Source organism: Scytonema sp. UIC 10036 (assembly GCF_009725235.1).
In genome coordinates, this window is record NZ_WJFC01000072.1 from 1 (window position 1) to 57,671 (window position 57,671).

Annotated in this window: 38 protein-coding genes (1 of these 38 running past the window's edge); 26 read left to right on the forward strand and 12 right to left on the reverse strand. The window is 43.7% G+C overall.

Annotated elements, in window-relative coordinates; genetic code table 11:
* Positions 1 to 194 (forward strand): hypothetical protein (locus tag F7734_RS60895; protein ID WP_207714242.1); only part of this gene is annotated, 194 nt, incomplete at its 5' end.
* A gap of 45 nt (positions 195 to 239) precedes the next feature.
* Here F7734_RS60895 and tyrS read toward each other — a convergent pair.
* On the reverse strand, positions 240 to 1,409 hold the full coding sequence (gene tyrS / locus F7734_RS29180) for a tyrosine--tRNA ligase (RefSeq protein ID WP_155748109.1): 1,170 nt from the start codon (positions 1,407 to 1,409) through the stop codon (positions 240 to 242).
* Positions 1,410 to 1,595: 186 nt separating this feature from the next.
* Here tyrS and F7734_RS29185 point away from each other — a divergent pair, with 186 nt between their 5' ends.
* Entirely contained in the window at positions 1,596 to 3,518 is a 1,923-nt protein-coding gene (locus F7734_RS29185) for a transglycosylase domain-containing protein (protein WP_166482228.1), read from the forward strand.
* A gap of 92 nt (positions 3,519 to 3,610) precedes the next feature.
* On the opposite strand, the gene F7734_RS29190 is transcribed toward F7734_RS29185, so the two are convergent.
* Together F7734_RS29190 and F7734_RS29195 are read right to left on the reverse strand one after the other, a co-directional pair.
* The gene (locus F7734_RS29190) at positions 3,611 to 3,934 is read right to left on the reverse strand and encodes a DUF1825 family protein (RefSeq protein ID WP_155748081.1); all 324 of its coding nucleotides are present in this window, start codon (positions 3,932 to 3,934) and stop codon (positions 3,611 to 3,613) included.
* 189 nt (positions 3,935 to 4,123) lie between these two features.
* Positions 4,124 to 4,951, reverse strand: a complete 828-nt coding sequence (locus tag F7734_RS29195) for a molecular chaperone DnaJ (RefSeq protein WP_155748082.1) — start codon at positions 4,949 to 4,951, stop codon at positions 4,124 to 4,126.
* A gap of 612 nt (positions 4,952 to 5,563) precedes the next feature.
* On the opposite strand from F7734_RS29195, the gene F7734_RS29200 reads away from it, so the two are divergent.
* Entirely contained in the window at positions 5,564 to 5,935 is a 372-nt protein-coding gene (locus tag F7734_RS29200) for an NINE protein (RefSeq protein WP_155748110.1), read from the forward strand.
* Positions 5,936 to 5,949: 14 nt separating this feature from the next.
* Positions 5,950 to 6,486, forward strand: a complete 537-nt coding sequence (locus F7734_RS29205) for a ComEA family DNA-binding protein (protein ID WP_155748083.1) — start codon at positions 5,950 to 5,952, stop codon at positions 6,484 to 6,486.
* Positions 6,487 to 6,600: 114 nt separating this feature from the next.
* Here F7734_RS29205 and lepB read toward each other — a convergent pair whose 3' ends face one another.
* Entirely contained in the window at positions 6,601 to 7,173 is a 573-nt protein-coding gene (lepB, locus tag F7734_RS29210) for a signal peptidase I (protein ID WP_155748084.1), read from the reverse strand.
* A gap of 676 nt (positions 7,174 to 7,849) precedes the next feature.
* Positions 7,850 to 8,497: a Uma2 family endonuclease gene (locus tag F7734_RS29215; RefSeq protein ID WP_155748085.1), complete on the reverse strand. Its 648-nt coding sequence runs from the start codon at positions 8,495 to 8,497 to the stop codon at positions 7,850 to 7,852.
* Between the two features lie 334 nt (positions 8,498 to 8,831).
* Here F7734_RS29215 and F7734_RS29220 point away from each other — a divergent pair, with 334 nt between their 5' ends.
* A complete protein-coding gene (locus F7734_RS29220) occupies positions 8,832 to 9,005 on the forward strand; it encodes a twin-arginine translocase TatA/TatE family subunit (RefSeq protein ID WP_155748086.1) in 174 nt (57 codons plus the stop codon).
* Positions 9,006 to 9,110: 105 nt separating this feature from the next.
* Here the strand turns inward: F7734_RS29220 and cphA are convergent, their stop codons facing one another.
* Positions 9,111 to 11,816 carry a cyanophycin synthetase gene (gene cphA / locus F7734_RS29225; protein ID WP_155748087.1) on the reverse strand — a complete coding sequence of 902 codons (2,706 nt, stop codon included), beginning with the start codon at positions 11,814 to 11,816 and terminating at the stop codon, positions 9,111 to 9,113.
* 173 nt (positions 11,817 to 11,989) lie between these two features.
* A complete protein-coding gene (locus tag F7734_RS29230) occupies positions 11,990 to 12,853 on the reverse strand; it encodes a cyanophycinase (RefSeq protein WP_155748088.1) in 864 nt (287 codons plus the stop codon).
* A 600-nt stretch (positions 12,854 to 13,453) separates the two neighbouring features.
* On the opposite strand from F7734_RS29230, the gene trmD reads away from it, so the two are divergent.
* From trmD to argH, 19 genes are all read left to right on the forward strand, one after another.
* Positions 13,454 to 14,233 (forward strand): tRNA (guanosine(37)-N1)-methyltransferase TrmD, encoded by a 780-nt coding sequence (trmD, locus tag F7734_RS29235; protein ID WP_347566305.1) that lies wholly within the window; start codon positions 13,454 to 13,456, stop codon positions 14,231 to 14,233.
* A gap of 27 nt (positions 14,234 to 14,260) precedes the next feature.
* Positions 14,261 to 14,740 (forward strand): 2-C-methyl-D-erythritol 2,4-cyclodiphosphate synthase, encoded by a 480-nt coding sequence (gene ispF / locus F7734_RS29240; RefSeq protein ID WP_155748111.1) that lies wholly within the window; start codon positions 14,261 to 14,263, stop codon positions 14,738 to 14,740.
* Positions 14,741 to 15,154: 414 nt separating this feature from the next.
* A complete protein-coding gene (locus F7734_RS29245; protein WP_155748089.1) occupies positions 15,155 to 16,930 on the forward strand; it encodes an ABC transporter substrate-binding protein in 1,776 nt (591 codons plus the stop codon).
* Between the two features lie 8 nt (positions 16,931 to 16,938).
* The gene (locus F7734_RS29250; RefSeq protein ID WP_155748090.1) at positions 16,939 to 18,723 is read left to right on the forward strand and encodes an ABC transporter substrate-binding protein; all 1,785 of its coding nucleotides are present in this window, start codon (positions 16,939 to 16,941) and stop codon (positions 18,721 to 18,723) included.
* 40 nt (positions 18,724 to 18,763) lie between these two features.
* On the forward strand, positions 18,764 to 18,952 hold the full coding sequence (locus F7734_RS29255; RefSeq protein ID WP_207714243.1) for a hypothetical protein: 189 nt from the start codon (positions 18,764 to 18,766) through the stop codon (positions 18,950 to 18,952).
* A 526-nt stretch (positions 18,953 to 19,478) separates the two neighbouring features.
* A complete protein-coding gene (locus tag F7734_RS29260) occupies positions 19,479 to 21,296 on the forward strand; it encodes an ABC transporter substrate-binding protein (RefSeq protein WP_155748112.1) in 1,818 nt (605 codons plus the stop codon).
* A 508-nt stretch (positions 21,297 to 21,804) separates the two neighbouring features.
* Positions 21,805 to 28,227 (forward strand): non-ribosomal peptide synthetase, encoded by a 6,423-nt coding sequence (locus F7734_RS29265; protein ID WP_155748091.1) that lies wholly within the window; start codon positions 21,805 to 21,807, stop codon positions 28,225 to 28,227.
* Positions 28,224 to 31,616 (forward strand): non-ribosomal peptide synthetase, encoded by a 3,393-nt coding sequence (locus tag F7734_RS29270; protein ID WP_155748092.1) that lies wholly within the window; start codon positions 28,224 to 28,226, stop codon positions 31,614 to 31,616. The genes F7734_RS29265 and F7734_RS29270 overlap by 4 nt, the downstream gene beginning before the upstream one ends.
* A 2-nt stretch (positions 31,617 to 31,618) precedes the next feature.
* Entirely contained in the window at positions 31,619 to 36,304 is a 4,686-nt protein-coding gene (locus F7734_RS29275; RefSeq protein WP_155748093.1) for a non-ribosomal peptide synthetase, read from the forward strand.
* A gap of 20 nt (positions 36,305 to 36,324) precedes the next feature.
* Positions 36,325 to 37,371: a TauD/TfdA family dioxygenase gene (locus F7734_RS29280; RefSeq protein WP_155748094.1), complete on the forward strand. Its 1,047-nt coding sequence runs from the start codon at positions 36,325 to 36,327 to the stop codon at positions 37,369 to 37,371.
* Positions 37,372 to 37,385: 14 nt separating this feature from the next.
* Positions 37,386 to 38,411, forward strand: coding sequence for a TauD/TfdA family dioxygenase (locus F7734_RS29285; protein WP_155748095.1), 1,026 nt, complete (start codon positions 37,386 to 37,388; stop codon positions 38,409 to 38,411).
* A 6-nt stretch (positions 38,412 to 38,417) separates the two neighbouring features.
* Positions 38,418 to 42,476, forward strand: coding sequence for a non-ribosomal peptide synthetase (locus F7734_RS29290; RefSeq protein WP_155748096.1), 4,059 nt, complete (start codon positions 38,418 to 38,420; stop codon positions 42,474 to 42,476).
* A 51-nt stretch (positions 42,477 to 42,527) separates the two neighbouring features.
* Positions 42,528 to 43,835 (forward strand): MFS transporter, encoded by a 1,308-nt coding sequence (locus tag F7734_RS29295; protein WP_155748097.1) that lies wholly within the window; start codon positions 42,528 to 42,530, stop codon positions 43,833 to 43,835.
* A gap of 48 nt (positions 43,836 to 43,883) precedes the next feature.
* Entirely contained in the window at positions 43,884 to 44,894 is a 1,011-nt protein-coding gene (locus tag F7734_RS29300) for a threo-3-hydroxy-L-aspartate ammonia-lyase (protein ID WP_155748098.1), read from the forward strand.
* 40 nt (positions 44,895 to 44,934) lie between these two features.
* Positions 44,935 to 47,241: a M28 family metallopeptidase gene (locus tag F7734_RS29305; protein ID WP_166482229.1), complete on the forward strand. Its 2,307-nt coding sequence runs from the start codon at positions 44,935 to 44,937 to the stop codon at positions 47,239 to 47,241.
* 111 nt (positions 47,242 to 47,352) lie between these two features.
* Positions 47,353 to 48,141, forward strand: coding sequence for a nickel pincer cofactor biosynthesis protein LarB (larB, locus tag F7734_RS29310; protein WP_166482230.1), 789 nt, complete (start codon positions 47,353 to 47,355; stop codon positions 48,139 to 48,141).
* Between the two features lie 37 nt (positions 48,142 to 48,178).
* Positions 48,179 to 48,523, forward strand: a complete 345-nt coding sequence (locus tag F7734_RS29315) for a hypothetical protein (protein WP_155748100.1) — start codon at positions 48,179 to 48,181, stop codon at positions 48,521 to 48,523.
* 199 nt (positions 48,524 to 48,722) lie between these two features.
* On the forward strand, positions 48,723 to 48,929 hold the full coding sequence (locus F7734_RS29320) for a hypothetical protein (protein WP_155748101.1): 207 nt from the start codon (positions 48,723 to 48,725) through the stop codon (positions 48,927 to 48,929).
* Positions 48,930 to 49,043: 114 nt separating this feature from the next.
* Entirely contained in the window at positions 49,044 to 50,438 is a 1,395-nt protein-coding gene (argH, locus tag F7734_RS29325; protein ID WP_155748102.1) for an argininosuccinate lyase, read from the forward strand.
* A gap of 116 nt (positions 50,439 to 50,554) precedes the next feature.
* Here argH and F7734_RS60900 read toward each other — a convergent pair whose 3' ends face one another.
* Positions 50,555 to 50,722 carry a hypothetical protein gene (locus F7734_RS60900; protein ID WP_166482231.1) on the reverse strand — a complete coding sequence of 56 codons (168 nt, stop codon included), beginning with the start codon at positions 50,720 to 50,722 and terminating at the stop codon, positions 50,555 to 50,557.
* A 345-nt stretch (positions 50,723 to 51,067) separates the two neighbouring features.
* Between F7734_RS60900 and F7734_RS29330 the strand changes: the two genes are divergently transcribed.
* Both F7734_RS29330 and F7734_RS29335 read left to right on the forward strand, forming a co-directional pair.
* Positions 51,068 to 51,562 (forward strand): NUDIX hydrolase, encoded by a 495-nt coding sequence (locus F7734_RS29330; protein ID WP_155748103.1) that lies wholly within the window; start codon positions 51,068 to 51,070, stop codon positions 51,560 to 51,562.
* 103 nt (positions 51,563 to 51,665) lie between these two features.
* On the forward strand, positions 51,666 to 52,493 hold the full coding sequence (locus F7734_RS29335) for an alpha/beta hydrolase (RefSeq protein ID WP_155748104.1): 828 nt from the start codon (positions 51,666 to 51,668) through the stop codon (positions 52,491 to 52,493).
* Between the two features lie 94 nt (positions 52,494 to 52,587).
* Here F7734_RS29335 and F7734_RS29340 read toward each other — a convergent pair whose 3' ends face one another.
* From F7734_RS29340 to F7734_RS29355, 4 genes are all read right to left on the reverse strand, one after another.
* On the reverse strand, positions 52,588 to 54,771 hold the full coding sequence (locus F7734_RS29340; RefSeq protein ID WP_207714245.1) for an ATP-binding protein: 2,184 nt from the start codon (positions 54,769 to 54,771) through the stop codon (positions 52,588 to 52,590).
* Positions 54,772 to 54,861: 90 nt separating this feature from the next.
* Positions 54,862 to 56,412 (reverse strand): ATPase domain-containing protein, encoded by a 1,551-nt coding sequence (locus tag F7734_RS29345; protein WP_166482232.1) that lies wholly within the window; start codon positions 56,410 to 56,412, stop codon positions 54,862 to 54,864.
* 420 nt (positions 56,413 to 56,832) lie between these two features.
* The gene (locus F7734_RS29350) at positions 56,833 to 57,309 is read right to left on the reverse strand and encodes a hypothetical protein (RefSeq protein WP_155748106.1); all 477 of its coding nucleotides are present in this window, start codon (positions 57,307 to 57,309) and stop codon (positions 56,833 to 56,835) included.
* A gap of 14 nt (positions 57,310 to 57,323) precedes the next feature.
* A protein-coding gene (locus F7734_RS29355) for a hypothetical protein (RefSeq protein ID WP_155748107.1) crosses the window boundary here: on the reverse strand, positions 57,324 to 57,671 show its 3' portion. It continues 3 nt past the right edge of the window; 348 of the gene's 351 nt are visible here — the last part of the coding sequence; its start codon lies beyond the right edge, outside the window — the gene reads right to left on this strand; the stop codon is at positions 57,324 to 57,326.

A 57,671-nucleotide genomic window follows, 5' to 3' on the forward strand; every position in this document is an offset into this window, starting at 1 on the left:
TTGGTGGTTGGTGGTTAGTTGTTGGTGGTTGGTGGTTAGTTGTTGGTGGTTGGTGGTTAGTTGTTGGTGGTTGGTGGTTAGTTGTTGGTGGTTGGTGGTTAGTTGTTGGTGGTTGGTGGTTAGTTGTTGGTGGTTGGTGGTTAGTTGTTGGTGGTTGGTGGTTAGTTGTTGGTGGTTGGTGGAAAAACTACTAACCACTATCTACTAACAACTAACCACTAACAACTATCTACTAACCATTACGGTATCAATCGAACAAACTTATTTTTCCCAAGTTGTAAAACACGCCCGTGTAATTCAGTAGGGTTGCTGATACTGGCATCGGCATCGGATATGCGATCGCCATCCAACCGCACTCCACCTTCAGAAATTTTCCGCTTGCCTTCCCCAGTACTTTTGCACAAGCCACTGGTATTCAAGATAAAAGCCAATTTTGCTGGAAACTGAACTTGTGCCAGCGAAAATTCTGGCATATCTCCTGCTTCAATATCCTTAACAGCTTGCTCGCCATGATATTGTTTCACGATTTCTTGCGCCAATAATTTTTGGCGATCGCGTGGGCTTTCTGGCAGCTTGTCTATTGATAAGTTTGTCAGCAGTGTAAAATATTCTTCTAGCAGATGGTCAGGAACCTGTTGTAGTTTTTGATACTTTTGAGTAGGGTGTTCTAATAAACCCACATAATTCCCCAGAGACTTAGACATTTTCTGTACGCCATCTGTACCAATTAAAATAGGTAACAGAACTCCATATTGGGGTTTTTGACCGAAATGGCGTTGTAAATCTCGCCCAACAGCAATATTAAACTTTTGGTCAGTCCCTCCCAGTTCTACATCTGCCTCCAAAGCAACAGAATCGTAACCCTGCATTAGCGGGTAGAGGAACTCATGAAGAAAAATTGGATTCTCTTTTTTATAACGTTCGGCAAATCCTTCTTTTGCCAGCATCTGCCCTACCGTCATAGTGGAGAGTAGCTCTAAAATTTTCCCTAAATCCAGCTTGGAGAGCCATTCGGAGTTGTAACGTATTTCCAGTCTGCCCGGAGTATCAAAATCTAAGATGGGTCGTACTTGCTCCAGGTAAGTCTGGGCGTTGTTCTTCACATCTTCCTCTGTAAGCTGGCGGCGCATTTCGGACTTACCCGTAGGATCGCCAATGCGAGCTGTAAAATCGCCTATGAGAAGAACAGCAGTATGACCCGCATCTTGAAAAGCTCGCAGTTTTCGCATTGGTATGCTATGACCGAGATGAATCTCGGCACCGGTAGGGTCAATTCCATATTTGACCCTTAGAGGTCGCTCAGTTGTCGCTAATCGTTTTTCTAAACTTTCGATTTCAGTGGCAGAATCAGTAGGTTGAGGAAAAATTTCCGCAACACCACGATGTAACCAAGAGAAATCTTGCATCATACTAGGGGATTGACTGTTAACTACGCTTTGCACTATCAAAGTAGGGTTGGTTGTGGTCACTAGCAATTTATTTCTATCTTATTTTCTTGTGCCAAACTAACAAACTAATATAATTGCAAAAAATTAACTGCTTTGCTTAATCAAAGAAATTACACTTATATATTAAAGTGAGGAAGTGAAATCGCCGTGTCGTCCAGAACTTTTGATAATAAACACTCTCAACAACAGAGTTCTTCAGGCTTTGAGTTTCTTAAAGGAGTAGGTCAGGTAGCTGGCGGTACTCTACTATCCATCACGATGCTTACCAGCTCCATTGTAGCTGGAGGACTGGTTGGTTTAGCCGTAAGTTTCCGTAATTTGCCCGATGTCAGACAATTACGCAACTTTTTCCCTTCGGAAACTACTTATATTTATGATATTAAAGGCAAACTCTTGGCTAGCATTCACGGGGAAGCCAACCGCGAAGTTGTGCCTTTAGATAGAATTTCTCCAGAACTCAAGAGAGCCGTTTTAGCGAGTGAAGATAGCGACTTCTACTATCACCACGGTATCAACCCGAAAGGCGTTGGGCGTGCTTTAGTAACTAACTGGAGTGCAGGTGGAGTACGCGAAGGTGGTTCCACCATTACCATGCAATTGGTAAAAAACCTGTTTTTGTCCCGCAAGCGTGCTTTTACCCGAAAGATAGCAGAAGGCGTCTTGGCAATTCGCTTGGAACAAATTCTTCCCAAAGACCAAATTTTGGAGATGTACCTCAATCAAGTCTACTGGGGACATAACAACTATGGGATACAAACAGCGGCTCGCAGTTATTTCAACAAGTCAGCCGAAAGTTTAAACTTGGCTGAGTCAGCCATGATAGCGGGTTTGATTCAAGCGCCAGAAGAGTACAGCCCCTTTGTCAGCATGACCAAGGCTAAATACCAGCAGAAGGAAGTTTTGGGGCGGATGCTTACCTTAGGCTGGATTACGCAGAAAGAATACGACGATGCCCTAAAACAGCCAATAAAACTGGGCAAAATCAGATCGTTCCAGGGTAGTGCTTTGCCATACGTCACCAATGCCGTGGCACAAGAAATAGCTAGGAAATTTGGTCGCGAAGCCTTAATCAAAGGCGGTATGCGGATTCAAACCACTATAGATGCCAATTTCCAACGAATGGCAGAAGCAACTGTGAGACGCTGGCATGAAAGATTGTCGGGTCAAGGGTTATATAGAAACCAAATTGCTCTCGCTGCAGTTGACCCCCGGACTCATTTTGTTAAAGCGCTTGTAGGCGGTGTCGATCCAAAAACCAGCGAATTCAACCGAGCGACGCAAGCACTGAGGCAACCGGGCTCCTCATTTAAGCCGTTTGTTTACTATACCGCTTTTGCAACTGGTAAGTACGGTCCAGACTCAACAGTAGTCGATTCTCCAGTCAGTTATCGAGATGGTAGCGGTTGGTATCATCCACGTAACTACGATGGTGGCTACGCAGGGGCAATGTCAATCCGTACCGCCCTCGCTATGTCTCGCAACATTCCTGTCATTAAGCTTGGTAAATCAGTAGGAATGAATAGAGTTGTTGAGACTTGTCGCACTTTGGGCATTATGAGTCCGATGGAACCTGTAACTTCTTTACCTTTGGGTGCTATTGGTGTAACACCATTGGAAATGGCAAGCGCCTATGCCACTTTTGCTAATTACGGTTGGCAATCTCCTACAACAGTTATCGCCCGTGTTACAGACAGTAGTGGTAATGTGTTGCTCGACAATACTCCCAAACCACAGCTTGTCCTTGACCCTTGGGCGTCTGCAGCCACTGTTGATGTGATGCGAGCGGTCATTACAAGCGGTACTGGTAAAAACGCTGCTATAGCTCGTCCTGCTGCAGGTAAGACAGGAACAACATCCTCTGAAAAAGACATATGGTTTGTCGGTACTGTACCCCAATTAACAACCGCAGTTTGGGTGGGTAGGGACGATAACAGAACTCTAGCTCATGGTGCTACAGGTGGTGTTATGGTTGCTCCTATCTGGCGTGATTTTATGACAAAAGCCCTCAAAGGCGTACCTGTTGAGAACTTTAAGTCACCTTCTCAGTTCCGTCGCCCGAAAGTCAATTAGGGTAAATGTTAGTGGTTAGTGGTTAGTTGTTAGTGGTTAGTTGTCAGTTGTTAGTTGGATCGAACCCCCAACCACTAACCACCAACCACTAACTAAGATTGCTTTTCCAGTTCGGCTTTCATGCGTTGTAGCGTCAGGTGCATTTGATCGAACATTTGTTGAGGCGTGATGCCAAACTGACCTAGTTGTGTCTTGAGTTGCTCTACAGTCATTTGTGCCATAAAATCTTCTGATAGCTCAAAGCGCTTCATAAAAACGCGATAGCGATCCATCATGGCTTCCATCTGTTCAATAAACAGTTTCTTGCCTTCACGATCGAACTTGCCGTAGCTGCTACCCAACTTAATCAGTGCTTGATAATCATCAAACAACTGTTTCGCTTCTTGCTGAACTATTTCTGAGTCAAAAAATCCCATCTTATCCACACTCCACTAAGTAGTGTCACTCAGTAGCTTTTGTACTTGCGATCTTAGTTTTATTCTAATCTAGGGAAATCATTTGGAAAATGACCTTCGGTCTGAGTACGGTTTTTTACCGCAATTTCAACACTTGACCTAAAAGTATGAAGTATGAAGGATAAAGGATAAAAAAATTTGTCGTGTACCTCATACTTTATCCTTCATCCTTGAAGCATATTTTAAGGCAAGTGGTTGTTTTGGGTTAAGTTTTAATGCTTGACGTAAATACACTTTTGCCATTCCTGTCAGGTTTTGTTTGAGATGGACAAACCCCAGTAAAGCTAAATAATCGCTATTATTTGGCTCTAGCTTGATGGCATCTCGCAATTCTTGTACGGCTGATTTCCAATTAGCTTGTTTAACGTAATGAATTCCACGTTGGTAGTGCCGTTGAGCATAATTATTTACAACTGTTTTCTCTTCATATAACGTCAATTCTACTGACTCACTATTCGGTTCTGTCGTATCTAGAGGGTTTTCTGGAACCAGTGTATTAGGTGAAAGCAAGCAAAAATATACTAAGTTAAGTTCCTTTAGCTGCTGAGTGATTTGATAAGAGGCAACTAACGATCTATATTGAGCTTCTGCTAGAGATGCGATCGCAGGCTCGTAAAAAATGTCTACTTCACTTGCGGGCATTTGTATGAGTTCTTGTGCCAAAGCCGTTTGTAAAGACGAATCTTTCAATAACTGCAAAAAGATTGCGTCTAAACGCAGTTTTGCTATTACCTCGTTTCGAGCGCTTGGGCGTTTTAATAATTTATAAGCTGGCTCAATCAAGTAGGTAAATACAGATGTTGCTAATCCCTTATCTGGTTCATGGCTTCTTAAAAAACATTCATAATTTAGCTGCTTGGCTAGAGAATGATAGCGTTTGACAATCTGATGTTCAGTCGCTGTCACAGAAATTCCCAGTACGGCATAAGGATCTGACAGTTGTTTTAGCCATTCTGTAGGTAGTAATGTCTGTGACATTGATGTATCAGCCTTTCAAAAATTAAGTCATTTGTCAATATAGCAGTCCTAAATGATTTACAAACACCTCTTCCTTGTCTTCCTTGTCCTCCTTGTCTTCCTTGTCTCCCTTGTTTGGATCTCAAATAGGATTGCTATAGTCATTTGCCATTTGCCATTTGTAATTTGTCATTTGCCAGTTGTCATTGGTAAGGATTTTAGACATAGTTACATTTTTTAATATAATTCGGTTGATTTACGCCTAGCTACTTACAGTTAGTACCAATTCAATAACACTTGCAATTTTGGTCTAATGTAACCAATTTTTATATCATGTAATGACTCACACTAGGTAATAAACCCGTCATGCCTAACATAATCTTTAAAGTTAGCGCAAGAAGTCTTAAATTTCCGTATAATTTTGCGGATATTAATGTTATAAAATTTACTTAATTGGAGAAAGTGTAATAAACCGAGCAATGTTTACAGATTGTGTTTTTGGCAGCACAAACAGTCATGCAAAAAATGTAGGTAGGTAGGAATCAACAAAACTATGTTACAAAATATAAATATCTCCAAAACATTTACCAATGACAAATGACAAATGACTATTGACAAATGACGATAAAAACTATGTTTAATCAGCGCAAGAACAAAAGTATCGCCGCAATACTAGCTTTGTCTGGTACGTTGACAATTTCAGGATTGCACAAGTTTTATTTAGGACAACCGCTTTGGGGTCTGTTGTACGTACTGCTCTCTTGGACACCTATTCCCAAAGTGGCTTGCGCCATAGAAGGAGTTTGGTACTTAGCTCAAGATGAAGAAACTTTTGACCGTCATTTTAATATGGGGAAATCAGCTATCAAAAGTTCACAGTATGTCCCTGATCGAGTAGGAGCGATCGCAGACGCTTTGCGAGAATTAGAAAGTTTGCGTCAGGAGGGGCTAGTTTCTGAGTATGAATTTGAGCAAAAGCGCCGTCAGTTACTCGACCAAATGTAAAACGAGAAAAAGCTATGCAAAATTGGCTATCTTGGAATCCAAGGCTGCAAAAACTCCGCGCTCAACTGATGAACAACCCTTACCACCGACTGCAATCGGGAGAAGAAATTGCGATCGCAGTGGAACTGGGTATCCGTATTGATGCCAATCAAGCAACTGTAGACGATTGGCTGCGTTTGCCAGGATTTTCCATTCATCAAGCGAGATTGCTTGTGGAACTCTCCCGTGGTGACGTGAAATTTTATTGTGTTGAAGATATTGCAGCTGCTATAAGTATACCTGTACAGAGACTTGAACCGCTCAGACCCCTTCTTAATTTTAGTTATTATGACGAGGAAGCTTTAGCCCTACCGAGTCACGTCGTTAACCCAAACGTAGCAACTGTTGAAACACTGACAAAAGTACCTTTTATTGATTTATCTCTCGCGCAAGCCATCGTAGAAAATCGCTTATCAGCAGGGCTTTTCCGTAATTTAGCTGATTTTCAACAAAGGCTAAATTTACCAGGCTCGGCGATCGCCCAGTTAATGTATTATTTGAGGTTTGGTTAGTGGTTAGTGGTTAATGGTTAGTGGTTAGTGGTTAGTGGTTAGTGGTTAGTGGTTAGTGGTAAAAGATACTTGAACAACTAACAACCAACAACCAACAACTAACCACTAACCAATTTAAATAAACCCTATGCGGTCAAGAGGCCAAAAGCGAAACACTGCTCGACCTATAATGTTCTTTCTAGGCAAAAACCCCCAATAGCGGGAATCGTTACTATCGTTACGATTATCTCCCATAACAAAAAATTCATTTGTTGGAACTTGTCGCCCTTCCATTGGTAAATTTGGTGGTTCGGCGATATAGTCCTCCTGTAAGGGTTTACCATCGAGATAAACTTTGCCACTAGTGATGCTAACTACCTGTCCTGGCGTACCAATCACGCGCTTAATGAAAGCTTGGTCTTTAGGATAACCCCGACGTTGTAATTCTTCTGGTGGCTGAAAAACTATGATATTGCCCAATTCAGGGGGATGAAAAAAGTAGGAAATCTTCTCCACAACCAAGCGATCGCCTCTATACAAGGTCGGTACCATAGAATCTGAGGGAATGTAGCGCGGTTCTGCAATAAAGGTCCGGATGAGAATTGCCAAGCATAAGGCGATCGCAACGAGAGTTATATTTTCCTGCAAACCCCGCCATACTCGCGATGACGTTGGAGTTTCTTTTGCATTACTTTCCTGATGGGTCATAGAGTTGAATGAAGATTTTAAACAAATACCTTGACTATTGTGACGCTAAAAGCAGCCTTATAAGCAAGTGGGATTTTGCCTATCGACTTTGTTAGGATTGAAAATTTATGCTTACAGTGTTCGGGGATGTATTAAAATGCGATCGGTATAAAAATTTAATGTATCATTTTTAACATCAATATTTTTTGAGAGAAAATTTTTAAATAAAGTCATTAGAATTACGGCAATTGTAAAACACAGCCCTAAACTATTTACATTATTTTACTTCCTCCGCCTGAAAAAGAAAGCTAGTTACCGACTGCTATTGCCATGCAATCAGTCGGTTTTTTTTAGAAATAGCATAATTATAGGCAGCTATTAAGTTGAATATTAACAAAATTGTTAGTGAAGAAATTGAAGTACAAGTTTTTGCAAGAAAAGAGAGGATGGGTTTTTCAGTAGTTTACTATGCACTTACCGTTGTAACGCTGTAGTATAAATTTTGATATTTAGTCAATAAGTTGGCGAGAAAAAACCAACCTATGTAACGAAAAAAACTTTGTATTTGACAAGTAAAAACTTTTAGACATTACTGTACGTCTGTTTCACGAAGGATCTGGCAAATTATTCGGGTCAATACCCCGCTAAGAAAGCTTTTGTGTCTTTGCTACGAGTGCGTGAGGCTATCATTAAAAATTTAATTAAGCTTAGCTATTAACCAACGAGTAATAGCCCCATCATCTTCAGTTAGAGATCGCTTCAGAGCTTCTTCAACCAAGGCAATTTCCAATCCTAGAAGTACTTGTGATTCGCGAATGGGAGTGCTTTGTGTTGGCGACAATAAATTTGCAATCACCTTACCATTATTGACATCAACTACCCAATACTCTTGAACTCCGAGGCGTTGGTAGAGTTTTTGTTTGCGCTCAGTATCGTCTTCTAGGGAAGAAGCGGCAATCTCAACAACCAATGTAGGTGGAGTTAACTCATTGAGATTTATTGGGGAATTATTTCGGGGAGGAAGTTGTAAATTTGTGCCAATATAAAAAGCAATATCAGGCTGAGAACCACTAACTCTAGCTTTTCGGAAACTAGTATTTGTTAGCTCCTTAATGGGAATATTTTTAATAGCTGCATACAAGACAATAACAGTTGAAACAATTGAATTATCATAACCATGTGCAGGACCTAGTGGTGACATCTCAATCCTCATGTAACCGTTATCATAGTAAAATTTAGCACGTTCCAAGGTGGGGTCATCTGCAAAGGTAAGGAAATCTTCCCAGGCTGCTTCAACCCAGGTATCGGTAGGAACAGTATCTATTACTGGCGCTTGATTAAGCATAATTGGGGAACCTGCATAGTTTCTTTGCTATTAAACTTAGTTTAACAATGCTTCACCACGACGATAAAGTTCACGGGCATAATCAGTTCAAGTACTCTTTATTGCATTAGCGATCGCTAAAGTTATTCAGTAAAAATTCTGATAATTAAATATATATCTAACTTAAATTTTGTGGTCAAAAAGCTAATGCGAGCAAATTCTATTAGCTCCTCCATAGTATTCCTACAGATTTTATGAAATAAATGTAAGAGAACGTTTGAAAAGTTGTAGAATGGGCGTCCTCGCCCGTCCTCAATTATACCTATAATGAAAGTGGCAACAAAAGGAGAGGCTTATGTTTGGATTGGGATGGCCAGAAATCGCAATTATTGGTCTGGTTGCTATTGTCATTTTCGGACCGAAAAAAATTCCTGAGTTGGGAAGCGCACTGGGAAAGACTCTTCGAGGTTTTAAGGAAGAACTGAACAAGCCGAGTGAGGATAGCGATCGCGACCAAGAAAAACAGTAGTCAATTGTCATTGGTCATTAGTCATTAGTCATTGGTCATGAGTGAAAACTATTTAACAGAGGACAAATGACACTTGACAAAGGACAAATGACACTTGACAATTAACTACAGACGTGTATTAACGACCGAAGACGGTACACCGACCTGAGAGTCTACGGTAGAAGAATTGTTATTTTGTTGGGCTAACTCCTCTTTGACAACTCCACGTGCTCTAATTAACCGGATAGCACGACTGACGCTTTCTGGTAGAATAATGACCAAACTGTTGTCAGGAGCAGTATCTAACGCTTTATTAATCGCTTCTGTTTCGCTCAGAATAACTTCGTACTTACAATCGGGGTTAAATTCTTTAATGCCGCGAACAATTAAATCGGCAGCCGAACCCCGTTGGCGTCCCCGAGTGTCATCATCTTCTTTGACAATCATGTAGTCGAAGATTTCTGCTGCGAGTTTGCCTAACGTCACAAAGTCTTCATCGCGTCGATCGCCCGGTCCCCCAACAACGCCAATGCGCGAGCCACTCGTCCAGTTACGAACAAAAGCGCCTAATGCCTCGTAAGACGCAGGGTTGTGGGCATAGTCTACCAAAGCGTGGTAATTCCCCAAATTAAATAAATTCATTCGTCCCGGTGTTTGACTAACCGAAGCGCGGAAAGAATTCAAGCCCGCACGAATTTGTTCTATGGAAACATTTTGCACAAATGCTCCCAGGGTTGCTGCTAGAGCATTGGCTATCATAAACGGCGCACGTCCGCCCATTGTCAGGGGTATATTTTCCGCCCGTTCAATTCGGTGCGTCCAATCACCCTTCAAAATAGAAATATAGCCATTTTCGTAAACGGCGGCAACACCTCCCTTTTGAATGTGTTTCTTAACCAACTCCGAATCCGGGTTCATGGTAAAGAAAGCAACATTAGCTTTCGTTCTCTCTGCCATTTCAGCGACTCGTGGATCGTCGGCGTTGAGTACGCTGTAACCGTCGGGGTACACGGCTTCGGCAACTATACTCTTAAGATGCGCCAACTGGTCTAGTGTATCTATATCACCTATTCCCAGGTGATCCGCCGCAACATTTAATACAATGCCCACATTTGCCGCTTCATAAGCGATCCCAGACCTAAGAATACCGCCACGAGCTGTTTCCAGCACTGCCACTTCCACAGTGGGGTCGCTCAGAATCAGTTGGGCGCTTTGAGGTCCGGTATTGTCCCCTGCTTCTACTAAATAATCCCCGATATAAGTTCCGTCTGTAGTGGTATAACCAATGACTTTACCAGTTTGTTTAAAAATATGTGCTAACAAACGGGTGGTTGTGGTTTTGCCATTGGTACCCGTTACTGACAAAATAGGGATGCGGCTTGATTTGTCGTTCGGGAACAGCATATCCATAACTGCTCCTGCGACATTGCGGGGGATACCCTCACTGGGAGCAACGTGCATCCGGAAACCGGGCGCGGCGTTAACTTCCACAATCACCCCATCCACTTCTCGCAAGGGACGGCTGATATCTTGTGTCACAATATCAATTCCCGCAACATCTAAACCGATAATTTTCACTACCCTCTGTGCCAGCCAGACGTTTTCTGGATGGATTTCGTCGGTACGGTCTACAGCAATTCCCCCTGTACTTAAGTTTGCTGTTGCCTTGAGATAACAAATTGTACCTTTAGGCAAGACAGTGTTTAGGGTATAACCTTGTTTTTCCAGCAACTGATAGCTGGTACGGTCGAGTTCAATTTTGGTGAGGACGTTATCATGCCCGTCACCGCGATTGGGATCTTTGTTGGTTTCCTCAATCAATTCAAAAATGGTAGCTCTGCCATCACCAACTACGTGAGCGGGAACGCGTTCTGCTACTGCGACGACTTTGCCATTGACCACCAAGACGCGATGATCCCGTCCAACGTAATATCGTTCGACGATGATCGAGCGGGAAATTTGTCTGGCAGAATCATATGCTGCTTCTGCTTCTTCCCAAGAAGTAATGTTAATGCTAATACCGCGTCCGTGGTTGCCATCTAAAGGTTTGATGACAATGGGATAGCCGCCAACGTATTGTATGGCTTCTTCCAGATCGTCTAAGAAGTTAATGACAGTACCGCGAGGAACGGGAACTCCTGAATTACCAAGAATACGTTTGGTTGCTTCTTTGTCGCAGGCGAGTTCTACTCCGAGTATGCCAGTGTTATCTGTCATTGTTGCCTGTATCCGCTTTTGATTCACGCCGTAGCCCAGCTGAATCAAAAAGCGTGCGCCAAGTTGCATCCAAGGAATACCCCTTTTTTCAGCTTCTACAATCAGCGCTTCTGTAGAGGGTCCTAGTGCTGCATCACGCCATAAGTCTTTCAGGTCTTGTATGTCTTGCTCTAGTTCAGCTTTTGGATAACGTCCCCTATCGACAATGCTTTGGCACAGCCGTACTGCTGCCCTGCCAGCATAGCGTCCTGCTTCCTCATTTAGATACTCGAACACCACCTGGTAAACTCCGGGTGCGGACGTCGTTTCACGGGTACGCCCAAAGCCCGTGTTCATTCCAGCCAAATCTTGCAGTTCTAGGGCTACGTGTTCCACAACATGACCCATCATGGTGCCTTCTCGCACGCGCATTAAGAAACCACCACGACAGCCCGGAGAACAAAAGTGACCTTCCAGACTTGGCAAAGCCTCAACTAGTCCTTCATAAAAGCCAGGAATTTCGTTTGTTGGCGTCTCGGCAAGGTTTTCTAAATCGAGGCGCATGACAATTAACTTGTGGCGTCGAATGCTCCAATAGTTGGGGCCGCGTAAGGTCTGGATCTTGAGGATTCTCATGGGAAATAGGTAGATGGAGATTCGGAACCAAAATACTAGTTTCTTACTGGAATTGACCGCTTAACTGTTCATGGTAAACAGTTTTTTCTACTTACATCGTATTATCTTCGATTTTTTGGTCAAAATTTGGCAAGGAGCGGTCAACCCAGTGTAACCCCAGCTACTGTTTTCCGTCAGCTGGAGATGCGGTAAACCGCAGGTAAAACGGTACGCTGGTAAAGGTGATAGCGATCGCCATGACTGAGAAGGTGCAGACGAAGGTTGTGTAAATTCAAAGGATCGGTTGCCCCGACATGGGGTTCGTTTGTGTGAGTCACTTCTGTGGGATCGACAACCGTCACGCTTCCTTTACCCAAAACTTGCAGCCAACCATCTCGTTCAAACATGGCACAAGTGTCTTCATCGATACCAATGCCCAGGCGATCGGGATGGGCCGCAATAGCGCTCATCAGGCGTACCATACGATTGCGATTGTGGAAGTGTTGATCCACAATCACTTCTGGGATAAAACCCAAGCCAGTCGCCATATCAACAAGAGAACGATTTGGGGATTCGCCGCTACCACCTCCTGCTATCATATGATGACCCATGACAGCAGCCCCTGCACTAGTTCCTGCTAAGGTAAGTTGTCCGGATCTGACCCGTTGCCGGATAATATCCATCGCTGGCGTATCTGCCAACACACCACAGAGGCGCAATTGGTCACCTCCTGTGAGAAATACCCCGGAACAGGCTTCTAAGGATGCTTGGATGTAAGGGTCTTCACACTGTTCCCTTTCCCGAATGTCTAAAATTTCGACCTTCTGAGCACCCATTTCTTCAAAAATACGGATATACCTGCCACCAATAATGTTCGGCTCGCGAGAAGCCGAGGGAATAATTGTAATATAGGCGTTACTAGCACCAGAACGGCTGACAAAAGTCCGTAAAATTTCACGTCCATGAACTTTGTCTTCTGCGCCTCCGATGACCAGAACGGCGGTTTTTGTTGCTTGGGGTGTCCTCATTTCCAGCGATTTAGCTTTAAGTTGCGGCATTGTGTTTCTCCTGTCAACAACTTCAGGTGAATTAAGGTCGTTCGCCTTTATGATTTTGCGCCTCGCCTCCTAAAGAGGACAGTGCTTTATGCACAACATGACTCAGTTTTATAGTGTCGCCGTTCCGAAGAAGTCAGCACCTGATTTTTCACCTGATGAGTGTTGGCGTATGAAAGTGAGAGAGTGTAGGGGATAATAAGTGATTTAAGCACCACCTGTACCCCATTCGCTTGGGTTTGAAACCATTGGATTTGTTCATGGAGAAAAACAACCGCTTTCCTTACCCCCGCATTCCCATTCCAACACCCTCCTGCACCCCTGATAAAGGGGGAAAAGTAGGTCATGAGACACTTTTTTCTGAGACGGGCTTGATGCATCCTGGAAGTTGTCAACTCGGTTAGTTAAATAATTTAAATGTAGATGTGACAATATTTAAACATAAATTAAGTAGTTAGAAAAACTTGTATTGCCACGGAAACTGTTAGTTTTCCAGTACTTTTAGATACTCTTGATGTTGCTTGTATGTGTAATACAAAACATCAACCTCTATGTAGTACAGATATCCCAACTTTAGAATAGTGTCCTCCAATACGAAATACTGTGCGCTTTGATATAGTTACGCTATTTCCTGACTGTTTCACTTCGGTTCTCACTTCCGGGTTGATAGGTAAAGCCCTCGCAAAACAGATTGCCCAAGTCAATCTAGTTAACCCAAGAGACTTTACTACCGATAAACACCGGAAAGTCGATGATGAACCCTACGGGGGCGGTGTCGGGATGCTGATGAAGCCAGAACCTATCTTTACTGCCGTAGAGTCGCTACCGACTTTACCCAGAAGAGAAGTTATCTTGATGAGTCCTCAAGGTCAAACCATAAATCAACCTCTGTTGCGAGAACTCGCTACAAACTACAACCAGTTGGTCATCATTTGCGGGCATTATGAAGGAGTTGATGAGCGAGTACTGCATCTGGTTGACCGTGAAGTATCCTTAGGCGATTTTATTCTCACAGGCGGTGAACTGCCAGCAATGGTTTTAATTAACGGTGTCATACGTCTGTTACCTGGAACCGTTGGCAAAGCAGAATCTTTGAAAGCAGAAAGTTTTGAAGAGGGTTTATTGGACTATCCCCAGTATACTCGCCCCGCCTCCTTTCGCGGATGGAAAGTTCCCGAAGTCCTTCTCTCAGGCAATCACGCCGCCATTGCCAAGTGGCGGTACGAACAACAAATTTCCCGAACCCGTCAGCGCCGTCCCGATTTGCTCAAAAATTGGGAAGAGATGAAAGGCAGGGACATGGGGGACATGGAAGACATGGGGGACATGGAAGACATGGGGACATGGGGGAATAACTCTTACCCAATCCCCAATAACAACTAACAACTAACAACTAACAACTAACAAATGATGAACATTCGTATTGGTAATGGTTACGATATTCACCGATTGGTGAGCGATCGCCCCCTCATTTTGGGCGGAGTTAATATTCCCCATTCCCTGGGTTTGTTAGGACATAGTGATGCGGATGTTCTAACACACGCGATTATGGACGCCATGCTAGGGGCGCTTTCTTTAGGAGATATTGGACATTATTTTCCGCCCACCGATCCCCAATGGGCGGGAGCAGATAGTTTGGTACTACTCACTCAAGTGAATCAACTGATTTGCGATCGCGGTTGGCTTGTCAGCAACATTGATTCAGTAGTTGTAGCAGAACGCCCGAAATTAAAACCACACATTGAAAAAATGCGCTCAAAAATAGCAAGTGTTTTGCAAATCGAACCCACTCAAGTCGGTGTTAAAGCAACAACCAACGAAAAATTAGGTCCCGTAGGGAGAGAAGAAGGGATTTGTGCTTACGCTGTAGTTTTGCTCACACGGGATTAGGAGTCCCCCGTCCCTCGTTCCCAGGCTCAGCCTGGGAATGCCTGATTAGAGGCTCCGCCTCCAGTCTTAACAAATCGTAATATACAGAGTACGTTACACTGAAGAAGTTCATAATACCAATTGAAAACACCAATTAACTAGGAGAGAAATTAATGATTGATAGCAATAAACAATCTATAACTTGGTGGGAATTAAGAACTGTCTTTAACAACAATAGATTTAGAAGAAAAATAAAATCAAGATTTTCTTAATAAGTTAGACCTTCAAATTAATGAAGCTGAACGGGATAAAACTTCACAATTTGCTCAGTTATATGTTAGTCAGCTGAAACAAGCTAATCTTAGCTTCAACAGTCACACTAATGAAACTAAAGAGCGTTTTTATAAGACTTTAATATTTATAAAAGATAAATTTATGTTTCCTGTTATTTTACGTAAGCGGTTAATGATTCTGGTAGCACTGTTAAGTACCATAGCGATCGCATCTTGCAATCCAGCAAATTTTAAAACTCAAGCAGCAGTACCTCAAATAGTAGTCAGTACCTTAAGCGATCCAAAAACCTTTAATTATGCTCTCAATAGTGAAGCTCCCAATGTTTTCACGTACATCTACGAAGGGTTAGTCGCAGAAAACGGTATTACAGGAGAAGTTGAACCAGCCTTAGCAGAGTCTTGGGACATTTCCCCTGACAAGCAACGAATAGTGTTTACTTTGCGAAATAATCTCAAGTGGTCAGATGGTCAACCGCTGACTGCTGATGATGTGGTTTTTAGCTACAATGAGATTTACTTTAACAAAGAAATTCCAACTTCAATTAAAGACGTAGTGAAAATTGGCGAAAACGATACTTTTCCAAAGGTACAAAAACTTAGCGATCGCCAAGTAGAATTTACATTACCAGAACCCTTTGCGCCTTTTCTTAGAAATGCAGCAGTTGCAATTTTACCAGCCCATGCACTCCGTGAATCCATAATAACTAAAGATTCAGAAGGAAGACCACAATTTTTGGCAAAATGGGGAACAGATACTCATCCAGCAAAAATTATTTGTAATGGTCCCTATCGGATGGTTAATTATGCAACTAGCGAACGCATAATATTTGAGCGCAATCCTTACTATTGGCGCAAAGATGACCAAGGCAATCCCATGCCATATATTCAACGTTTTATCTGGAAAATTGTCGAATCGACTGATACATCCTTACTTCAGTTTCGTTCTGGTGGATTAGATGCTTTGGGAATTTCTCCAGAATATTTTGCCTTGCTTAAACGTGGTGAAAAACGGGGAAAATACACTATTTACAACGGCGGACCAACGCTTGGCACAAGTTTTATAGCTTTTAATCTTAATAAAGGTCAAAGAAATGGCAAACCACTTGTAAACCCAATCAAGTCTCGTTGGTTTAATCAATTAGAGTTTAGACAAGCCGTCGCTTACGCCATCGATCGCGAGACAATGAACCAAAATATTTTTCAGGGTTTAGGCGAATTGCAAAATTCACCAATTTCGGTACAAAGTCCTTACTATATTACAGCGAAAGACGGTTTAAAAGTTTATAACTATAACCCCAAAAAAGCACAACAATTACTTTTAAAAGCAGGATTTAAATACAATCAAAACAATCAACTACTTGATGCTGATGGTAACCGTGTTCGCTTTACTATGATTACCAATTCAGGAAATAAAATTCGGGAAGCGATGGGTTCTCAAATTAAGCAAGATTTAAGTAAAATCGGCATACAAGTAGATTTTGCGCCCCTAGCTTTTAATACTCTAATAGAAAAGCTAAACAATACCATTGAATGGGAATGTTATCTCTTAGGTTTTACTGGTAGTATTGAACCGAATGAAGGAGCAAATATCTGGGCTGTCAATGGGAGTTCCCATCGTTTCAATCAACCAGCCAAAGCAGGAACGACTCCAATCGTTGGACGGGAAATATCGGATTGGGAAAAGGAAATTCATCGTCTCTATATTAAAGGAGCGCAGGAGTTAGATGAAAATAAACGGAAAGCGATTTATGCAGAAACTCAACGAATCACACAAGAGAACTTACCATTTATTTATTTGATAAATCCGCTTTCTATGTCAGCGGTTCGCGATCGCATAAAAGGTATAAAATATTCAGCTTTAGGTGGTTCTCTTTGGAATATTCATGAATTACAAGTGACAAAAGATACTGCTAATTAAGTAAAAAAATGAAATTCAAAAATTTGACAAAAATTTTCCAACGTGGATGGATATTGTTGACTCTACTGAGTCTTTTGGTAGTACTAGCCCTCAACGGCTGCAATCCCAGTCAATTTAAAACTAAAGCAGCACAAGTTACTCAAATTGTTGCCCGCACTGGTTCCGATCCTAAAACCTACAACTATGCGCTCATTGCTGAATTTCCCAACCTTATACCTTTTATTAACGAAGGATTAATTACAGAAGATAAATCTGGGAAAATTGAGCCGGCATTGGCTGAAAAATGGGAAATGTCTGAAGACAAACTCCGAATTGTTTTTACACTGAAAGAAGGGCTGAAATGGTCAGATGGCCATCCTTTAACAGTTGATGATGTTGTATTTTCTTATAATGACGTTTACTTTAACCCAAAAATTCCTGCTTATCCCCAAGAAAGTTTGAAAATAGGGGAAAAAGGTCTTTTCCCTAAAGTACAAAAACTTGACGCTCGTCGAGTAGAATTTACCACACCAGAACCTTTTGCGCCTTTCTTCCGCAGTACAGGAGCAGCAATCTTACCCAAACATAAACTAGCAGAGTCGGTAAAAACAAACGATTCATCAGGTAAGCCAAAGTTTTTAACGACTTGGGGAATGGATACTAACCCAAAAGAAATTGTCTCTAACGGTCCTTACGTTATTGAAAGTTACTCTCCGAGTGAGCGTTTGGTATTCCGTCGCAATCCCTACTATTGGCGCAAAGATGCTGAAGAGAATCAATTACCTTACATTGAGCGTGTTGTTTGGCAAATTGTGGAATCTACAGATACAGCTATCATTCAATTTCGTTCTGGAGGATTGGATACAATAGCCGTTGGACCTTCAACCTTTGCTTTGTTGAAGCGGGAAGAAAAGCGAGGCGATTTCAGGATCTATAACGGTGGTTCTGATTCCAGCAGTCTTTTTGTAACTTTTAATCAGAATAAAGGTAAGAGAAATGGAAAACCACTTGTAGATCCAATTAAATCCCGATGGTTCAATACAGCTGCTTTTCGACAGGCAGTAGCATATGCTATTGACCGAAAAACAATGAATAGCAATACATTACGAGGAGTAGGAGATATACTCAATTCTCCAATTTTCGCACAAAGCCCTTACTATCTTTCTCCCAAGGAGGGGCTGAAGGTTTATGATTACAATCCTGAAAAATCCAAGGAATTACTGTTAGGAGCAGGGTTTAAATATAAAAATAACCAACTGTTTGATGCTGAGGGAAATCGTATTCGTTTCACAATGATATCTCAAACTGGTAGTCGGCTTGTAGAAGCATTAGGATCTCAGATTAAAACAGATTTAGCTAAAATTGGTATTCAAGTTGACTACCAACAACTTGACTTTGGTACGGTTGGGGAAAAGCTTTCTAATAGTCTTGATTGGGAATGTTGGTTGGGAGGAAGTACAGGAGGAATTGAGCCTCATAACGGTTTTAATATGTGGTCTCCTGATGGTTCATTCCATCCCTTTAATCAAAAACCCCTACCCGGACAAACTCCAATTACCGACCGGGAAGTGACTGATTGGGAAGAAAAAATAGGTCGTCTTTACGTGCAAGGTGCGCGAGAATTGGATGAGGCAAAACGCAAAGCTATCTATGGTGAAACTCAGCAAATTGCTCAAGAATACGTACCTTATATTTATTTAGTTAATCCTCTTGTTATGGCTGCTGTTCGCAATCGCATTCAAAATGTTGAGGTCTCCAGTTTATCCTATGAAACGGTGTTGTGGAATGCTCCTTATCTCAAGGCTGTAGATTAATACGTAGATGAACTAGGAGTGACCCAAAAACCTCAAAGTTATGAATTCATACATTTCTCGACCGATTTTGCGACACAGTTGGATTTTTACTTTACTTGGTTTTATAGCCTTAGTTCTTAACGGCTGCAATCCAGCAGAGATGAAAACCGCAGCTGCTCAAGTACCCCAATTGACGTACTCTATTGCTTCTGAGCCGAAAACCTTTAACGTAGTACTGACTGAGCAATGAATCACCCAGCGTTTTTGGTCCTATTTACGAGGGATTGATTGCTGAAAACGGAGTAACAGGTGAACTTGAACCAGGTCTGGCCATTCGTGAGAGGTTAAGGTCATATACAATTTGTCAATAAGCAATCATACTTAAAATATTGTCAAAATCGGGGTCGGAAACAGAATTTTTAGGTCGGCGATGCGGAAGCCGCCGCTACGCGAACGCATAATCTTGAGCCGTATCATTCATTGTCGCCCCAAAAATTAAGTACAAGAGTTAACTTAATACTTCTGCTTTTTCCAAATTTTCAGCATAATTTCTAATTGACAAAAGTAAGATTGTCTTAACCTCTCACCGATGCCTCTACATTGAGGGGGCGCAAGAGTAACCTATCAATCTGTCACTTTCAATTCATAAAGGTTCCAAAGTGCGCCACCGTAAGCAGAGTATTTCACTCCCTGGGAGTACCATTCAATTACCAGTAGTAATGGGTTTCTACAGTAACTTGAGTTGTATTATGCAAAAAGTATACAATGTTTGTCCCATGCTTTTTGCTCTCTTTTCTCTTCGTCGTCGTTGGTTTTCAGTTTTACTGATATTCACTCTATGGCTAATTTGCCTGATTTTCATTAGCTGCAACCCAACAGAGTTTAAAACTGAGGCGGCACAAAATGTATCCCAATGGGTGACTAGTACTATCGGTGACCCAAAAACCTTTAACTACGCCTTCAATCAAGAGTACCCTCACGTTTTTTTGTTTACTTCCGAAGGGCTAACTACTCTCAATGGTATGACAGGAAAAATTGAGCCAGCCCTAGCAGAATCCTGGGAAATTTCTGATGATAAAATGCGAATTGTTTTTACCTTGCGAGAGGGTTTGAAATGGTCAGATGGCGAACCACTAACAACCGATGATGTCATCTTTACTTATCAAGATATTATTTTTGACCCAACAATTCCTACTGATTGGAAAGATAGCTTGAAAATAGGTTTGAGTGGTGCTTTTCCCAACATCAGGAAGATAGACACTCGCCAAGTTGAATTCATTCTTCCTGAACCTTTTGCACCGTTTCTTTACACAACAACAGGAGGCACAGCAAGTACAGTTGCTATTTTGCCAAAGCACGTCTTGGCTGAATCCTTAAAATCCAAAGATGCAAATGGCAATTTTCAATTCTTATCCACTTGGGGAACAGGTGCTGACCCCAGCAAAATTATTGTCAATGGTCCCTATAAAATAGAAAGTTATACTCCTAGCCAGCGTGTCGTCTTTCGACGTAATCCTTATTACTGGCGTAAAGATAGTCAAGGCAATCAGTTACCATATATTGAGCGGATTGTTTGGCAAATTATTGAATCTACTGATACGATAGTACTGCAATTTCGCTCTCGTGGATTAGATACAGTCACTGTTTCTCCCGAAAATTTTTCCCTACTGAAAAAAGAGGAAAACCGGGGAAATTTTCAAATTTATAATGGTGGTCCAAGCTTTAGCAAAACCTTTATTTCCTTTAATTTAAACAAAGGACGACGGCAGAATGGTCAGCCTGTGGTTGACCCGACAAAGTCTCGTTGGTTTAATACCCTTGCCTTTAGAAGAGCAGTTGCCCATGCTATCGATCGTCAAGCAATGCTCAATAATGCCTTTCGAGGAATTGGTGTGCTGCAAAATTCCCCAATTGACATTCAAAGCCCTTACTATTTTCCTCCAGAAAAAGGGTTGAAAGTATACGATTACAACCCAGCAAAATCTAAAAAATTACTCTTAGAAGCAGGCTTTAAATATAATGATAGAAACCAGTTATTAGATGCAGATGGAAACCGCGTCCGCTTCTCTTTAACAACAAATACAGAAAATAAAACCCGTGTAGCAATGGGAGCACAAATCAAGCAAGACTTAAGTAAAATTGGTATCCAAGTTGATTATAATCCCATTGCTTTCAATACTCTTACAGATAAACTTTCTAATACTTATGATTGGGAGTGTTATCTATTAAGCTTTACTGGAGGAATTGAGCCTCATGATGGAGCAAATGTTTGGTTACCTGATGGTGGGTTGCACACCTTTAATCAGAAACCACTAGCAGGACAAGAACCTTTGATTGGCAGAGAAGTCACTGATTGGGAGGAGGAAATTGGTCGTCTTTACATCAAAGCAGCCCAGGAATATGACGAAGAAAAGCGTAAAGAGATTTATGCACAGACGCAACGTCTAACACAGGAATACTTACCTGCAATTCATTTAGTAAACCCCTTGTCTTTATCAGCCGTGCGGAATCGTCTTCAAAATGTCAAATTTTCTGCACTCGGTTCACAATCAGCAACACTATGGAACAAATATGAATTGAAAATTACAGATTGACAAGCAGAAATCCGGGTGCTCGTTTCTCACAAGAAACAGCAGTAAACCTGGGTGCGTACAGACAGCGATGCCAAATTACCCTCTTGGGTACTGACTTTGTCAAGGCAACTTTGTTACATTTATAAAACATCGATCCTACTCCCTTTGCGCTCTCAAATTATCGGCTTTTGTAGGTGGGGCTATGCTCCATAACATCGAAGAGTGGGCTTTAGCCCTACCTACGCCCATAGGTAATTGAATGGCAGTTCGGGAGTCATATATATGTAAAAAAACGTAACGAAAACTAACACTGCTGGGAAAACAGGCAAGTTGGAAAAAATTGATGAGTATAAGTCCGGCTGCATTGCCAAAATGAGCATTTCTTCTTTACCCCTAAATTAACACCCAAACCTGTGTATAAAAAGGACTACTTATATAGGCGCTATAAGTTCAGTAACTCTGGATGAAAGTCCTTTTTTACCTGCCAACGTATTGAAATTGTTAAATCTTTAAGAAAGACGCAAGTAAGATGACTGACTTTTTAAATGAAATGAAAGTTCCTACTTTAGTAAGCCTGTTGCAATACAGGGCGCAACACCAACCAAACAAACTGGCTTTTACCTTTCTACGAGATGGAGAAACAGAAAGCGCAAGCCTGACTTATCAAGAATTGGACAGACAAGCACGGGCGATCGCTACTTACTTGCAATCAATAGGTGCCACTGGTGGGAACGCCTTGCTGCTCTACCCTCCTGGTTTGGAGTTCGTAGCAGCGTTTTTTGGTTGTTTATATGCGGGCGTCGTTGCTGTCCCTGCTTATCCACCCCGCGCCAACCAATCTCTGTTCCGACTGCAGGCAATCGTGGCAGATGCACGAGCAGTCATTGCCCTAACCACCACCACCGTCTTATCCAACATCGAACAAAAAAGTACTGAGTTTCCGGCTCTAAAAACTCTGCGCTGGATAGCAACCAACAACCTAGAAGCCAATCTAGAACAAGAATGGCAGGAGCCAGTATTAACTAAAGATACACTAGCATTCCTTCAGTACACATCTGGTTCTACGGGTATTCCTAAAGGTGTCATACTCAGCCACGGTCACTTACTTCACAACTCAGCCATAATCCAGAAGTGTTTCGAGCATACACCTAACAGTCAAGGCGTCATCTGGCTACCGCCCTACCATGATATGGGGCTAATCGGAGGAGTGCTACAGCCCCTTTATACTGGTTTCCCAGTCACGCTTATGTCACCAGTAGACTTTTTGCAACGTCCCCTGCGTTGGCTACAGGCAATTTCTCAATACAAAGCAACCACCAGTGGCGGACCCAATTTTGCTTATGACTTATGTGTTCGTAAGATTACACTTCAAGAACGGGAAACTCTGGATCTCAGCAGTTGGAGCGTAGCTTTTAATGGTGCTGAGCCTATCCACCACGAAACCTTAGAGCGTTTTGCACAGACTTTTGCCCAGTGTGGCTTCCGACAAGAAGCATTTTACCCCTGCTACGGGCTAGCTGAAGCAACGTTGCTCGTCAGTGGAGGCAAAAAGGCAGACCCGCCAACGGTGAAAACATTTCAAAGTTCAAGCTTGGAACAAAACCAAGTGGTAGAAACCTCTGAAGAGAATGAGGGTATCCGTAGATTGATAGGGTGCGGTCAAAACCTGTTGAACCAAAAGATTGTTGTCGTAGATCCTAAAACCCTAACCCCATGTCTTTCCAATCAAATTGGAGAGATTTGGGTAAATAGTCCTTCTGTCGCTGGGGGCTATTGGAACCGCCCTGAAGAGACAAAACATACTTTTGGTGCATACCTTAACGACACAAAAGAAGGTCCGTTTCTCCGCACTGGCGACCTAGGGTTTTTGCACTCAGGTGAACTGTATATTACAGGTCGCCTCAAAGACCTGATCGTCATCCGAGGTCGCAATCATTATCCCCAAGACATCGAACTCACCGTAGAACAGAGTCATGTGGCATTACAACCAGGTTGTAGCGCAGCATCTTCAATTAATATGGCAGGTGAAGAGAAACTGGTGGTTGTTGTTGAAGTTAAACGCAGTTACCTGCGTTCTTTGGATGTTCCGCAAGTCATTGCAGCCATTCGGCAAGCAGTTGCAGAAAATCACGAATTACAAGTGTATGGTGTCCTACTGCTTAAGCCAGGAAGTATCCCAAAAACTTCTAGTGGCAAGATTCAACGTCATGCTTGTCGCGCTGGGTTCTTCAACGAAAGCTTACATATAGTAGGTAGCAGCGTTTTAGAAGAGACTTACGCGATCGAAAGCAAAGAAAACCTGACTCGCGAAGCCCTTTTAGCAATAGAGCCAAAAGATCGAAAGCCGTTATTGGAGTCTTATATTCGGGATTGTGTGGCGCGGGTGTTGAAGATAGCCCCTTCCCAGTTGGACTTGCAGCAGCCTTTAAGTTTCTTAGGTTTGGACTCCCTGATGGCAATAGAGCTACAGCACAGCATCGAAACCGATCTGAGCGTGGTCTTGCCTATGACAAGTTTTTTGCAAGGTGATAGTATCGCCCAACTCGCAAGCACAATACTCACTCAATTAACCGCATTTAGCTTTACCGAAGCAACTACGCTCACCTCAGCTAAAAACATTGACACTCAACACCCCCTTTCTTATGGTCAACGCGCATTGTGGTTCCTGCATCAGCTAGCACCTGAGAGTGTAGCTTATAACATTGTTAGTGCTGTACGCTTACATGGAGAATTGGACATTGCTGCATTGCAACGTGCTTTTGGCAAACTGGTAGAACGTCACCCTGCTCTACGGACAACCTTCTGTGCTCTCAACGGGGAACCCATTCAACAGGTTCATCAACACAGTTCTTTTCACTTCCAGACGCAGGACGTTTCTAGTTGGAGCGAGGAATTTCTAAACGAAAGGCTTTTGGAAGAGGCGCACCGCCCCTTCAATTTGGAACGCGGTCCCTTGATGCGGGTAAATCTGTTTGCCCGGTCATCTCAGGAGCATATTCTGCTGTTAGCTATACACCACATCATCAGCGACATTTGGTCTTTGGCTGTCTTCGTCGAGGAATTGGGTATTCTGTACCAGGCGGAAAAGAATGGCATCCTCGTATCCCTTCCCATGCTGATGCCACAGTACGGCGATCGTGCCCGGTGGCAAGCAGATATGTTAGCCAGTCCACAAGGCGATCGCCATTGGGCATACTGGCAGCAGCAACTCGCTCGGGAGTTACCAATATTAAATCTACAGACCGACCGACCTCGACCACCAGTTCAAACCTATCGAGGAGCAACTGTACCCTTCAAGCTGAATGCGGAGCTAACTCAGAGACTTAAAGCTCTAAGCCGCGTTCAAGGAGCTACTCTTTATATGACCTTACTAGCTGCTTATCAAATGCTTTTGTCCCGCTATACAGGTCAAAAAGATATTCTGGTTGGCTCTCCTACAACGGGGCGGAGCCGTGCTGATTTGGCTGGTTTGGTGGGATATTTCGTAAATCCAGTGGTTTTACGAGCACATCTTTCAGGAAAAATGTCCTTTGAGGCATTTCTTGGTCAAGTCAAACAGACCGTACTCAATGCTTTTGAACATCAAGACTACCCCTTTGCATTGTTGGTAAAGCGGCTGCAACCAGTACGCGATCCGAGTTGTTCGCCCCTGTTCCAAACTATGTTTGTCTTGGAAAAAGCACATCTGCAAAAGCAAGAAAGCTTGGCATCCTTTGCTTTAGGCGTCGCTGGAGCACGGATGCATATGGGCGAACTGGAGATGGAGTCTATGGCACTGGATGTGCGGGTGGCGCAGTTTGATTTAACATTGATGATGGCAGAAGTGGGCGAAGAACTTATTGCATCGTTAGAGTACAATACAGATTTGTTTGAAGCCGACACTATCGCCCGAATGGCGGGTCATTTTCAAACCTTGCTTGAGAGTATAGTTACCAATCCAAGGCAGTCTATTTCAACATTGCCACTGTTGACGCCTGCTGAGAAGCATCAGATGTTAGTGGAGTGGAACAATACTAAGACAGACTACCCACAGCAATGTATTCACGAGCTATTTGCCGCCCAAGTAGAACGCACTCCTGACGCTGTTGCAGTGGTCTTTGAAAACAAACAACTGACCTACCGCGAGCTGAACAGTCGGGCCAATCAACTAGCACATCACCTACAGTCATTTGATGTAGGATCGGACGTATTGGTTGGCATTTGCATGGAACGCTCTTTGGAGATGGTGGTAGGAGTCCTGGGTATTCTTAAAGCAGGTGGCGCATACGTGCCCCTCGATCCAACGTATCCAAAAGAACGCCTCGCCTTTATGTTGAAAGATACTGAGGCAACAATCCTGTTGACCCAACAAAACCTTGTCGCTAGTTTGCCCGAACATAAAGCTAGGGTGATTTGCCTGGATGCAAACTGGGAAATGATTGCCCAAAATAGCGCAGACAACCCAACTGGGACTGCTACTCCCGCCAACCTTGCCTACATCATCTACACCTCCGGCTCTACCGGGCAACCAAAAGGGGTTATGATTCCCCACCAAGGGATTGTTAATCGTCTGGTTTCGGGTATCATGCGTTACCAACTTGCAGTCGGTGCTCGTGTGTTACAGAAAACTTCTTTTAGTTTCGATGTGTCAGTCTGGGAAATTTTCGGGTCGTTGTTGTCTGGGGCGTGTCTGGTCATGGCACAACCAGGCGGTCAGCAAGACCCCAGTTATCTTGTGCGAGTGATGGCAGAACAGCAAATCACGCTTGTGGATTTTGTTCCCAGTATGTTACAAATGATTTTGGATCAACCGGGCTTAGACGCTTGTACCGCACTTCGTTATGTCACCTGTGGTGGTGAAGCGTTACCCCTAGAGGTTCGCGATCGCTTCTTTGCTCGCCTCTGTGGTGTAGAACTCCATAATTGCTATGGTCCATCAGAAGTCTCTATTGATGCAACATACTGGGTATGCGATCGCCTTTCATCAGTTATCTCCATTGGTCGTCCGCTCGCCAATCAGCAAGTCTACATTCTAGACGAGCATTTACAACCCGTTCCGATTGGCGTACCAGGTGAACTCTATATTGGTGGCGTTGGTTTAGCTCATGGTTACCTGAACCGCCCCGATCTTACTGCAGAAAAGTTCATTCCCCACCCGTTTAGTGATGAACCAGGGGCGCGGCTCTACAAAACTGGTGACTTAGCTCTGTATTTACCAGACGCCCAGATCAAATTTCTTGGTCGCCTTGACGATCAGGTTAAGGTGCGGGGCTTTCGTCTAGAACTGGGCGAAATTGAAGCCACCTTGCGTCGTCACCCAAGTATTGAAGAAGCATCTGTACTGATGCAATATGATACCAACACCAATGCGTCTCGTCAGCGTTTACTGGCTTACTTGGTACCCAAAAGTCGCCATCAACAAATCGAATTTTGGCCCTCCGTCGGCGAATACCCTTTGTATGACGAATTGTTGTACCATGCCATGACCCACGATGAAGAGCGCAATCAAAGCTATGAATATGCCATCAACGAGTTAGTTCGTGACCGAGTCGTGGTTGAGATTGGCACCGGTCAGGATGCGATTCTGGCACGCTTGTGTGTTGCAGCTGGAGCGAAAAAAGTTTACGCTATTGAAGGAAGTAAAGAAGCTTATAACTGCGCTACCGCCCTTGTCAAACGCCTTGGTTTGGAAGACAAAATTATCTTGATTCACGGTTACTCTCAGGAAGTTAACCTACCGGAAAAAGTCGATGTTTGCGTTTCTGAAATCATTGGGACTATTGGTGGATCTGAAGGAGTAGCTGCTATTCTCAATGATGCCCGACGCTTCCTAAAAGAAGACGGGTGCATGATTCCACATCGATCGCTGACTAAAATTGCGGCAGTTTCCCTACCCGATGAACTACAAAATCCCATTTTTCACGAGACACCCGGTCATTACGTGCAACAGATATTTACGCACCTCGGTCATCCCTTCGATCTGCGCTTGTGTATCAAAAATTTTCCCCAAGCCAACATTATCTCCGATACAGACATTTTTGAAGATTTGAACTTCAGTGATTTCACGGAGACTGAATATAGTCGAAAAATTACGTTGAAGATCGCCAAGCTTGGTAGATTAGATGGTTTTCTCCTTTGGCTCAATTTGTACACAGCTCCTGGTGTTCTTATCAACAGCATCGAACAACAGAACTCTAACTGGTTGCCAGTTTATTTCCCCGTCTTCTACCCCGGAATAGAAGTATATCCAGGTGACACCATCGAAGCCATGTGTATAGGTCACTTAAGTGACAACAATGTCAATCCTGATTATCGGATTCAAGGATATTTAATTAGGCAAAACGGGGAAACGATCGTATTTGCCTATGACTCACTCCACCATCAACAACCTGACAAGCGCAGTCCTTTCTATGAGTTGCTTTTCCCTCAAGGTAAAATTAATCTAGACAAAAGTTCTCAGCAACTATCTGCCAAAAGCTTACGCACCTACTTGTCTCGCTATTTGCCTGATTACATGATTCCTGGTATATTTGTTACCATAGCAGAAATGCCACGGACACCCAATGGTAAGATAGATTACCGTGCCTTACCAACGCCGGATACTGTTAGCTTTGAGCAGACCGAAACTTATGTTCCTCCAAGTACGGCGTTGGAAGCAGTTCTAGCCACGATGTGGAATGAAATTTTGCAAATCGAGCGCGTCGGCATTCACGACAATTTCTTTGAGTTAGGGGGACACTCGCTGCTTGCCATCCAAGTCCTGTCCAAAATACGAGATGTCTTCCGGGTAGAACTACCTTTACACAGCCTTTTTGAGGCAGCTACTGTAGCAAAGCTGTCGCAAATTATGCTGACTCATGAAACAAAACCAGGGCAGATGGAAAAGATTGCTGAGATTTTCCAAAAAATTACAGCCATGTCCGCCAAAGACGTACAAACAACGCTTCACCTAAAGAAAAGCAAAGAAGTATGAAAGATACTGAAGAATCAATACAGAAAACTGGATTTTCTGCGGAACAGCGAGAACTTCTAGCATATTTACTGGCAGAGGAGGGTGTCGAACTAGACGAGACACCAAAAATTGCTCCCAGAGAAAACCCAGATAAAGCACCTCTTTCCTTTGCCCAAGCTAGGCTATGGTTTCTCAACCAGTTACAACCAGAAAGCTCAGCTTATAATATCCCGGCTGCAATACGTATTGAAGGGCAGTTGAACGTGGTGGCATTGGAGCAAAGTCTTAGCAAAATTGTGCAGCGTCATGAAGCCTTACGAACGACATTTATAACTCAAGATGAGCAACCGATTCAGGTGATTCATCCTGCGTCTACTTTTGTGCTGCCGATCGTCAACCTGCAACAATTTTCTGAAAGCGAACAAAAAGCCCAAGCCTTACAGATCGCCGCACAGGAAGCAGAACAACCTTTTAATTTGACACGCGATCGCCTGTTGCGAGGTAAACTACTGTGCTTATCTCAACAAGAGCATATACTTCTTTTGACAATGCATCACATTGTCTCAGACGGATGGTCTCTTGGCGTGTTAGTGCGGGAGTTGGCTACGTTTTACAATGCTTCCAATCACAAAGGAGTACTCCTGCCTCCACTCCCCATCCAGTACCCAGACTATGCAGTTTGGCAACGGCAGTGGCTCAAAGGGGAGGTAATGGAAGCACAACTGACTTACTGGAAGCAGCAACTTGGTGGTCGCCTCCCCGTACTACAGTTGCCCACTGACCGACCAAGACCACCGATTCAAACCTTTCGCGGGGCTAAGCAAGCCCTGCTGTTACCCAAGTCTTTGTCAGAGCAGATCGACAACCTCAGCCAACAAGCAGGCGTCACCTTATTTATCACTCTGCTGACAGCTTTCAAAATACTGCTTTACCGCTACACGGGGGAAGAAGATATCCTTGTGGGTTCTCCTGTCGCCAACCGTAACCGGGCACAGACCGAGGATTTGATTGGCTTCTTCATCAATATGCTGGTGCTGCGTACCAATCTAGGAGCCAATCCCACCTTTAGAGAACTTTTGGGTCGAGTGCGCGAGGTGGTTCTGGGAGCTTATCAGCATCAGGAGTTGCCCTTTGAAAAGCTGTTAGAAACCCTGCAACTAGAGCGCAGTACCAGCCACTCGCCCCTGTTTCAAGTGATGTTTGCCCTTCAGAATACTCCCATGCCCGCTTTGGAATTTGTTGGTCTAAAATTGAGTCCGTTAGAGATTGACAACAAAACAGCAAAGTTTGATTTAACACTGGACTTGGAAGAAACACCAAACGGACTCAAAGGCTGGTTGGAGTACAGCACAGATTTGTTTGATGCTAGCACTATCAAAAGGATGGCGGGGCATTTTCAAACCTTGCTAGAAGGTATTGTTGCTAACCCAGAGCAGAGGTTGTCTGATTTGCCATTGTTGACACCAGCCGAAGAGCATCAATTGCTGGTGCAGTGGAATGATACTTGGGTAGAGTATCCCAAAAATATATGTATCCATGATTTGTTTGTGGCACAAGTGGAGCGCACCCCCGACAACATTGCGGTCGTTTTTGAAGGAGAGCAAATCACTTATCGAGAGTTGAATCAACGAGCAAATCAACTAGCACATTATTTGCAAAAGCTGGGTGTCAAGCCAGAGGTACGGGTCGGGATCTGCGTAGAGCGATCGGTTGATTTGGCGATCGGGCTTTTAGGCATTCTGAAAGCTGGAGGTGCTTACATCCCTATTGACCCCAACTATCCCCAGGAACGCTCTAGCTTCATGTTGCAAGATGCCCAAGCACCAATATTGCTGACCCAAAAGCGGTTAGTTGCTGTTCCAGATTCCTCTGCTCAAGTCGTGTATCTAGACGCTGATTGTCCAAGTATCGATCGAGAAAGCAAGGATAACCCCAACATTCAGGTTCTACCCACACATAATGCTTACGTACTTTACACCTCCGGTTCCACAGGTCAGCCCAAAGCTGTTACGATCGAACATCACAGTACAGTCGCTTTTCTATGTTGGGCAAAAACGGTTTTTACCCCTGAAGATTTGACTGGCGTTTTGGCATCAACCTCCATTTGCTTCGATTTATCGGTCTTCGAGCTGTTTGTTCCGCTAAGTTGGGGTGGCAAGGTCATTTTAGCTAAGAATGCTTTACATCTGCCCAGTTTGCCTGCTGCAAAGGAAGTCACTTTGATTAACACGGTTCCTTCAGCAATAGCAGAATTACTGAGAGTTGACGGTATACCCACTTCTGTACGTACTGTTAACTTAGCAGGTGAACCTCTTCCGAAAAAACTTGTAGAGCAGCTGTATCAACATAGTGTGCAACAGGTCTTTAATCTTTACGGTCCCTCGGAAGACACGACCTATTCCACCTGGGCTTTGGTTAAGCCAGAGGACAATGTAGTGTCCATTGGTCGTCCCATTGCCAATACTCAAGTTTATATTTTAGACCGTTACCTCAAACCCGTGCCGATTGGAGTTCCTGGTGAATTGTATATTGGTGGCGAGGGTTTAGCCCGTGGCTACCTGAACCGACCAGAGTTAACTGCTGAAAAGTTTATTGCCAACCCTTTCAGCAACAAGTTAGACTCACGCTTGTATAAAACTGGTGACTTAGTACGATACCTGCCTGATGGTAGCATTGAGTATATTGGGAGACTGGATAATCAAGTAAAAATACGTGGGTTCCGAATTGAATTGGGCGAGATTGAGACAGCTTTATCTCAACACCCAAAGGTACTTGAATCGGTAGTGCTGGCAAAAGTCGATGAAGCCGATCGCAAACGATTGGTAGCCTATGTCGTTCCCAAGCCAGAATTAGTTCATGGGGTAAACGAACTGCGATCGCATCTCAAACAAAGATTACCTGAGTACATGGTGCCGTCTGCTTTCGTGATGCTGGATGCCTTACCGTTAACATCTAATGGCAAGGTAGACCGTCGCGCACTTATGTCCATTAACTTGGCAAGACCCGATTTAGAAACAGCTTTTGCTGCGCCCCGCACAACTGTTGAAGCAACACTAGTAGGTATTTGGAGCCAAATTTTGGAGGTTAAGGAAATTGGTATCCACGATAACTTCTTTGAGCTAGGAGGGCATTCTCTATTAGCTACCCAAGTTGTGCATCAAGTACAAACCGTCTTTCAGGTAGAACTGCCTTTGCTTGCTTTGTTTGAGGAACCTACAGTAGCTGCGTTAGCGCGGGTAATTGAATCTAGCCAAATCCAGCAGAAAGACAAAATGCCAAAAATACAAGCAATACCCAGACAAAAAAGACATCTGGATCGGCTTGTGGAGGAACTGGCGCAGCTTGAGGAAGACGAAGTCAAAAACATATTTCAACAGAAAATACATAGCTTGAAAGCTGAAAAAACGTGACAATGGATGATATTTCCGCCTATATAAATCAACTGTCTCCGGAAAAACAGGAACTATTGGAGCTGTTGATTTCAGAAGCCGCAACTGAGTTTAACTGTTTTCCCCTCTCTTTTGCTCAACAACGGCTGTGGTTTGTCGAACAGTTGAATCCCAACACATCTACCTACAATATCTTTGCCGCAGTGCAACTCACTGGTTTGCTAAATGTGACGGTACTGCATGAAAGCGTCAACGAGATTGTGCGGCGTCATGAAGCACTGCGAACCACTTTTACCACTATCAAGAACCAACCAATGCAATTGGTAGCTTCGGCAATTTCAGTGAATCTACCTGTAGTTGATTTGCGAAAGTTACCTCAGTCTGAGCAAGATGCAGAGGTGCAAAAACTAGCTCTCGCCGAAGCGCAACAACCTTTCGACCTGACTAAAAGTCCACTTTTGCGAATGACCTTACTACAACTTAGTGAGGAAAAGCATATACTGCTGCTGACTATGCATCATATCATTTCTGATGGTTGGTCGATAGGGGTGTTTGTACGACAACTTGCAGCGCTTTACAGTAGTTTCTTAGACGGGAAATCCTCTCCTCTGCCTGAGTTACCGATCCAATACGCAGACTTTGCTCATTGGCAGCGCGAGTGGTTGCAAAAAGAGGTCTTGGAACAACATCTTTGTTATTGGCAACAACAGCTAGGCGAACATCCTCCAGTGCTGGAGTTACCTACAGATCGTCCGCGTCCTGCAGTTCAAACCTTCCGAGGCGCACGCCACCCATTGATGCTTCCTCAGTCTTTAACCGAGGCACTCAAAGCTTTGAGTTATCAAGAAAAAAGCACTTTATTTATGACACTGCTCTGCGCTTTCAAGGTGCTGCTATACCGTTGGTGCGGGCAGGATGATATCCTTGTAGGAACACCAATAGCCAATCGCGCACAGGCAGAAACTGAGGAGTTGATTGGGTGCTTTGTCAATGCTCTGGCTTTGCGAACCAACCTCGGAGGTAACCCCAGCTTTCGGGAGTTATTAAGACGGGTGCGCCAGGTGGCATTAGAAGCATATGCTCATCAAGATATGCCTTTTGAGAAGTTAGTAGAAGCTATCCAATCGGAACGCGATACCAGTCGCAACCCACTGTTCCAGGTCATGTTCGCCCTTCAAAATGCTCCAATGCCAGCCTTAAAGTTACCAGGCTTAGATCTGCGTCTATTGGATATAGAAAGTAGCACGGCAAAGTTTGATTTGACACTTGAACTAACGGAGATGCCAGAGGGGATAGGTGGCTTTTTTGAGTACAATACCGACTTATTTGACCCATGCACTATACAGCGTATGGCAGGTCATTTTCAAACCTTGCTCGAAGGTATTGTCACCAACCCAGAGCAACGCCTTTGGGACTTGCCACTGTTGACAACAGAGCAACGGCAAACTTTATTGGTGGAGTGGAACAACACTAAAGTCGATTACCCGCATCAGTGTATCCATCACTTGTTTGAAGCCCAAGTCGAGCGATCTCCCGATACTATGGCAGTCGTTTGTGAAGGAAGCCAGCTCGCTTACCATGAACTCAACCAACGTGCCAACCAACTGGCTCATTATCTTCAACGCCTGGGTGTGGGACCCGATGTGCTCGTGGGCATTTACATGGAGCGATCTTTGGAGATGGTAGTGGGACTTCTTGGTATTCTCAAAGCTGGTGGTGCCTACGTTCCAATAGATCCAATGTATCCAAAAGAACAGTTGGCATTCATACTGGAAGATGCTCAGTTACCCGTGCTGCTCACTCAGGAAAAGTTAAAGCCAGGATTACCTTTTGAAATCCATAATCCAACTGTGGTTTGCTTGGACACGGACTGGAAAGTTATTGAGCCAGAAAGCCGTGCCAACCCTGTAAGCTGCGTAACTCCCGAACACCTAGTATATACAATATATACATCAGGTTCTACAGGCAAACCCAAAGGAGTGGAGGTTCAACACACTGGGTTAGCGAATCTTGTCACTTGGTACAAGAGTTTCTACAAGGTGACACCAACAGACCGAGCAACACATTTGGCAGGACCTGCCTTTGATGCCTCAGTATTGGAATTATGGTCTAACCTAATTGCAGGAGCAAGCATTTATATCCCGGATGAAGACACCCGTCATTCTCCTTCAAAGCTGTTGCAATGGTTAAGTGCCAAGGCAATTACTATCTGTTTTCTACCAACGCCACTTGCCGAAGTCGTTTTAGCCCAGGAGTTACCAGAAGATTTGTCCTTGAGGTTTTTATCTACAGGAGGAGATAAGCTACATCGAATCCCTGACAAATTATCTTTCAGCGTAGTCAACCTCTACGGACCAACGGAAAGCACTGTTATTGCAACAGCTGCGATCGTGTCAGACCTAGTGCAAACCGATGCGCCCCCCATAGGTCGCCCTATTGCTAATACACGGGTTTATATACTGGATGCACGTATGCAGGTTGTACCTATTGGTGTGCCTGGTGAACTATACATTGCTGGTGTTGGTTTGGCAAGAGGCTACCTCAATCGACCAGAGCTAACTGCTGAGAGGTTTATTCTCAACCCCTTCAGCAATGATTTGGGCGATCGCCGCTTGTACAAAACGGGTGACCTAGCCCGTTACTTACCAGACGGGAACATTGAATTTTTAGGTCGCAATGACTTTCAGGTTAAGGTGCGGGGCTTTCGTATAGAACTCGGTGCGATCGAAACTGCGCTAGCACAGCATCCAAACTTACGGGAGAACACAGTCGTAACACGGGAAGACCAGCCCGGTGTCAAACGCTTAGTTGCCTACATTGTTCCCAAGCAAGACCGGGCTCCTACCACTAGCGAGCTACGCCGTTTCCTGAAACAAAAGCTACCTGATTACATGGTGCCATCTGTTTTAGTCATCCTAGACACCCTACCGATGACACCCAATGGCAAAGTAAATCGTCGGGCTTTACCTGTACCGGAAGGTTTGCGACCAGAGTTAGAACAGGAGTATCTCGCACCTCGCACGTTAATTGAGCAGGTACTGGCAGACATCTGGAGTCAGGTTCTTGGTATCGAACGAGTGGGTATCCAAGATAACTTCTTCGCTTTAGGGGGACACTCTTTACTCGCAACTCAACTGGTTACGCAAATCCGCGAAACCTTAGAGGTAGAGTTACCACTGCGTAATCTGTTTGAAGCACCAACTATAGCTGACTTGGCTGCTGCGATTGAAACTATTCAGCAAAAAAGTCAAAACGTGCAAGCCTTGCCCATCCTACCCATTACAAGAGATAAAAGCTTGCCGCTCTCTTTTGCCCAGCAGAGGCTGTGGTTTATTCACCAGCTAGATCCTAACACCACTGCCTATAACATTCTTGCTGCTGTCCAAATGACTGGCTCACTGAATGTAACAGCGCTACACGAAAGCTTGAATGAAGTTGTCAGGCGTCACGAAGCACTGCGAACCGCCTTTGCAACGGTAGAAGGACAACCGGTTCAGGTCATAGCGCCAAACCTAACCGTAACACTGCCACTAGTAGATTTACAGCAGTTGCCAAAAGATGTGATGGAGACGGAAGTCCAAAGAATAGCTCAACAGGAAGCTCAGCAGTGTTTTGACCTGGCAAGTGGTTCATTGTTACGAGGGATGCTGTTACAATTAGACGAGCAAAAGCACGTCTTGCTACTCGTGATACACCATATTGTTTGCGATGGTTGGTCAATGGGTGTACTCATCCAAGAGTTGGCAACGCTTTATGAAGCTTTCTCCAGTGGAAAATCCCCTCTACTGCCTAAACTGTCTATCCAATATGCTGACTTTGCATACTGGCAGAGGCAGTGGTTGCAAGGCGATGTGCTAGAAACACAGCTAGCTTACTGGCAACAGCAATTAGCAGGTGCTCCACCTGTGTTAAAGCTACCAACAGACCGATCGCGACCATCAGTGCAGAACTTACGCGGTGCCTTCCAATCCTTTGAGCTATCACCAAGTTTGACCCAGCGTATTAAGCTGCTGAGCCAGCAGTCAGGGACAACTTTGTTCATGACCCTACTCACAGCGTTCCAAACCCTACTTTGGTACTACAGCGGGCAGGACGATATCTCAGTTGGTTCGCCTGTTGCCAATCGCAACCGCAAGGAGACTGAACCACTCATTGGCTTCTTTGTCAACACGCTAGTACTGCGAACAAACTTATCCGGTCACCCTAGTTTCCGCGAACTGCTAAACCGGGTGAAGCAGGTAGCTTTAGGGGCGTATGCACACCAAGACGTGCCTTTTGAAAAGTTAGTAGAAACTCTTCAACCAGAACGAAGCAGCAGTTACACGCCGTTATTTCAGGTATGGTTCGTCCTCCAAAATACCCCCATGCCATCTTTGCAACTTCCAGATTTGAATATGACTGTATTAGATCTCAACAGTGGTATGGTCAGACACGATTTAAAGCTCGGGTTATGGGAATCTGAAACGCTCCAAGGCTTATTTGAGTACAAGACAGACTTGTTTGATGCTTCTACAATCGTCCAAATGGCGGAATGTTTTGAAACACTTTTAGAGACGGTTGTTGAACAGCCTGATATGCAGCTAGACACACTGGCAAAAATTTTCAAAGATGCACAATTGCAGCAGCAAAGCGAGAAGGAAAAGGAAATTGAAAAAACCAGCGTCCAGAAATTAAAAAAAGTCAAGCGGAAAGCTCTCAGTAGCTTGTAGTTGAAAGGTAAAGAAACACTATGAAAAATTTAGAACCAGAAAAGCTTAGTCTCAATTTAAATAGGGCAAAGCGAAAAGTTTTCAACCAATGTCAAGAAAGATGGATCGAAACAGAGTATTGCCAGAATAGTAGCTCTTTACCTCTAGTTATTAAACCCACTGTAGACGGTCTCAATTTAATAGCTTGGGCTAGCAGCAATAAAGAGTTTATTGAAAGCAATTTACTCAAGCATGGAGGGCTTCTTTTTCGGAACTTTAATTTAGATGGAGTTACGGAATTTGAGGAATTCATCAAAGCAAATTCTACAGATTTGGTGGAATATTCTCATCGTTCAACGCCGCGCAGTCATGTCAGTGGTAAAATATACACTTCGACAGAATACCCTGCCAATCAATCCATTCCTTTACACAATGAGCTATCTTGGACTCTTAGTTGGCCCATGAAAATTTGGTTTTTCTGCATGAAATCGGCAGAGGTAGGCGGGCAAACACCAATTGCTGACAGTCGGAAAGTTTACCAACGCATCAACTCAAAAATCAAAGAGCAATTCATGCAGAAGAAGGTGATGTATGTTCGTAACTTACGAAACTTTGGTGATGGACTCGATTTACCTTGGCAAAATGTTTTTCAAACCACAGAAAAATCTGAGGCAGAGGATTATTGCCGTCAGGCTGGCATTGAGTTTGAGTGGATAGATAGCAATCATTTAAGAACCCGTCAGGTTTGTCAGGCTGTTGCCACACATCCTAAAACAGGTGACATGGTTTGGTTTAATCAGGCTCATTTGTTCCATGTATCTAGTGTGAATCCAGAAGTATGTCAATCACTTGTGTCAGTCTTTAGCGAAAAAGATTTCCCCCGCAACGCCTATTACGGGGATGGTTCTGAAATTGAAACATCAGTATTAGATGAAATTCGGGATATTTATCAGCAAGAAGCAGTTACTTTTCCTTGGCAGGAAGGAGATGTATTGATGCTGGACAATATGTTAGCCGCGCATGGACGTATGCCTTATACAGGTACGCGAAAGGTTTTGGTAGGAATGGCAGAACTTTTGAATAACTAAAATTTTTTATTCTTATGAACAATTCAAAATCTAAAAGTCCTACCATTAATAAGATAGGCACTGTCAAGCGAAAAGCTGTCAGAATGTCAGAGGAAGCCTTGATTAAGGTAGAGCTTCTATCAGAAAATCCCCTACCTCTGGTAGTAAAACCCACTGTAGAAGGGTTAAATTTAGCAGATTGGGCAATAAACAATCGGGAGTTTATTGATAGCAAGTTAAGTCAGCACGGTGGAATACTTTTCAGAGACTTTGAAGTGAATGGTGTCACTGATTTTGAGCATTTGATCGGGTCAACTTCTAGGGATTTGATAGAGTCAGTTGCCGAGCAAAACATACACAACGAGTTTGCCTATGCCGAGCAAAACATATTTTTCCACAATGAATATTCCGACAGGCAGATTTTTCCCTTGAAGATTTTCTTTTTCTGTGCGAAACCAGCAGAGGGTGGCGGGGAAACACCCATCGCAAATTGTCACAAAATTTTTCAACGCCTCGATCCAAAAATTAGAGAGCGTTTTCTAGAAAAGAAATGGATGTTAGTCCGCAATTATGGAAGTGGATTCAGTTCTACTTGGCAGAAAGCTTTTCAAACCACAGACAAAGCTGTAGTAGAGAAGTATTGCCGCAACTCTAACATTGAATTTGAATGGAAAGATAATAGCCGTTTGAAAACTTGCACAGTTTTACCAGCTATCTTAGAACATCCAAAAACTGCCGAACTACTGTGGTTCAATCAAGTCGCCTTTTTCCACATCTCTACATTAGAACCAGCGATACGCGAAGCTCTCATGGCATTAGACGAAGAATTTCCCAACAATACCTATTATGGTGATGGTTCTGAGATTGAAGCTTCAGTATTAGATGAGATTCGCCATTGTTATCACCAAGAAACGGTGAGTTTTACCTGGCATTCAAAAGATGTATTAATGCTGGATAATCTACTAACTGCACACGGTCGTGCGCCGTTTGTTGGCAAACAAGAAGTTTTTGTAGGTATGTCTGAATCATTTAACAACCAAAATTGTTGCAAAGGAGCGTAGAGAAAAATGCAAGTACAACCTCTTGAAGGTTTTAGGCTTTCCCCCCAGCAAAAGCATTTATGGTTATTGCAGCAAGGTAACAATAACCAGCCTTATCGCGTACAGTGTGCTATTCAAATCGACGGCGAGCTCAATCTTAAGATTTTAAAGGTAGCCTTAGAAAACGTTGTCAATCAACACGAGATCCTCAGGACGACTTTTCACAATCTGCCGGGAATGAGAATCCCAATTCAAGTTATCAATGATAGTCACATACCATCGATTCAAGAACACAATTTGATTGGCTTGGCACCGGAAAAACAAAAGACAAAAGTTGATCAAATCTTTCTGGAAGCACTGCAATTGCCTTTTGATTTTGAGCAATCTTTACTACATCTATCCTTAATTGCTCTTTCGCCATCTCAACACCTGTTGCTTGTGAGCTTACCTGCTATTTGCGCCGATACAGCAACATTGAACAATCTGCTATGTGAAATTAGTTTTTCCTACACTGCTTGTTTGCAGAACGAGGAAGTTTTCAACGAGCCAATGCAATATGCTGATATCTCTGAGTGGCAAAATGAATTGATTGAGTCAGAGGAAGGAGAAATAGGAAGAAATTACTGGCAAAAGCAAGATATTTCTTTTATTACTGCCAAGCTTCCTTTTGCGAATCAGGTTGATGAGACAGAATTTTCTCCCAAATTTCTCAGCTTGACAATTGAACCAGATTTAGTTGCCGATATCGAAGCACTTATCGAAAAATATGAGACTACGTATTCTGATTTCTTCCTAGCTTGCTGGCAGATTCTGCTTTGGCGGCTTACCGGACAGTCAGAAATGATTGTAGGGACTGCTTACAATGGTCGCAAATATGAGGAGTTAGAATCAGCGTTAGGATTGCTGGAAAAATATTTACCTGTTCGTTGTTGTTTGCAAAATAAACTCCAATTCCAGGATATTTTGACTCAAATAAATGCATCAACTACGGAAGTTTACAAATGGCAGGAATACTTTACTTGGGAACAAGTTGCAGCAGCAAATAAAAATGGTCAGGGATTGTCTTTTTTACCTTTCCAATTTAGCTTCGAGAAAGAATCAAGGAAGTATCATGTAGGTAAACTGTTATTCTCAATTTATCAACAGTATACCTGTATTGAGAGATTTAACATAAAACTCTCTTGTATTCAAAGCCAGGATTCTCTGAGAACAGACTTTTACTACAATGTTGATTTATGTTCTGTTGAGAATGTCAAGCGATTGATGAGCCAGTTTCAAACATTGTTGAGAAGTCTTGTCAATAATTCGGCAGCCGCGATCGCCGAGCTAAATATTCTCAATCATACAGAGCGTCAGCAACTGTTGGTTGATTTTAATAATACAAAGGCAGATTATCAGAAACACAAATGTATCCACCAACTGTTCGAGGAGCAGGTAGAACGTCAACCAGACAATATTGCTGTTGTCTTTGGGAACCAACAATTGACCTATGCCGAACTTAACGCCCAAGCCAATCAGTTGGCGCATCACTTGCAACAACTAGGGGTGGGACCGGGAGTACTGGTTGCTGTTTATCTGAACCGTTCATTGGAAATGATTCCTGCTTTGTTAGGTATTTTAAAAGCAGGCGGTGCTTACGTTCCTATTGAAACCAGTTTGCCAAAGGCACGGATTCAATGGCTTCTCTCCTCTCTTAAAATTAAGAGCCTGATTGCTCAGAGTTCCCAATTGCAGTTGATTGAGGATTTGCAACCAGAACTTACCGACCTGAAACACTTAATTTGTCTGGATACTTCTCAAGAGGTTACCGAGCAGCCATCTGGAGATTGGTATATATGGACACGTTCATATTTAGATTGCTTACCAAAAGAAAATTTGCCAAAACAAGCCAGTTCAGAGGACATTGCCTATGTCATTTTTACATCTGGCTCCACAGGTACTCCCAAAGGAGTCGTTGTTCAGCACAAACCAGTCATCAATTTGATTGAGTGGGTTAACAAAACGTTTAACATCAATGCATCCGATAGAGTATTATTTGTAACATCACTGAGTTTTGACCTATCAGTGTATGATATTTTCGGACTTTTGGCTGCGGGCGGCTCTATCCGTGTTGCGTCTAACAGTGATGTGCGCGATCCATCTGTTCTGTTAAACATACTTTACAACGAGCCAATCACATTCTGGGATTCAGCTCCTGCTGCGCTTCAGCAGCTTGTTCCCTTTTTCCCGTCTCAAGAATCTATGACAAGCAAGAGTCAACTGAGACTGGTGTTTTTGAGTGGTGATTGGGTACCGTTGACGCTACCAGATTTGCTTAAGACAAGCTTTCCTGGCGTTGAGACGATCGCCCTTGGCGGTGCAACTGAAGCGACGGTTTGGTCTAATTACTATCAAATCACAGAAGTGAAGCCACACTGGAACAGCATTCCTTATGGAAAGCCAATTCAGAACGCACAATATTACATTCTTGACTCCTACCTCAACCCGTGTCCGGTTGGTGTTCCTGGGGATTTGTATATCGGTGGAGAAGTGTTAAGTTCTGGCTATATTAATGAACCTACCCTAACGGCAGAAAAGTTTGTCCCCAACCCCTTTAACAGCGATCCCAAGGCGCGGCTTTACAAAACTGGAGACTTAGCTCGCCACCTATCCGATGGCAATATAGAGTTCCTTGGTCGAATTGACCACCAAGTCAAGATTCGCGGCTTCCGCGTAGAACTGGGAGAAATTGAGGCGGCTCTAGCAGAACACCAAGCAGTGCGGGAAACTGTGGTTTTGGCACGGGAGGATCAATTTGGTAACAAAAGTCTGGTGGCATTTCTGATTGTCAATCAATCGGCTCCTGCGACTAACGAGCTGCGCCACTTTCTCCAACAAAAGCTTCCCGAGTACATGGTACCCGCCACCTTCGTTTTCCTAAATACTTTGCCACTTACACCTAATGGTAAGGTAGACCGTCGCGCCCTACTAGCAGCAGCTGCATCAAGAACTGTAGAGGTAGGTGCGATCGCACCCCGTGACGCCTTGGAACTGCAGCTCGTGCAAATGTGGGAAGAACTCTTGGATATCCGCCCGATTGGTGTTAGCGATAATTTTTTTGAACTTGGCGGTCATTCTCTTTTAGCTGTACGCCTGATGGCGCAAATTCAGCAGCAGTTTAAGCAAGATCTGCCGCTTTCTGTACTTTTTCAAGGAGCAACGATTGAACAGCTCGCAAATACTCTCCATCAGCAAAGCAGTTCCTTGCCTTGGTCGAGTGTGGTAGGAATTCAGACTGCGGGTTCAAAGCCACCGTTTTTCTGCGTACACCCTGTGGGCGGAAATGTTCTTTGCTACACCGATTTAGCAAAACATTTAGGACAAGAGCAACCATTTTACGGATTGCAAGCACCAGGTTTGGATGGGGAACAGGAGCCTTTCACTTGTATTGAGGAGATGGCAGCCTACTACATTGAACAGTTACGTGTTATTCAACCACAAGGTCCTTACTTTCTTGGCGGCTGGTCTTTTGGAGGAGTTGTAGCATTTGAAATGGCGCAGCAGTTGCACTCATCTGGTCATCAAGTCGCTCATGTTGCCTTGATAGACAGTTGGGCACCTATTCCCGGTACAAAATCGACAGAAGTTGATAGAAGCTCGCTGTTGGCTTGGTTTGCCAGAGACCTAGGAGGTCGATTTGGGAAAGATCTTGGCGTAACGGTTGAGGATCTGCAGCACCAAGAGCCAGAGGAACAGCTCAATTACGTACTACAACAGGCAAGGAGAGCAAACATCATGCCTCAGGAAGCTGGGCTGCAACAAATTCATCGTCTTCTGGAGGTTTGCATTACGAACCTTAAAGCCGAGCGCAGTTATACCCCGCAGGTCTATCCAAACCAAGTTACCCTCTTTCGAGCCAGCGAGGAGTTGGAGGATGACACCCATGATTTAAGCGGGGGTTGGAAGCAGTTAGTGGCGTCTGAAGTAAAAACTCATACGCTTGCTGGCAATCACTATAGCATCATTAGAGAACCATTAGTCCAGGTTTTAGCAGAACATCTCAAGGCATCTCTGGATAAAGCACGGGCTGTCATTTCACAATCTTAGTGCGATACCAATACTAAATATGTGTCGCAGAATCTCTCCAATTAGTATAAGATGGCACAAATAAATGTCGTTAGTGGGATCGGCGTTTTCGTCCCGATCTGGATAGGACAGACGGTTTCATTGTTGGGTTCTGGTCTGACTGGCTTCGCGCTAGGCATATGGGTATACCAGCAAACGGGATCGGTCACACAATTTGCGCTGATTTCTTTTTTCACTGCGTTACCAGGCGTCTTAATTTCACCCCTAGCCGGTACATTGGTGGATCGTTGGGATCGACGCAAGGCAATGCTTTTATCCGATTTAGGGGCGGGACTAAGCACCAGTGCGATCGCACTGCTACTCTTTGCTAATCGGCTGTCTATGTGGCACATTTACTTAGCAATGGCGATCGTCTCCACCTTTAGCGCCTTCCAATGGTTGGCATATACTGCAGCAACCACGGTGCTGGTTCCCAAGAAACATCTTGGTCGCGCCAGTGGTATGGTGCAGCTTGCAGAAGCGACCGCGCAAATTCTCTCGCCAGCGCTGGCGGGTTTACTGGTCGTGAAAATTCAAATCCAAGGCGTCATCCTGATTGATGTCAGTACCTTTATTTTCTCCGTCGTTACACTGCTGCTCGTTCGATTCCCCAAACTTGAAACGACCTTACAGGAGGAAAAAGTAGGGAAGGGTTTGCTGCGGCGCGAAGTCACCTACGGTTGGACTTATATCACTACGCGATCGGGGCTATTAGGATTGTTGATGTTCCTTGCTGTTAACAATTTTGTGACGGGAGTTGTGAGTGTGTTAGTTACACCGCTCGTGCTATCTTTTGCTTCGATCACCGTGCTTGGCACCGTGCAATCCGTTGCTGGAAGCGGTATGTTGATCGGTAGTCTGCTGATGAGCGTCTGGGGCGGTTCAAGTCGCCGCGTCTACAGCTTGCTTAGCTTCACACTCTTAGGTGGGCTGTGCATAATCATCACAGGGCTACGACCTTCCGTCCCAGTCTTTTTTGTTGCTGGTTTCCTTTACTTCTTTGGCTTGCCAATTATCAACGGTTCGAGTCAGGCGATCTGGCAAAGCAAAGTTGCGCCACTCGTCCAAGGACGGGTGTTTGCCGTGCGACGAATGATTGCCTGGTCGTCTCTGCCACTCGCCTATCTTGTTGCAGGCCCATTGGCTGACCGCGTTTTCCAACCATTGCTTGTTGTTGATGGACCGCTTGCTGGAAATATCGGACGAATTATCGGCGTGGGACCGGGGTACGGCATTGCTCTGTTGTTTGTCGTAATGGGAATGCTTATGGTGTTAACGTCAATTGGCGGCTATTTGTACCCCCGCCTGCGTTTGGTCGAGGAGGAACTTCCAGATGCATAAACTGAGCAGTTATTGAGCAATTTGTACAAATTTCTTAACGAGCAGGTTATGACACATTCTCAAAACATCTTTCCTACTAAAGAAGCTGCCATTGATACCACGGCCTTAAGGGTGGCAATAGCCGATGTGGAAGCAGCTGCTATGCGGTTAGCAGGTGTTGCTAACCAAACTCCAGTTCTTACCTCAAGGACTGTCAATCAGCGCACGAACAGCCAAGTATTCTTCAAATGCGAAAATTTTCAGCGTACAGGTTCGTTCAAGTTTAGGGGTGCTTACAATGCTTTGGCACAAGTGTCTAAAGAACAAAGACAGCGAGGCATCCTGACATTTTCCTCCGGCAATCATTCCCAAGCGATCGCACTTTCAGGAAAACTGAACGGGATTCACACCACAATCGTTATGCCTGATGATGCCCCAGCAGTTAAACAAGAAGCGACTCGTAGTTATGGAGCGGAAGTGATTCTGTACAATCGCTTAGAAACTACACGAGAAGCGATGGCACAATCTCTGGTCATTGAGCGTCAAATGACTCTCATTCCCCCTTTTGACCATCCTCATGTGGTAGCAGGACAAGGTACGGCAGCTAAAGAATTGATTGAGGAAGTCGGTTCTCTGGATCTGCTGTTAGTTCCATGTGGCGGCGGTGGCTTGCTTTCTGGATCTGCGATCGCGGCTCGCAGCCTATCACCCAAATGTCGAGTCATCGGAGTGGAACCGGAACGGGCTATGGACGCCACATGTTCGTTTCACACAAAAACACTACACACAGTTCACAATCCTGACACAATAGCAGACGGTGCCCGCACTCCTAACTTAGGGAATATTACCTTCCCACTAGTATTGCACTACGTGGATGATATGGTCGCGGTATCTGAGACAGCGATTTTGAATGCGATGTTTTTCTTGTGGGAGCGGCTGAAAATAGTTGTCGAACCCACAGGGGCGCTAGCAGCTGCGGCTCTGTTAGAAAATGTAGTGACCGCACCAAATGCCCGGATTGGTGTCATCATTAGTGGTGGCAATGTTGATTTACAAAAATTTCGTCAACTTTTTTCATAGTCTCCATGCTTTCCATCTCGCTACATTCTGGGAGCATCTGATGAACAAGATGAGATTTGTTACCTTTTTATTCATACTATTTTTTGTATTGCTCGGATTTCAACTAAAACCTCCCGTCGCCGTACCCACAAGCGCACCTGTTTTAGAATTTTCTTCTGGTCGTGCCATGAAACATCTTGAGGCGATCGCTCAGAAACCTCATCCAATCGGTTCATCTGAACATACAATAGTACGGGATTACATTGTCAAACAACTAACGGATCGGGGACTGAAACCAGAGGTTCAGAAAACAACAGTTGTTAACTCAAGATGGGGAACTCCATTTGTAGCAGGAACAGTACATAACATTCTTGCAAAACTATCAGGAACAGATAATACTAAGGCTGTCTTGCTAGCTGCTCATTACGATTCCGTACCAAATGGATCGGGTGCGAGTGATGATGGTGCTGCTGTGGCAGCAATGTTAGAAACTGTGAGAGCTTTAAAAGTATATGCACCTTTAAGAAATGATGTGATTTTTCTATTTACTGATGGAGAAGAACCAGGGCTTTTAGGAGCAAAAGCTTTTGTAGATGAACATCCTTGGGCTAAAGATATTGGACTTGTGCTGAATTATGAAGCCCGTGGTAATAGTGGTGTTTCAATAATGTTTGAAACTAGCAGTGAAAATGGATGGTTGATCGAGGAGTTTGCAAAAGCCTCCCTGCATCCAGTTGCGAATTCACTCACACATAACATTTATAAGCTTTTACCCAATGACACTGACTTAACCATGTTCAAAGCGGCTGGATTGCCGGGATTTAATTTTGCCTATTTGAATGGTGTCGTTCATTATCACACTTCTTCTGATAATTTAGAGAATATTGATGAACGCAGTCTTCAACACCACGGCGACTACGCCCTATCTTTAACACGTCATTTTGGTAACTTAGATTTAAAAGATACGAAAAGAAGTGATGCTGTGTACTTTGATATCTTAGGCTTAACTCTTATTCACTACCCCGATATATGGATCGCTCCTTTAACAGTTTTTGTTGTTCTCTTATTTGTTGGGGTAATGACACTAGGTCTGAGAAGAAAACAGTTGACATTCTCTGGTACTGTTCTAGGCTTCCTTGCTTTCTTATTAAGTATCCTCAGTGCTTCGGTAATTGTGACTGTTACTTGGTGGATGATATGCACCTTGCACGATGGGTATAAGCTGTTTCCTCAAGGCGATACCTATAATAGCTATTATTACATGGTCAGCTTTATAGCCCTCACCATTGCTATTATCTCAGGTCTTTATGTTTGGCTCCGCAAGAAGGTAAGTGTACAAAACTTAACGGTTGGCGCATTGCTTTGGTGGTTAATATTAATGGTGCTGTCTAGCGTGTTTGTGCCTGGTGCCAGTTATCTGTTTACATGGCCACTGCTGTTCAGCCTTTTAGGATTGGGGTTTATATTTGCTTCCAAACCTCAGAATTCTGTCTTGGGGAAACGCTTTGCCGTGCTGTCTCTGTGCGCTATTCCAGGAATCATTTTGCTGGCTCCCACAATTTACCTGATATTTATTGCACTCACTTTAGAGTTATCTGGAGCGGTAATGGTTATGGTGGTGCTACTACTTGGGTTACTCATTCCGCTCCTTTCCCTAATGGCAACTCGAAACAAATGGTTGTTGCCCACAGTTTCGATAGTAGTAAGTTTAACTTTTATTGTGCTCGGTAGCTTAACAGCAGGTTTTGATGCTCACCATCCTAAACCAAACAGTATCTTTTATGGTTTAAATACCGACACGGAAAAGGCAATTTGGGCTAGTGCAGATAAAAAGCCAGATGAGTGGACATCCCAATTCCTTTCTCAGGATACGGAAAAAGCTAAATTAGCTGAATATTTACCTACAGTGTCAAGAAAATTTCTCAAAAGTCAAGCTCCCGTAGTACTATTGACGGCACCAAATATCGAGTTACTGAGTGACAACACCACCGACGAGGTACGAAGCTTGCGAATGCGTATTACCTCACCTCGGCAAGCACGTGTTCTCCGAGTATATATAGACTCAAGTACAAAAATTTTGGCTGCTGCGATCAACGGCAAACGAATCGGCAACAACGATAGACTAGCGCACGCTGAACCTGGAAAGCAGTGGGGATTACATTATTATGCCCTTCCTCAAGAGGGTATAGAGCTAACTTTGGAACTAAAATCATCCCAGCCCTTAACAATCAGAACTGTGGATCAATCAGATGGGCTTCCTCAAATACCAGGCAAATCTTTCCAGAAAAGACAGAATTACATGATGGCTACAGCATTTGGATCTGGAGTGAGTGATTCGACTCTAATTAGCAAATCTTTTACTTTTTAGAATAAATCGAAACTGAAAGTAACAGAATAGTTATTAGTTAGTGGTTAGTCGTTAATGGTACTTATTGACAACTAACCACTAACAACTAACCACTAACAATCCAAAATCGCTGTGAGTCAACCTGAAGAAGTGCGATCGCTCTTAGAATCTGTCGCCCAAGGTGAAGTTACCCCAGATGTAGCCCTAGAAACGCTCAAAAATTTATCTTATGAACCTGTAGGTGAGTTTGCCAAAATAGACCATCACCGCGCCTTGAGAACGGGTTTTCCTGAAGTTATCTGGGGACCGGGTAAAACTCCCGAACAGATTGCTCAAATTATGAATATCATGCGCCAGCGCAATCCAGTGGTAATGGCGACCCGTATAGAACCAGATGTTTATACTGTATTGCAACCGAAAGTTAGGGGTTTGTACTACTACAACTTAGCCCGAATTTGTGCTATCGCTCCTCCAAGCATTGAACCGCAGTACCCTGGTATCATTGGCATTCTTTCTGCTGGTACTGCCGATTTACCAGTCGCTGAAGAAGCTGCTGTCACCGCCGAACTTTCTGGTTTTCAAGTACAGCGCCTTTGGGATGTGGGAGTTGCAGGAATTCACCGCTTGCTCAATAACCGTCATGTTATTGAATCAGCCTCAGTCTTGATTGTTGTGGCGGGAATGGAAGGCGCTTTACCCAGTGTAGTTGCAGGTTTGGCAGATTGTCCCGTGATTGCTGTTCCTACTAGCATCGGTTATGGAGCAAGCTTTGGAGGATTAGCACCGCTCTTGACAATGTTAAACTCTTGTGCTGCTGGTGTAGGGGTTGTCAATATTGACAATGGATTTGGCGCTGCAGTGTTAGCAGGACAAATTTTGCGAACAGCCGCAAAATTGCGGTTGGCATCACCCGATTCATGAGGTTATGACGGTAGGCAAACCAATTCTAAGGCTTAACATGAAACGTTGGATTACACTGGCTGCATTTGCCTTAAGCTTTCTATTAACAATTTTTATATCGACTAACGATACAGTGACTGCTGAAAGTAAAATTGATGCAAGCTGTACTTATAACGGTATTAAGCTTTACGGTAAAGTACAGATTGTCAAAGATTTCCCGGATATTACCATACAAGAAGTCAACGACTTTCCAGATTTACACATTCAAAAAGTGACAGAATTCCCTCAAGATTGCGGAAAGTGGCAAGTCGTTGAGAACTTTCCCGACTTTAAAGTGAAGTTTGTTAAAGAATTTGCGGACATCAAAATCAAGATGGTGGATGTCTTTCCCGGTTTGCCTTAAAGAGGGAGTAGGGAGTAGGGAGTAGGGAGTAGGGGAAGATTTTCATGCTTAACAGTGAAAATTTCTGATTGGGACTGCGTTGGAGAACCATCAGTCTAAATACAGAGGATTATTTTTCCACTAGACAATTTCTACATATTGCAGTATTACCGGGAAGTATCGAGGAGAAAATTTTATCCTTCATTCTTCATCTTTATATATGGACATATTTACTGATTCAATATCTCATTTAATGTGGTGGTCTTCTTTAGACTGGACTGCACTAGCACAAACCGTAACTGACCCTAACGTTCTTGGTCAGATGCAAAAAGCGTTTACCCACTTTGTGCAGACAGGTCAAGCTTGGGCGTTCTTGATTGGATTGGCTCTTGGTTATGTGATTCGGAATTTCACGAGTTACGGCTGATTTGATGCGTGGATTTTGGATGTGTGGATTTTGGATGCGTGGATTAGGTTAATCTAGAATCCACTCATCAGCAATCTGAAATCCACTCATCGGCAATCTAAAATCCAAAATTGTATGACCGCACAAAACACTTGGAGTCAACGGTTTGAATCGGCGTTGCATCCCGCAATTGCTCGGTTTAATGCCAGTATTAATTTTGATATTCAGCTTTTAGAGTATGACTTGACTGGGTCTAAAGCTCATGCCCAGATGCTCGCTCATACTGGTATTCTTTCTCAAGAAGAAGGCGAGCAACTTGTGGAAGCTTTAGACAAGATTCGCGAGGAATATCAACAAGGTAACTTTAACCCTGGGATTGAGGCAGAAGATGTCCATTTTGCCGTTGAACGTCGTCTTGTGGAAATGGTAGGTGATTTGGGTAAAAAATTACACACAGCCCGTTCCCGAAACGACCAAGTAGGGACTGACACTAGGCTTTATCTTCGAGATCAAATTGAGCAAATCAGGAATCAATTGCGCGAATTTCAAAATGTTTTGCTAGATATTGCCGAACAACACATTGAAACACTGATTCCGGGTTATACGCACTTACAACGTGCTCAGCCTCTAAGTTTAGCCCATCACTTACTGGCATACTTTCATATGGCACAGCGCGATCGCGAACGTCTTAAAGATGTGTCTCGCCGAGTGAATATTTCACCGTTGGGGTGCGGTGCTCTGGCGGGAACTACTTTTCCTATAGATCGCGACTACACTGCCAAGTTGTTAAAGTTTGATCGCATTTATGCTAACAGTCTTGATGGAGTTAGCGATCGCGATTTTGCCATTGAATTTCTCAGTGCAGCCAGTATAATCATGGTTCACCTCAGCCGTCTTTCAGAGGAGGTGATTTTATGGGCATCTGAGGAATTTAGCTTTGTCACCCTCAAAGATAGCTGTGCAACGGGTTCGAGCATTATGCCCCAAAAGAAAAACCCCGACGTACCAGAGTTGGTTCGGGGTAAAACTGGGAGAGTCTTTGGTCATCTACAAGCAATGTTAGTGATTATGAAGGGATTACCCCTGGCATACAACAAAGACTTGCAAGAAGATAAAGAAGCTTTATTCGATAGTGTCAATACAGTCAAAGCCTGTCTTGAGGCAATGACAATTTTACTTCGCGAAGGTTTGGAATTCCGTACCCAGCGTTTGGCAGAAGCAGTAACAGAAGACTTTTCCAATGCTACCGATGTAGCAGATTATTTAGCAGCCCGAGGTGTACCCTTCCGGGAAGCATATAACCTTGTAGGCAAAGTTGTTAAAACCAGTATTGCCGTCGGTAAACTTCTTAAAGATTTACGCTTAGAGGAGTGGAAAGAACTTCACCCAGCTTTTGACGCAGATATTTACGATGCAATATCGCCTCGTCAAGTGGTTGCCGCTCGTAACAGCTATGGTGGTACGGGATTTGAACAAGTGAGACAAGCGCTGAAAGCCGCCCGCAGTCAAACTCCCGAAACTGAGTACTAGGGACAAAAGGAGTGGGAAACTATTCTCATCCCCCATTCCCAATTGCTACTCATAATTATGGGCGTACAAGTGTACGCCCGCCATAACTGAGAGAGCAAATATTTTGAGCAGCGTTTTTACTCAGCATCAATAGCTGCTGCGCCCTCATCCTCTTCACTCTTCGGCGGTCTTTGCTGGAATCTTCTATTGCCCATCCGTCCTGTTGTAGTCCGTTTACGAAACTTTCGGGCATACGCCTGGTTCCGTAGCGCCTTTTCTTTTTTCGGATTGCGGCGCTTAGCCATGTTCACCTCATTAAATAAACAACAAAAACTCGCTTCTAGGGTTGATGTAGGCAGTATCTGCTGTTGAGCTTACTTGTTCTTCTCGCCTAGATTTGCGACATCTATATTTTAAACAGCAATCTATACTAACCTATTATAGAGTTTCCGTCAACTGAAATCTGAATTATGAAGTTTGTGGAGGCAAGATTTTAAGTATTCCGCAGTGGTCGAATCAGTGTTTTCTGAGATAATCTTTAAGATATGGCTCCAAACCACAGCCAGTATTGTATAAGGTACAACTCAGCATTTATGCTGAGAAAGTCTTGTGTGGTAAGGTTCTCGACACTACAATACAAAATTTGAAAATTGAACGATTTAGCTTTTATGGATGTGGCTGTTCAGTCCACACGTAGTTTATGGCGATTTGGACAAACTGTACTTGGCATCATCTTCCGCCATCCAGTTCCGGGGACAAGTATCATTCCGATTTTACCGGACGGTCGGATTGTTTTAATCCGGCGACGGGACAATGGTCTCTGGGCATTGCCTGGAGGTATGGTGGATTGGGGTGAAGATGTTCCGAGTGCAGTGGAACGGGAGTTGATGGAAGAAACCGGATTGGAATTAGTGAAAATTCGGCGTTTAGTCGGTGTGTATTCCTCGCCAGAGCGTGACCCCAGAATCCATTCGATTTGTGTTGTTGTGGAAGCCGATGTCCGGGGAGACATGCTTGTGCAAGATACCTTGGAAGTTATGGAAATCCAAGCTTTTCCAGTTGATTCCCTACCACCAGGGAAAATGTCTCACGATCACAGTCGCCAATTACAAGATTATTTAAATGGTTTGACGACACTGGCATGAGAATTATGAATTATAAATTATGAATTATGAATTATTTTTTCATCATTCATCATTCATCATTCATAATTTCCACTAGTGTGAATGACTATATTAAATAACTAAGATGGACTCTCTATTCCGTAACTCCCGAAGAAAGCTCTCTCAAGGGCTTTTGTTTTGGCGCGAAATTGGTGCAGGAATTCCTATTATTTTTTTACATGGTTCGTGGAACGATAGCAGCCAATGGGTATCCTTAATGGAATTGCTTTCGCCAAATTTCCATTGCTTTGCACCAGATTTATTTGGCGTTGGTGAATCTGAGCGTCCAAACATCCACCATTCGATAGATTTACACGTTGAGTGTCTGGCAGAATTTTTGCAAGCCTTAAAGTTAGAAAGGGTATACTTGGTAGGGCATTCCCTGGGAAGTTGGATTGCTGCTAGTTATAGTTTGAAATATCCAGAACAAGTTTATGGTTTGGTGTTGATATCACCAGAGGGTATCGCAATTGAAGGACAAAAAAAGCGTTTGCAACGGATGCAGCGTGTCATTAAGTTTCCACCAACGTTGTTTCAAATATTGAGAGTACTCCGCCCAATTACTAAAATGTTTGGCTGGGATGAGCAAATTGAACGAGCTTGGAAGTTACGTCAGGCAATGCTCAATTATCCCACAGCCTGTGAATTACTCTTCCAACGTCAAGAACCAGAAATTAAAGCAGAGTTGTTGCAAGAGCAATTGTCCTCAATATTGACTCCTGTTTTAATTTTGGAAGGAGGAAAAGACTCGAAAGAATTTCTGGACATGAGCAGAGCCTATGCTCAGTATCTTCCACAAGCAGAGTTAAAGGCGATCGCCCACGGTGCAAACGATTTACCTGAGTCTTGCGCCGGGGTTGTTGCTGGAGATATCCGTGATTTTATTAAATTAACAGTGACCAGTAACCAGTGACCAGTGACTTTGACTTGATTGCGATTGAAGGTGGACGGTAACAATTGACTTAATGGACTATCCTCTACCTCCTGTCGAACCCATCCTCGGTATGCTAGTTTGGATTGTTAGGGAAGGACGAATACAACACAGACCGATCGATAATCTGAACGATCGCCCGAACTAGCTGCTCTGGCTCTACAGGTTTGGCAAGATGTTCTTGAAATCCGGCTGCAAGCGCTTGTTGATAATTAATCTCTCCAGCATAAGCAGTTAAGGCGATCGCGGGTACTTGTCTGTTCTGAACCGAAGAAGCTCTTACCCGCTGTAGCAACATATACCCATCCACTTCCGGCATCCCAATATCGCTAATCAACAAGTCAAACTGATACTGGCTTAATGCAATCAGCGCCTCTACTGCCGATGCCACACCTGTCACAGTTGCTCCATACTGTTGGAGTAAGAAAGTAATGTATTCTCGCGTATCTGTCTCATCATCTACAACCAAAATGTTCATACCACCTAAGTCTGAAGGTTGTTGAGACTCCATAAAATTTTGTTTCGTTGTAGATTGCTGTTGCGTCAGTGGTAACCTGACTGTAAACGTCGCTCCCTGTCCTTCACCCAGACTCTCTGCTTGAACTGTTCCACCATGTAACTCAACTAAACGATGCACGATCGCCAGTCCCAACCCCAGTCCGCTAAACTTACGAGTGATTGTGCTGTCCGCTTGGCGAAAGTATTCAAATACATGGGGTAGAAAGTCGGGGTGAATGCCCTTACCAGTATCACTGACTACAATGTGGGCTTGAGTCCCGATACGATGGAGGTAAATATCTACTCGTCCGCCTTCTGGTGTAAACTTAATCGCATTGGAGAGCAAATTCCAGACGACTTGCTGCAATCGGCTTGAGTCTCCCAAAACCTGACCCACCTCTGGCTCAACCTTAACCTGTATCTGAATTTCTTTAGCGATTGCTGCCAGACTTACTGTTTCCATTGCAGATTGAATTGTCGTTGCTAGATCGACTGGACACATCTCAAGGCTGAGTTTGCCTTGAAGAATGCGGGAGACATCCAGAAGATCGCCTATGAGTTGCGTTTGTAATTTGGCATTGCGTTCAATAATTTCTAGAGCGCGAACTGTTGTCTGCTCGTCAAGTTTACGACTTTGCAACAGTTTTGACCACCCCAAAATTGGGTTGAGGGGAGAGCGCAACTCATGGGACAGAACAGCTAAAAATTCATCTTTAACTCGGTTAGCTTCGATCAATTGCTCGGTCTGTTGCTGCAACATATTCTCAGCTTGCTTGCGATCTTCAATATCTATTGCGGTTCCTACCCAATTGATGATTTGACCGCTACTGTCGCGTACAGGTCCGATAGACGCTAAATGCCAGCGATATTGTCCGTCCTTAGCTCGACGAAACCGATATTCAATTTCGTAGCTTTCACCCGTTTTCACTGCTTTTAGCCAAAGAGCTTGGGTTCGTTCTCGATCGTCTGGGTGCAAAACAACTGCCCACCCTGAGTTAAGGGTTTGCTCTGGAGTCAAACCAGTATAATGATACCAGTGCGGGTTACAATAAATGACTTGCCCATCCGGCAATGAATTCCAGACAAATTGGGGCAATGCTTCGGAAAGAAGACGGTACTGCTGTTCGCTTCTTCTTAATTGATCGTATAACCGAGATAACAGCGCCGAGCGCTCGCTTTCCATCAGCGTGTGATAGCGAGTTTCAATAAAGGTATTGCCCAACGTCCTCAGTAACTTCGCGTACATTCGCAATGTTTTTTGAGCCACAGGGCGCTGTTGGGAAGCCAGTTTCCAAACCTGCTGAGGTGAGAGATGCGATCGTTTTGCGTTCTGTTCCAATTGGAGTTGCAATCGGTCGGGGAACTGGTCGAGCACTTGACCTGCAATCAATGTGCCCAACCGATGCTCGCCTAGTTGCAAAGGTACAACAAAATGTGCTAAACCGATGCGATCGCTCGTGAATACTATCTCGCCTTGATGCAGTGCATCTGCTATGGCAGTACAGGGTACAGAGCGAAGCAGACAGAACGGACAAATTCCTAGTCTTTCCTTCAGCTGAGTCTGAAAAAGATTCCAAAGCGGTTGAGGATTGATGCACTCTCCCAGCATCTGCCCCTGTGAATCCGTTAATACCACAGCTAGATTCATAGCCAGAGCGTATTCCTCCAGCATAGAATGCCAGATTGTAGGGTCGAGCAGGGCATCGCGTACCTCTTCTCGAAGTTCGCTTTGGATTTCAATGTTGTCCCGGCTGTCTTCCAAACCTTCTGTGTCTCCTCTACTTCTGTGACCTCTATTCTATTCCGTATGCTCGCTTAAACATTACCAATCTCATACCATGTAATTCGCGTTTTACTCATCTATCTCTGAAGAGAAAGAACGATGACTTCGATTGAACCGAGTCGGCGCTCGACTCAGTAAATTGTAGTAGCTACCGAAGGGCAAATTTTGCCCTTCGATGCTTTCCTCTGATGATAGAATAATTCCACCTCGGTCAATTCGATACTCGCGGGTCACGTACTGATGGTTACAGCCCCGCGCTTTAGCAACTGTAATTGCCCGATGCATGACGTTTCCTAGTTCTACGTAGCTAAGTAGAATAACATTGTCTACTACAGAAGTCACGGTAGAATCGGTCATGAAGTGAGTTACCCCAAACAGTTCTGGATTTTCATAACTAATAAAAGTTGTCATTAACCGATTTTTTGTAAAGGCAATTAACGCGTGAAAGAACTCACGGAACACTCGTTGGTCGTGAATAGCATTGCTATAAGTCGTGATGCCATCCACAACAATACGCTCAATCTGTTGTTCCTCAATCGTTCGCACAATCAAGTCGAAGTGAACATTCACTTCTAACTCCAGTGGCGAGTCATGCAAAATGTGGATCATCTCAGTTTCCACTTGCTCTCGCATATTCAGACCGAGGGAGTCAGCATTGCGGAGAATTTGTTCTGGATGTTCGTCCAAGGTCACTAACAAGCTTCGCTTGCCCAAGTTTCGCGCTCCTTCCACCAATACCTGATACCCCAGAACAGACTTTCCCGTACCCGAAGCACCCACAACCAAGGTAACAGAGCCGTTATAAAGCCCACCGCCTGTGAGGTCATCCAGTGGCGTACTACCAATCACCGAGCGCTGTACAGTTGAAGTTGGTTGATTGCCAACCATCTGAACTCGACACTGCACTCGGCGAAACACCTCTAACCCTCTACCAGAAGTTATTCGTAGCGTGTGTACCCCAGCCTCAAAGTCCTGTCCTCGACTTTTGAGGATTTCTAGGCAGCGATAAATACCTTGCGAATAATCCCCACGTTTGAGCGAGATAACAGTATCTGCCAAAAACTCAGCAACATCCAGAGTCAGGGCTGGCTCTCCACGAGTTGCAAGTTCATGAGAAAAGATGGCGGTAAGCCCCTCCCGGTCGATCCCCTCAATAATTTGCTGTAAGAGTTCGCGGTAGGAACTAGGTCCGTTGGATAATGGGGAACCTCCATTGACTATAGTGGGACGGAGTAAGGCAATCCCATCAATAAAAATCCGTCGCGCTCCCAGTTCAGTTGCGGTCTCTATCAACAAACTATCCGCCGATCGCAGTTCTTGTTCTAGCACTTGGGGAGTCGTAAAAATAATCCGCAATCGGTTCTGCTGCTGCAACTCCTCTAGATTCCAATTAAAGTTGGCAACATCTCGCAACAACTTTCGGGGGCTGTTTTCAAATACGACAATAATTCCAGGTTCGTCATACTCGACAATACCTCGATAGATGAACTCAATGCCGAGTAGAGTCTTCCCCGCCCCAGCCTCTCCTTCTATCAGAATCACATTACCTCTGGGAATGCCACCTAAGAAAATATCATCTAAGCCAGTAATACCCGTTCGGACTAGATCGCCGTTACTCACCCTGTTCCTCCTTGCCCAATCATACTCATTCCACAAACCAACAGGTGGTCTGATGCTAGTACAGGTAAACCAATACTGAATTTCTAAACTTTATCAACTATTGCTTGCATTCCCCAAAAAAATTTTGGTAGGTTGGGCAAACCCCGTGGAGAAACCCAACAAATGTCTGTCAATGTTGGGTTTCCTTCCTCAACCCAACCTACGGGTTTTCGCATTTTTAGGCTTAACTGACAAGTATTGTCTTCTAGGAGACTTCCAAGGCAACAACGCCCGTCCCACATGCCGGGGTAATTTATTTCTTGGACATCCCTAGCGGGAAGGCAGTAATCCCACGCAACTTAGTTTTTTCCGTCAAGACGCTTCAAACAGTGCGTCTCTACATTTTTTAGAAGATTCAAAAAATTAATTGCAAGCTGAGGATTAAGAATTATCAACGAAATTATTCAAGGTAGTTACCCAATCAACTACCTCTAACTCATTATTACCTGCAAAACGTTCTATGTGTTTAACATTTGTCGTAATGACAGTAACCTTGTCATAATATTCAAACTGTTGTAATGCTTGTGCGGCAAGAATCGCATCACAATCTAAGCTTTTATTATCAGATGTTGGTTTCCCTTGATTTCGCACTTCTGCCCAAAATATAGCAGCTTGTACAAATGTCTCTGAATTAACGGGTATGAGACTGTAACTTATAAATTGGTTAAGTCGCTCAAGGCTTTTGTTATTATATAACCTGATTAACTCTCGTCTGACCTCGTAAACAGAAATTTCTGGAGATTTTAAAGCAATATTATTCTCTCGTAAAGATTGCATCCAATTGATGACTTCTGGTTTGATTTTAGGATGAGTAACCTGTCCCAACGGGTTAGTATCTAGTAAAACAGCTTGTGTCATTTAAAAGATAAATTTTAATCTAAATTTAAAGCAGCTTCTATTTTTGGATAAACTTCCTCATCATATCCTGATTCATCTTGTTGCCATTGCAAAACGAGAGCAATCATTGAGTCCAAATCTTGCATATCGTTTTGAATGTTCATCTGCTGCCCTGATGAAACATCAATATCACTATCTTGAGCTAAACCTGAAACAAATATTTCTGTAGAATAAGAACCCTTGACAAAAGTTTGATTTCCTAAATTAGTAGAATTTGAGGTTGTTGAGTGTATTAATTTATCTACCTTTTGTTTAATCTCTAATAATTCTTCTAAACTTAAATTCTCCAATTCAGCCAAAATTCCTAATAGTGTGTAAAATTT

Bases quoted from the DNA above. Each gene is read 5' to 3' on its own strand.
- tyrS (WP_155748109.1), bottom strand. From the start codon at position 1,409: ATGATGCAAGATTTCTCTTGGTTACATCGTGGTGTTGCGGAAATTTTT.
- F7734_RS29190 (WP_155748081.1), bottom strand. From the start codon at position 3,934: ATGGGATTTTTTGACTCAGAAATAGTTCAGCAAGAAGCGAAACAGTTG.
- F7734_RS29195 (WP_155748082.1), bottom strand. From the start codon at position 4,951: ATGTCACAGACATTACTACCTACAGAATGGCTAAAACAACTGTCAGAT.
- F7734_RS29200 (WP_155748110.1), top strand. From the start codon at position 5,564: ATGTTTAATCAGCGCAAGAACAAAAGTATCGCCGCAATACTAGCTTTG.
- F7734_RS29205 (WP_155748083.1), top strand. From the start codon at position 5,950: ATGCAAAATTGGCTATCTTGGAATCCAAGGCTGCAAAAACTCCGCGCT.
- lepB (WP_155748084.1), bottom strand. From the start codon at position 7,173: ATGACCCATCAGGAAAGTAATGCAAAAGAAACTCCAACGTCATCGCGA.
- F7734_RS29215 (WP_155748085.1), bottom strand. From the start codon at position 8,497: ATGCTTAATCAAGCGCCAGTAATAGATACTGTTCCTACCGATACCTGG.
- F7734_RS29220 (WP_155748086.1), top strand. From the start codon at position 8,832: ATGTTTGGATTGGGATGGCCAGAAATCGCAATTATTGGTCTGGTTGCT.
- cphA (WP_155748087.1), bottom strand. From the start codon at position 11,816: ATGAGAATCCTCAAGATCCAGACCTTACGCGGCCCCAACTATTGGAGC.
- F7734_RS29230 (WP_155748088.1), bottom strand. From the start codon at position 12,853: ATGCCGCAACTTAAAGCTAAATCGCTGGAAATGAGGACACCCCAAGCA.
- ispF (WP_155748111.1), top strand. From the start codon at position 14,261: ATGAACATTCGTATTGGTAATGGTTACGATATTCACCGATTGGTGAGC.
- F7734_RS29245 (WP_155748089.1), top strand. From the start codon at position 15,155: ATGTTTCCTGTTATTTTACGTAAGCGGTTAATGATTCTGGTAGCACTG.
- F7734_RS29250 (WP_155748090.1), top strand. From the start codon at position 16,939: ATGAAATTCAAAAATTTGACAAAAATTTTCCAACGTGGATGGATATTG.
- F7734_RS29255 (WP_207714243.1), top strand. From the start codon at position 18,764: ATGAATTCATACATTTCTCGACCGATTTTGCGACACAGTTGGATTTTT.
- F7734_RS29260 (WP_155748112.1), top strand. From the start codon at position 19,479: ATGCTTTTTGCTCTCTTTTCTCTTCGTCGTCGTTGGTTTTCAGTTTTA.
- F7734_RS29265 (WP_155748091.1), top strand. From the start codon at position 21,805: ATGACTGACTTTTTAAATGAAATGAAAGTTCCTACTTTAGTAAGCCTG.
- F7734_RS29270 (WP_155748092.1), top strand. From the start codon at position 28,224: ATGAAAGATACTGAAGAATCAATACAGAAAACTGGATTTTCTGCGGAA.
- F7734_RS29275 (WP_155748093.1), top strand. From the start codon at position 31,619: ATGGATGATATTTCCGCCTATATAAATCAACTGTCTCCGGAAAAACAG.
- F7734_RS29280 (WP_155748094.1), top strand. From the start codon at position 36,325: ATGAAAAATTTAGAACCAGAAAAGCTTAGTCTCAATTTAAATAGGGCA.
- F7734_RS29285 (WP_155748095.1), top strand. From the start codon at position 37,386: ATGAACAATTCAAAATCTAAAAGTCCTACCATTAATAAGATAGGCACT.
- F7734_RS29290 (WP_155748096.1), top strand. From the start codon at position 38,418: ATGCAAGTACAACCTCTTGAAGGTTTTAGGCTTTCCCCCCAGCAAAAG.
- F7734_RS29295 (WP_155748097.1), top strand. From the start codon at position 42,528: ATGGCACAAATAAATGTCGTTAGTGGGATCGGCGTTTTCGTCCCGATC.
- F7734_RS29300 (WP_155748098.1), top strand. From the start codon at position 43,884: ATGACACATTCTCAAAACATCTTTCCTACTAAAGAAGCTGCCATTGAT.
- F7734_RS29305 (WP_166482229.1), top strand. From the start codon at position 44,935: ATGAACAAGATGAGATTTGTTACCTTTTTATTCATACTATTTTTTGTA.
- F7734_RS29315 (WP_155748100.1), top strand. From the start codon at position 48,179: ATGAAACGTTGGATTACACTGGCTGCATTTGCCTTAAGCTTTCTATTA.
- F7734_RS29320 (WP_155748101.1), top strand. From the start codon at position 48,723: ATGGACATATTTACTGATTCAATATCTCATTTAATGTGGTGGTCTTCT.
- argH (WP_155748102.1), top strand. From the start codon at position 49,044: ATGACCGCACAAAACACTTGGAGTCAACGGTTTGAATCGGCGTTGCAT.
- F7734_RS60900 (WP_166482231.1), bottom strand. From the start codon at position 50,722: ATGGCTAAGCGCCGCAATCCGAAAAAAGAAAAGGCGCTACGGAACCAG.
- F7734_RS29335 (WP_155748104.1), top strand. From the start codon at position 51,666: ATGGACTCTCTATTCCGTAACTCCCGAAGAAAGCTCTCTCAAGGGCTT.
- F7734_RS29350 (WP_155748106.1), bottom strand. From the start codon at position 57,309: ATGACACAAGCTGTTTTACTAGATACTAACCCGTTGGGACAGGTTACT.